Annotated in this window: 46 protein-coding genes, 2 pseudogenes and 1 riboswitch (2 of these 49 cut by a window edge); of the genes and pseudogenes, 21 read left to right on the top strand and 27 right to left on the bottom strand. The window is 73.2% G+C overall.

All coding sequences use genetic code 11. The annotated features are described in order from the left end of the window. From OG594_RS35025 to OG594_RS35000, 6 genes are all read left to right on the top strand, one after another. Positions 1–532: the 3' portion of a LysR substrate-binding domain-containing protein gene (locus OG594_RS35025; protein ID WP_266606398.1), read on the top strand. It extends 326 nt beyond the left edge of the window; 532 of the gene's 858 nt are visible here — the last part of the coding sequence; its start codon lies beyond the left edge, outside the window; the stop codon is at positions 530–532. Between the two features lie 103 nt (positions 533–635). After that, positions 636–2,459, top strand: coding sequence for a long-chain fatty acid--CoA ligase (locus OG594_RS35020; protein WP_266606397.1), 1,824 nt, complete (start codon positions 636–638; stop codon positions 2,457–2,459). 182 nt (positions 2,460–2,641) lie between these two features. After that, positions 2,642–3,910, top strand: a complete 1,269-nt coding sequence (locus tag OG594_RS35015) for an ABC transporter substrate-binding protein (protein ID WP_266606396.1) — start codon at positions 2,642–2,644, stop codon at positions 3,908–3,910. Between the two features lie 9 nt (positions 3,911–3,919). Continuing rightward, entirely contained in the window at positions 3,920–6,793 is a 2,874-nt protein-coding gene (locus OG594_RS35010) for an ATP-binding cassette domain-containing protein (RefSeq protein WP_266606395.1), read from the top strand. Next, entirely contained in the window at positions 6,790–7,566 is a 777-nt protein-coding gene (locus OG594_RS35005) for an ABC transporter ATP-binding protein (protein ID WP_266606394.1), read from the top strand. The genes OG594_RS35010 and OG594_RS35005 overlap by 4 nt, the downstream gene beginning before the upstream one ends. Before the next feature lie 130 nt (positions 7,567–7,696). Then, a complete protein-coding gene (locus OG594_RS35000) occupies positions 7,697–8,545 on the top strand; it encodes an aldo/keto reductase (RefSeq protein ID WP_323185383.1) in 849 nt (282 codons plus the stop codon). Positions 8,546–8,697: 152 nt separating this feature from the next. On the opposite strand, the gene OG594_RS34995 is transcribed toward OG594_RS35000, so the two are convergent. After that, positions 8,698–9,462: a class I SAM-dependent methyltransferase gene (locus tag OG594_RS34995; protein WP_266606393.1), complete on the bottom strand. Its 765-nt coding sequence runs from the start codon at positions 9,460–9,462 to the stop codon at positions 8,698–8,700. Beyond that, positions 9,462–9,767: a 4a-hydroxytetrahydrobiopterin dehydratase gene (locus OG594_RS34990; RefSeq protein WP_266606392.1), complete on the bottom strand. Its 306-nt coding sequence runs from the start codon at positions 9,765–9,767 to the stop codon at positions 9,462–9,464. Before OG594_RS34990 ends, OG594_RS34995 begins: the two co-directional genes overlap by 1 nt. Before the next feature lie 174 nt (positions 9,768–9,941). On the opposite strand from OG594_RS34990, the gene OG594_RS34985 reads away from it, so the two are divergent. Both OG594_RS34985 and OG594_RS34980 read left to right on the top strand, forming a co-directional pair. Next, positions 9,942–11,729 carry an FAD-dependent oxidoreductase gene (locus tag OG594_RS34985; RefSeq protein ID WP_266606391.1) on the top strand — a complete coding sequence of 596 codons (1,788 nt, stop codon included), beginning with the start codon at positions 9,942–9,944 and terminating at the stop codon, positions 11,727–11,729. Positions 11,730–11,754: 25 nt separating this feature from the next. After that, positions 11,755–12,543, top strand: a complete 789-nt coding sequence (locus OG594_RS34980; RefSeq protein WP_266606390.1) for a helix-turn-helix domain-containing protein — start codon at positions 11,755–11,757, stop codon at positions 12,541–12,543. Here OG594_RS34980 and OG594_RS34975 read toward each other — a convergent pair. Together OG594_RS34975 and OG594_RS34970 are read right to left on the bottom strand one after the other, a co-directional pair. Then, the gene (locus OG594_RS34975) at positions 12,529–12,951 is read right to left on the bottom strand and encodes a hypothetical protein (RefSeq protein ID WP_266606389.1); all 423 of its coding nucleotides are present in this window, start codon (positions 12,949–12,951) and stop codon (positions 12,529–12,531) included. The two genes, OG594_RS34980 and OG594_RS34975, sit on opposite strands and share 15 nt — an antisense overlap. Before the next feature lie 189 nt (positions 12,952–13,140). Further along, positions 13,141–14,475, bottom strand: a complete 1,335-nt coding sequence (locus tag OG594_RS34970; RefSeq protein ID WP_266606388.1) for a hypothetical protein — start codon at positions 14,473–14,475, stop codon at positions 13,141–13,143. 406 nt (positions 14,476–14,881) lie between these two features. Here OG594_RS34970 and OG594_RS34965 point away from each other — a divergent pair, with 406 nt between their 5' ends. The 4 genes from OG594_RS34965 to OG594_RS34950 are packed head-to-tail and all read left to right on the top strand — an operon-like array spanning position 14,882 to position 19,294. After that, positions 14,882–15,916, top strand: a complete 1,035-nt coding sequence (locus OG594_RS34965; RefSeq protein ID WP_266606387.1) for a hypothetical protein — start codon at positions 14,882–14,884, stop codon at positions 15,914–15,916. Beyond that, positions 15,913–16,566 carry a toxin-antitoxin system, toxin component gene (locus tag OG594_RS34960; protein WP_266606386.1) on the top strand — a complete coding sequence of 218 codons (654 nt, stop codon included), beginning with the start codon at positions 15,913–15,915 and terminating at the stop codon, positions 16,564–16,566. Before OG594_RS34965 ends, OG594_RS34960 begins: the two co-directional genes overlap by 4 nt. Further along, on the top strand, positions 16,563–18,089 hold the full coding sequence (locus OG594_RS34955) for an NAD(P)/FAD-dependent oxidoreductase (protein ID WP_266606385.1): 1,527 nt from the start codon (positions 16,563–16,565) through the stop codon (positions 18,087–18,089). Before OG594_RS34960 ends, OG594_RS34955 begins: the two co-directional genes overlap by 4 nt. Continuing rightward, positions 18,086–19,294: an MAB_1171c family putative transporter gene (locus OG594_RS34950; protein WP_266606384.1), complete on the top strand. Its 1,209-nt coding sequence runs from the start codon at positions 18,086–18,088 to the stop codon at positions 19,292–19,294. The genes OG594_RS34955 and OG594_RS34950 overlap by 4 nt, the downstream gene beginning before the upstream one ends. 154 nt (positions 19,295–19,448) lie before the next feature. On the opposite strand, the gene OG594_RS34945 is transcribed toward OG594_RS34950, so the two are convergent. Next, a complete protein-coding gene (locus tag OG594_RS34945; RefSeq protein ID WP_266606693.1) occupies positions 19,449–20,294 on the bottom strand; it encodes a bifunctional 5,10-methylenetetrahydrofolate dehydrogenase/5,10-methenyltetrahydrofolate cyclohydrolase in 846 nt (281 codons plus the stop codon). A gap of 84 nt (positions 20,295–20,378) precedes the next feature. Beyond that, a riboswitch (ZMP/ZTP riboswitch) is annotated at positions 20,379–20,481 on the bottom strand. Between the two features lie 57 nt (positions 20,482–20,538). Here OG594_RS34945 and OG594_RS34940 point away from each other — a divergent pair. Both OG594_RS34940 and OG594_RS34935 read left to right on the top strand, forming a co-directional pair. Then, positions 20,539–21,300, top strand: coding sequence for a class I SAM-dependent methyltransferase (locus OG594_RS34940; protein WP_266606383.1), 762 nt, complete (start codon positions 20,539–20,541; stop codon positions 21,298–21,300). 215 nt (positions 21,301–21,515) lie between these two features. Next, positions 21,516–23,108, top strand: a complete 1,593-nt coding sequence (locus OG594_RS34935) for an RNA polymerase sigma factor (protein WP_266606382.1) — start codon at positions 21,516–21,518, stop codon at positions 23,106–23,108. A gap of 114 nt (positions 23,109–23,222) precedes the next feature. On the opposite strand, the pseudogene OG594_RS34930 reads toward OG594_RS34935, so the two are convergent. From OG594_RS34930 to OG594_RS34905, 6 genes and pseudogenes are all read right to left on the bottom strand, one after another. Continuing rightward, positions 23,223–25,028 (bottom strand): annotated as a pseudogene (locus tag OG594_RS34930) (hypothetical protein); the annotation flags it as partial. Positions 25,029–25,030: 2 nt separating this feature from the next. Next, positions 25,031–26,092: an ATP-binding protein gene (locus tag OG594_RS34925; protein ID WP_266606381.1), complete on the bottom strand. Its 1,062-nt coding sequence runs from the start codon at positions 26,090–26,092 to the stop codon at positions 25,031–25,033. A 103-nt stretch (positions 26,093–26,195) separates the two neighbouring features. After that, positions 26,196–26,639 carry an SRPBCC family protein gene (locus OG594_RS34920; RefSeq protein ID WP_266606380.1) on the bottom strand — a complete coding sequence of 148 codons (444 nt, stop codon included), beginning with the start codon at positions 26,637–26,639 and terminating at the stop codon, positions 26,196–26,198. Positions 26,640–26,680: 41 nt separating this feature from the next. Continuing rightward, entirely contained in the window at positions 26,681–28,084 is a 1,404-nt protein-coding gene (locus OG594_RS34915) for an amino acid permease (RefSeq protein WP_266606379.1), read from the bottom strand. A gap of 75 nt (positions 28,085–28,159) precedes the next feature. Then, a complete protein-coding gene (locus OG594_RS34910; protein WP_266606378.1) occupies positions 28,160–30,556 on the bottom strand; it encodes a phage holin family protein in 2,397 nt (798 codons plus the stop codon). A gap of 125 nt (positions 30,557–30,681) precedes the next feature. Then, complete coding sequence (locus OG594_RS34905) at positions 30,682–31,086, bottom strand: hypothetical protein (RefSeq protein WP_266606377.1); 405 nt, start codon at positions 31,084–31,086, stop codon at positions 30,682–30,684. Between the two features lie 120 nt (positions 31,087–31,206). On the opposite strand from OG594_RS34905, the gene OG594_RS34900 reads away from it, so the two are divergent. Both OG594_RS34900 and OG594_RS34895 read left to right on the top strand, forming a co-directional pair. Beyond that, complete coding sequence (locus OG594_RS34900; RefSeq protein WP_266606376.1) at positions 31,207–31,983, top strand: MBL fold metallo-hydrolase; 777 nt, start codon at positions 31,207–31,209, stop codon at positions 31,981–31,983. After that, positions 31,980–32,609, top strand: coding sequence for a DedA family protein (locus OG594_RS34895; protein WP_266606375.1), 630 nt, complete (start codon positions 31,980–31,982; stop codon positions 32,607–32,609). Before OG594_RS34900 ends, OG594_RS34895 begins: the two co-directional genes overlap by 4 nt. A 27-nt stretch (positions 32,610–32,636) precedes the next feature. Here the strand turns inward: OG594_RS34895 and OG594_RS34890 are convergent, their stop codons facing one another. Next, the gene (locus OG594_RS34890; RefSeq protein WP_266606692.1) at positions 32,637–33,611 is read right to left on the bottom strand and encodes an SMP-30/gluconolactonase/LRE family protein; all 975 of its coding nucleotides are present in this window, start codon (positions 33,609–33,611) and stop codon (positions 32,637–32,639) included. A gap of 580 nt (positions 33,612–34,191) precedes the next feature. On the opposite strand from OG594_RS34890, the gene OG594_RS34885 reads away from it, so the two are divergent. Beyond that, positions 34,192–34,653, top strand: a complete 462-nt coding sequence (locus tag OG594_RS34885) for a MarR family winged helix-turn-helix transcriptional regulator (RefSeq protein ID WP_266606374.1) — start codon at positions 34,192–34,194, stop codon at positions 34,651–34,653. Between the two features lie 15 nt (positions 34,654–34,668). Here OG594_RS34885 and OG594_RS34880 read toward each other — a convergent pair. The 3 genes and pseudogenes from OG594_RS34880 to OG594_RS34870 form a co-directional block, all read right to left on the bottom strand. Further along, a pseudogene (locus OG594_RS34880) lies at positions 34,669–35,797 on the bottom strand (MBL fold metallo-hydrolase). Between the two features lie 31 nt (positions 35,798–35,828). Continuing rightward, positions 35,829–37,046 carry an aminotransferase class I/II-fold pyridoxal phosphate-dependent enzyme gene (locus tag OG594_RS34875; protein WP_266606373.1) on the bottom strand — a complete coding sequence of 406 codons (1,218 nt, stop codon included), beginning with the start codon at positions 37,044–37,046 and terminating at the stop codon, positions 35,829–35,831. 197 nt (positions 37,047–37,243) lie between these two features. After that, entirely contained in the window at positions 37,244–37,816 is a 573-nt protein-coding gene (locus OG594_RS34870) for a TIGR03086 family metal-binding protein (protein WP_266606372.1), read from the bottom strand. Positions 37,817–38,015: 199 nt separating this feature from the next. On the opposite strand from OG594_RS34870, the gene OG594_RS34865 reads away from it, so the two are divergent. Further along, positions 38,016–38,837: a methyltransferase domain-containing protein gene (locus OG594_RS34865; RefSeq protein ID WP_266606371.1), complete on the top strand. Its 822-nt coding sequence runs from the start codon at positions 38,016–38,018 to the stop codon at positions 38,835–38,837. A gap of 90 nt (positions 38,838–38,927) precedes the next feature. After that, positions 38,928–39,398: a hypothetical protein gene (locus tag OG594_RS34860; RefSeq protein WP_266606370.1), complete on the top strand. Its 471-nt coding sequence runs from the start codon at positions 38,928–38,930 to the stop codon at positions 39,396–39,398. Here OG594_RS34860 and OG594_RS34855 read toward each other — a convergent pair. The 7 genes from OG594_RS34855 to OG594_RS34825 form a co-directional block, all read right to left on the bottom strand. After that, positions 39,388–41,385 (bottom strand): DUF5107 domain-containing protein, encoded by a 1,998-nt coding sequence (locus OG594_RS34855; RefSeq protein WP_266606369.1) that lies wholly within the window; start codon positions 41,383–41,385, stop codon positions 39,388–39,390. The genes OG594_RS34860 and OG594_RS34855 overlap by 11 nt on opposite strands. 65 nt (positions 41,386–41,450) lie before the next feature. Next, a complete protein-coding gene (locus OG594_RS34850; protein ID WP_266606368.1) occupies positions 41,451–42,350 on the bottom strand; it encodes an arginase family protein in 900 nt (299 codons plus the stop codon). Positions 42,351–42,422: 72 nt separating this feature from the next. Beyond that, the gene (locus OG594_RS34845; RefSeq protein ID WP_266606367.1) at positions 42,423–43,181 is read right to left on the bottom strand and encodes a hypothetical protein; all 759 of its coding nucleotides are present in this window, start codon (positions 43,179–43,181) and stop codon (positions 42,423–42,425) included. Positions 43,182–43,366: 185 nt separating this feature from the next. Then, positions 43,367–44,125, bottom strand: coding sequence for a hypothetical protein (locus OG594_RS34840; protein ID WP_266606366.1), 759 nt, complete (start codon positions 44,123–44,125; stop codon positions 43,367–43,369). A 13-nt stretch (positions 44,126–44,138) separates the two neighbouring features. Continuing rightward, positions 44,139–48,872: a putative T7SS-secreted protein gene (locus tag OG594_RS34835; RefSeq protein ID WP_266606365.1), complete on the bottom strand. Its 4,734-nt coding sequence runs from the start codon at positions 48,870–48,872 to the stop codon at positions 44,139–44,141. Further along, complete coding sequence (locus tag OG594_RS34830) at positions 48,873–49,439, bottom strand: hypothetical protein (RefSeq protein ID WP_266606364.1); 567 nt, start codon at positions 49,437–49,439, stop codon at positions 48,873–48,875. After that, positions 49,439–49,891, bottom strand: a complete 453-nt coding sequence (locus OG594_RS34825) for an SseB family protein (protein WP_266606363.1) — start codon at positions 49,889–49,891, stop codon at positions 49,439–49,441. The genes OG594_RS34830 and OG594_RS34825 overlap by 1 nt, the downstream gene beginning before the upstream one ends. A gap of 107 nt (positions 49,892–49,998) precedes the next feature. Between OG594_RS34825 and OG594_RS34820 the strand changes: the two genes are divergently transcribed. Together OG594_RS34820 and OG594_RS34815 are read left to right on the top strand one after the other, a co-directional pair. Further along, entirely contained in the window at positions 49,999–50,715 is a 717-nt protein-coding gene (locus OG594_RS34820) for a hypothetical protein (RefSeq protein ID WP_266606362.1), read from the top strand. 266 nt (positions 50,716–50,981) lie between these two features. After that, complete coding sequence (locus OG594_RS34815) at positions 50,982–51,257, top strand: hypothetical protein (RefSeq protein ID WP_266606361.1); 276 nt, start codon at positions 50,982–50,984, stop codon at positions 51,255–51,257. Here the strand turns inward: OG594_RS34815 and OG594_RS34810 are convergent. The 5 genes from OG594_RS34810 to OG594_RS34790 all read right to left on the bottom strand — a co-directional run. Further along, entirely contained in the window at positions 51,254–53,275 is a 2,022-nt protein-coding gene (locus tag OG594_RS34810) for a prolyl oligopeptidase family serine peptidase (RefSeq protein WP_266606360.1), read from the bottom strand. The two genes, OG594_RS34815 and OG594_RS34810, sit on opposite strands and share 4 nt — an antisense overlap. 13 nt (positions 53,276–53,288) lie before the next feature. Next, positions 53,289–54,731, bottom strand: a complete 1,443-nt coding sequence (locus tag OG594_RS34805) for a M20/M25/M40 family metallo-hydrolase (RefSeq protein ID WP_266606359.1) — start codon at positions 54,729–54,731, stop codon at positions 53,289–53,291. A gap of 1 nt (position 54,732) precedes the next feature. Further along, positions 54,733–55,566 (bottom strand): M55 family metallopeptidase, encoded by an 834-nt coding sequence (locus tag OG594_RS34800; RefSeq protein WP_266606358.1) that lies wholly within the window; start codon positions 55,564–55,566, stop codon positions 54,733–54,735. A 291-nt stretch (positions 55,567–55,857) separates the two neighbouring features. Next, complete coding sequence (locus OG594_RS34795; RefSeq protein WP_030012423.1) at positions 55,858–56,301, bottom strand: SRPBCC family protein; 444 nt, start codon at positions 56,299–56,301, stop codon at positions 55,858–55,860. 75 nt (positions 56,302–56,376) lie between these two features. Continuing rightward, positions 56,377–56,772: the final stretch of a hypothetical protein gene (locus tag OG594_RS34790; RefSeq protein ID WP_266606357.1), read on the bottom strand. Its footprint extends 447 nt past the window's final position; only the last 396 of its 843 coding nucleotides appear in the window; its start codon lies off the right edge, out of view; it ends in the stop codon at positions 56,377–56,379.

The following is a 56,772-nucleotide window of genomic DNA, read 5'->3' as shown; positions in this document are numbered from 1 at the left end:
CGAAGGGTTCCGGCACGAGCACCCCGAGGTGGATCTGGAGCTGTCGGTGGAGCTCTCGGGGACCCTGCACGAGCGGCTGGACGCGGGCCGTCTCGACCTGGTGCTGGCGAAGCGGCGCGGGCCGGGGGACGAGCGGGGCCGGCTGGTGTGGCGGGACCGGATGGTGTGGATCGGCGCGGAGGGACTGCGGGTGGACCCGGAGCGCCCTGTTCCGCTGATCGTCTTCCCGCCGCCGGGCATCACCCGTGCCCGGGCGCTGGAGGTGCTGGAGGGTGAGGGGCGGGCGTGGCGGATCGCGTGCACGAGCGGCAGCCTGAGCGGCCTGATCGCGGCGGCCCGGGCCGGGCTCGGCGTGATGGCGCACGCCCGGGGGCTGATCCCGCCCGGCCTGGTGCGGGTCGGCGGGCTGCCGGAGCTCGGGCCGGTGGAGTTCGCGCTGCTCCGCGGGCCGCGTCCGGCCGCCGCGGCCGAAGCGTTGGCCATGGCCGTACTCTCCGGCGCGGACCGGCTCAGTCGCACGTCAACGGCGTGAACACCGTGATCACTGGGGAGGTCTTGTGGAGGTATCCGAAGGCCGGTCACCCCCTGTTGACCATGAGGTACGTTCACCGCGGCGCGCGGAGAGGAGCGGGGCCTTGCGCGAGATCACCGTCCCACCCGTCGTCACGGGCGCGCCCGTCGGCGGCCTGGCCGACATCGTTTTCCAGCACGCCCGCGAGGAGCCGGACCGGGTGGTGCTCGGCCGGAAGACGGACGGGGTCTGGCGGGACGTGACGTCCCGGGAGCTGGCCGCCGAGGTGCTCGCGCTCGCCCGGGGACTGCTGGCCCAGGGGGTGCGCTTCGGGGACCGGGTCGCCGTCATGTCCCGCACCCGGTACGAATGGACCCTCTTCGACTTCGCCCTGTGGGCGATCGGCGCCCAGCCCGTCCCGGTGTACCCGACGTCCTCCGCCGATCAGGTCCACTGGATCCTCTTCGACTCCGACTGCACGGCCTGCGTGGTCGAGGACGAGGACCAGGCCATGACGGTGGGATCGGTCATCGACCGGCTCCCCCACCTGCGCCGGCTGTGGCAGCTCGACGCCGGGGCCGTGGACGGGCTCGTCGCCGACGGCCGCGGGGTCGCCGAGGACGTCGTGCACCGCCACCGGGGCGCCGTGACGCCCGACGCGACCGCCACCGTCATCTACACCTCCGGGACGACGGGCCGGCCGAAGGGGTGCGTGCTCACGCACGCCAACTTCATGTACGAGACCGACACCCTGGTGAGCCGCTGGGAGTCCGTCTTCCGGGCCCGGCAGGGCGAGGAGCCGTCCACCCTGCTCTTCCTGCCGCTGGCCCACGTGTTCGGGCGGATGGTGGAAGTGGCCGCCGTCCGGGCCCGGGTGAAGCTGGGCCACCAACCGGTACTGGCTGCGGCCGAGTTGATGCCGGACCTCGCCGCCTTCCGGCCGACGTTCGTGCTGGGCGTCCCGCACGTCTTCGAGAAGGTCTTCGCGGGCGCCCGCCGCAAGGCGGAGGCGGAGGGACGTGCGGGCCCCTTCGACCGGGCGGTGGAGACGGCCGTGCGGTACGCGGAGGCGCGCGAGCGCAAGGCCTTCGGCACCGGGCCGGGGCCGTCGGCCGCGCTGCGCATGGAGCACCAGCTCTTCGACCGGCTCGTCTACGGGAAGGTCCGCGAGGCGATGGGCGGCCGGGTACGGCACGCCATGTCGGGCGGTTCGGCGATGTCGCGCCGCCTGGGGCTGTTCCTCGACGGGGCCGGGATCACGGTGTTCGAGGGGTACGGGCTGACCGAGTCGTGCGCGGCGGCGACCGCGAACCCGCCCGGTGCGACCAAGTACGGCACGGTGGGGCGGCCGATCCCGGGCAGTACGGTGCACATCGCGGACGACGGGGAGGTCTGGCTGCACGGCAGCCACATCTTCTCCGGGTACCTCAACGACCCCCGGGCCACGGAGGCGGTCCTGCGCGGCGGCTGGCTGGCCACCGGCGACCTCGGCCGGCTGGACGCGGACGGGTACCTGACGATCACCGGGCGCAAGAAGGACATCCTGGTGACCTCCAACGGCAAGAGCGTCGCGCCCGCCGCGCTGGAGGAGCGGGTCCGTTCCCATCCGCTGGTGTCGCAGTGCGTGCTGGTGGGCAACGACCGGCCGTACATCGCGGCGCTGCTCACCCTGGACATGGACGGGATGGCGCACTGGCTGTCGATGCGCGGCCGGCCGCAGTTGCCGGCGGCTCAGCTGGTGGGTGACCCCGAGCTGACGGCGGAGGTGCGCCGGGCGGTGGTGGCCGCGAACACCCTGGTCTCGCAGGCGGAGGCGATCCGCACCTTCCGGGTGCTGGGTGAGCAGTTCACGGAGGAGCGGGGCCTGCTGACCCCCTCGCTGAAGCTCAAGCGCCGGGCGATCGAGAAGGCGTACGCGAAGGAGGTCGCGGCCCTGTACTCCTCCTGAGCCGGGTCCGGCACTCCTCCTGAGCCGGGTCCGGCCGGGGACGTCGCGGCGCAGGTCCGGGTCGTCCGCCGGGCACCCGCACCCCATAACTGACGGATCGTCATTTCCATCTGTCGACAATATTGACGATCCGTCAGGTCGCGCACAGAATGCGGGGATTCCAACCGGAGGGGATCCCCGACATGTTGCGACCGATCCGCACCCTGGCCGCCGCGGCGGCGGCCCTCGCGCTCGTCTCCGCCTGCAACTCCGCCTCCACCAACGGAACCTCCCCCGGTAAGCCCGGCGACACGGCGGGCAACTCCCGCGGAGTGAGCGACGACTCGATCAAGGTCGGCGGGATCGTGTCGATGACCAGCGCCAGCGGCTACAGCAAGAAGGACACCGACCTCGGGGCCAAGGCCCGCTACCTCCGGGCCAACGCCGAGGGCGGGATCAACGGACGCAAGATCGACTACCTCGGCGCGGAGGACGACGGCCAGGACCCCGCCAAGAACCTGGCCGCCGCCCGCAAGCTCGTCCAGCAGGACAAGGTCTTCGCCGTCTCCCCCATGAGCTCGGTGACCTTCTCCGGGGCCGACTTCCTGGAGCAGGAGAAGGTCCCCACCTTCGGCTGGGGCACCCTGCCCGCCTTCTGCGGACCCCGCCACATCTACGGCTTCAACGGCTGCCTGGTCCCCACCCCCGGCGGCACCCTCAACCAGACCTGGCCCGAGGGCATCGGCCAGATCCTCGGCGGGGCCCGGGGCAAATCGGTCGCGATCATCGCCAACGACAGCGACGCCGGCAAGTTCGGCATCCGGACCTTCCAGCAGGGCTTCACCAGCGCCGGCTTCAAGGTCTCCTACGCCAAGGCCTCCGTGCCCGCCACCGCCGTCCCGAGCGACTGGTCCGCGTACGTCAAGGAGATCCTCGCCGCCAACGACGGCAAGGCCCCGGACGCCGTCGTCTCCGTCATGCAGCCCCCGAACAACATCGGACTGTTCACCGCGCTCAAGCGCAGCGGCTACCAGGGGCTGCTCTCCGACCCGACGGACTACGACCCCGGGCTGCTCGCCAAGGACGCCACCAAGCAGGCCCTCGACGGGGTGCACGTGCTGCTGCAGTTCCAGCCCTTCGAGTCGACCGATCCGAAGATGGCGCAGTTCAAGGCCGACATCAAGGCGGCCGCGGGCGGCCAGGAAGTGCCCCTGAACATGCACATGCTCACCGGGTACATGTCGGCCGACCTCTTCCTCGCCATCGCGCAAGAGGCCGGCAAGGACCTGACCGTCGAATCCTTCCAGGCCGCCGCGCAGGGCTTCTCCGACTCCGGCACGCTCGTCGGCGACCGCGCGGAGCCCAAGGGACAGAAGGACAGCTTCGGCTGCGGGGCGCTCGTACAGCTGAAGAACGGCGGGTACGAGGTCTCCGTACCGTTCAAGTGCTACGAACCGATCCCCTTCAAGTAGGGCTGCGACATGGGGGATCTGCTCGTCTTCGTGCTGAGCGGTCTGGTCTCCGGCGCCCTGTACGCACTGCTCGCCACCGGGCTGGTGCTGTCGTACTCGGCGTCCGGACTGTTCAACTTCGCGCACGGGGCCACCGCCTACCTGTGCGCGCTCACCTTCTACGAGCTGCACTCGGGGCTGGGCTGGCCCGCCGTCCCGGCCGCCCTGCTGGTGGTCCTCGTCCTGGCTCCCGGTCTCGGCTGGGGGCTGGACCGGCTCATGTTCCGGCGGCTCGCCCGGGTCGGCGAGACCGCACAGATCGTGGCCACCATCGGGCTGCTGGTGGCGCTGCCGGCCGCCGGGTTGTGGCTGGTGGAACTGCTGGCGGAGGCGGGCGCGCCGGTGAAGCCGGCGGAGAACCAGTTCGGGCTGCCGGGCGTGGGGCCCAGCCCCGCACGGTCCTGGCAGCTCGCGGACGGCGTCGGCATCGACTCCGACCAGCTGATCACCTGGGTGGTGACGGCGCTGGTGGCGGTGGCCCTGTGGGTGCTGATGCGGCACACGCGGCTGGGGTTGCAACTGCGGGCCGCCGTCGACAACCGCTCGCTGACCGAGCTGCGCGGCATCAGTGCCGACCGGCTGTCGTCGGTGGCCTGGATGATCGCGTCGGGCCTGGCGGGCCTCGCGGGGGTGCTGGCGACCCCGCTGCTCGGACTGTCGGCGCACGACTTCACCCTGTTCCTGTTCGTGTCGGCCACGGCGGCGGTCATCGGGCGGTTCGCTTCCGTGCCGCTGGCCTTCGCGGGCGGACTCGGGCTGGGGGTGCTACAGAACCTGGTGGCGGGGTACGCGTCCTTCGCCGAGTCCGTCACCGGCTTCCGGACCGCCGTGCCCTTCCTGATCCTGTTCGGCGGGCTCCTGGTGCTGACCCGTACGGCGCGGACGGCAGGGGTCGCTGCCGTGGACGCGCCGCCGGTCGACCATCTGGCCGGGGCCTCGTGGGGGCGGCGGTGGGGGGTGTGGGCGGCGGGTGCGGCAGCGCTGTGCGTGGCGCTCTACACCGTGACCACCCCCTTCTGGAGCGGACTGCTGGCGCAGGGGCTGGCCATCGCGCTCGTGTTCATGTCCTTCACGGTGGTGACCGGGCTCGGGGCGATGGTGTCGCTGGCGCAGGGCACCTTCGTGACCGGCGCCGCGCTCGTGGCCGGGCTGCTCATGAGCCGGGGCTGGCCCTTCGTGGCCGCGCTGGCGGTGGGCACGTGCGCGGCGGCCCTGCTGGGGGCGCTCGTCGCGCTGCCGGCGCTGCGGCTGGGGGGCAGGTCCCTGGCCCTGGCCACGCTGGCGCTGGCCTTCCTGGCCGACCAGGTGCTGTTCCAGCTGCGCTGGCTGCGCAACGGCGATGCGGGATGGTCGATCCCGCGGCCGGTGTTCGGACTGGTGGACCTCTCCGACGACCGGGCGCTGGGGGTGGCCCTGGTGGTCCTGGTCGCGCTGGTGGCGGCCGGGCTGACCGCGCTGCGCCACTCCCCGTCGGGGCGGGCGATGTTGGCGGTCCGGTCGGCCCCGGCGGCGGCCGTCGCCTCGGGGGTCTCCGTCCTGCGCACGAAACTGCTGCTGTTCACGCTGTCGGCGGGACTGGCCGGGTTCGGGGGCGTGCTGTACGCCTCGTACAACACCCGGATCACGGCGACGGACTTCACGGCGATGACCGGGCTGGTGTGGCTGGCGGTGGTCGTGGCTGCGGGTGTGCGCAGGCCGCAGTACGCGGTGGTGGCGGGGCTGGTGTTCGCGGTGGCTCCGCGGGTGCTGGCGGACCATGTGACGGAGTCGGCGCACCTGCCGGTGATCCTGTTCGGGCTGGCGGGGCTGGCCCTGGCCAACGACCCGGACGGGTACTGCGCGGCGGTGCCGGTGCGGTTGGCGAAGCGGCGAGCGGTGGGCCATGCGGGCGGCTCGTCCCCCACCCCGCCCCTTCCCGAAACCGGGGCTGCGCCCCGGACCCCGTACGTGCGCTGCGCGCCCGCGCCCTCAAACGCCGGGCGGGCTGAATCAGCCTCGCCGGCCTTTGAGGCGCGGGGTCTGGGGCGGAGCCCCGGGAAACGGCGAAAGGGCGGGGTGGGGGAAAGCCCCGCAGGGCCCGGCCCCGCCGCAGGGCCCGGCCCCGCCGCACGGCTCGGCTCCACCGCACAGTCCGGCCCCGCCCCACGGCCCGCACCCGCCCTCGCGCTGCGCGGGGTCACGGCCGGGTACGACGGGGGGCTCGTGCTGCACGGGGTCGATCTCACCGTCCGCGCGGGCGAGATCCTCGCCGTACTCGGGCCGAACGGGGCCGGGAAGAGCACCGCCTGCCGGGTCGCCGCCGGATTGCTGCCGGTCGGGGCCGGGACGGTGTACGTGGGCGGGCGGGACGCGACCCGGGACGGGGCCGTACGCCGGTCGCGGGCCGGGGTGCTGCTCGCCCCCGAGGGACGCGGGATCTTCCCCGCGCTCACCATCGAGGAGAACCTGGCCCTGTACCTGGAGGACGCCGACGCCCGGGCCGCCGTCTACGCCCGCTTCCCGCGGCTCGCCGAGCGGCGCGCGATCCCCGCCGGAGCGCTCTCGGGCGGGGAGCAGCAGATGCTGGCCCTGGCTCCGCTGCTCCAGCGGCCGCCCGCGGTGCTGATCGCCGACGAACCTTCGCTCGGGCTCGCCCCGCGCGTGGTGGAAGAGGTGTACGCGCTGCTCACCGAGCTCCGCGACGCGGGGACGGCGCTGCTCCTGGTGGAGGAGAAGGCGGCCGAGATCCTCGGGATCGCCGACACCGTGGCCTACCTCTCCCAGGGGCGGGTCTCCTGGTGCGGCCCCCGGGCCGAGGTGCGCGCGGACCGGCTCACCGAGGCCTACCTGGGGATGGCGACATGAGCGGGAGCGGGTACGTACTGGAGGCCCGCGGGGTCGGTGTGCGCTTCGGCGGCGTCCGGGCGCTGACCGGGGTGGATCTCGGGGTGCGCGCGGGCGAGGTGTGCGGGCTGATCGGGCCGAACGGCGCCGGGAAGACCACGCTGTTCGACGTGCTGTCCGGGATCCGCCGCCCCGACCAGGGGCGGATGCTGCTGGACGGGGCGGACGTCACCCGCCGCTCCCCCGTTTGGCGGGCCCGGCACGGGATACGCCGGACGTTCCAGCGGCAGCAGTTGTTCGGGCAGCTGAGCGTGGCCGACAACGTGCTCGTGGCGCAGGAGTGGCGGGGCGGCGGGGGCGGGCCGGCCGCCGATCTGCTCGCCCTGCCGGCCCGGCGGGCCCGGGAGCGCGAGCGCCGGGCCCGCGGCGAGCGGGTGCTGGCCGACTGCGGGATCGGCGCGCTCGGGGCCTCGTACGCCGGCGGGCTGCCCGTCGGGCAGGCCCGGATGGTGGAACTGGCGCGCGCGGTGGCCGATCCGCCGCGGGTGCTGCTGCTGGACGAGCCCGCGTCGGGCATGTCCGCGCCCGAGCGCGACCGGCTCGCGGAGGTCGTGCGGGCGCTGGCGGAGCGGGAGGGCTGCGCGGTGCTGTTGGTCGAGCACAACGTGGCCTTCGTGATGGAGCTGTGCGCGCGGGTCGTCGTACTGGACCTCGGGACGGTGCTGGCCGAGGGCACTGCCGCCGAGGTCCGGGCGAACCCGCTGGTGCGGGAGGCGTACCTCGGGACCGCGTGAGGGCGCGCACGGAAAGATTGGCGGGAATACGTCGTACGAGGGGCCGGTTATCGCCCCTTGTGCGACGCTCCACCACCGCCGCGCCGCCGCACCGCCGCACCGCCGCTCCGACGTGAGGGAAAGACCAGACGTGAACCAGGTCCCCGCCATCAAGCTCAACAACGGCACGCTCATGCCCCAGCTCGGCTACGGCGTCTGGCAGGTGCCGGACGCAGAGGCGGAGCGCGCCGTCGGGACCGCCCTGGAGGCCGGTTACCGCAGCATCGACACGGCCGCCATCTACGGCAACGAGGCGGGCACCGGCAAGGCCGTCGCCGCCTCCGGGCTGCCGCGCGAGGAGCTGTTCGTCACCACCAAGCTGTGGAACGGCCGGAAGCAGAAGTGGGGCCGGGACCAGGTGCTGCGCGCCTTCGACGACTCCCTCGCCAAGCTCCGCCTGGACCACGTCGACCTGTACCTGATCCACTGGCCGCGCCCGATGCGCGACGACTTCGTCGCCATCTGGAAGACCTTCGAGGAGATCGCGGCGAGCGGCCGCGCCAAGGCGGTCGGCGTGTCGAACTTCCGCCCGGCCGACCTGGAGCGGATCGCCGCCGAGAGCGAGCTGGTCCCGGCCGTGAACCAGGTCGAGCTGCACCCGCTCTTCCCGCAGGCCGAGCTGCGCGCCGTGCACGCCGGGCGCGGGATCGCCACCGAGGCCTGGTCCCCGCTGGGCCAGGGCAAGGAGCTGCTGACGCTCCCGGCCGTGGCCGCGATCGCCGCCGCGTACGGCCGCAGCGCCGCGCAGGTGGTGCTGCGCTGGCACCTGCAGCACGGGAACATCGTGATCCCGAAGTCGGTGACCCCCGCGCGCATCCGGGAGAACCTGGACGTGTTCGACTTCGAGCTGGCGGCCGCCGACATGGCGGCGCTGGACGCCCTGGGCGCGGGCGCGGCGGGCCGGCGGATCGGGCCGGACCCGGCCGAGTTCGACGTGTGAGGCGATCCGGGCCCTCGGCCGGGTCTAGGACCGGATCCGATCCGGGTCCCCGCCGGGGTCCCGGTCCGCGCCGGGGTCCCGGTCCGCGCCGGGGTCCCGGTCCGCGCCGGGGTCCGGGTCCGCGCCGGGGTCCGGGCGGGCCTGCGTGCGGGTCAGACGCGTACGAAGCTCCGTATGCGGTACGTCGGCTCCGCGCGCGGAACGTCCTGGTCCGGCAGCAGTTCCAGCCGGGCAGCGAGCTCCTGCGCGGTGATGCCGCGCGGGACGATCCGGGAGGCGTACCGGCCCGCGAGCAGGGACTCGGCGGAGCCGCGCGGGGTACGGCCCTGGCCGTGGCCGGTGAAAAGGGCCTCGCCGACCGCGAGCAGGCCCGCCCTGGCCGCGTAGGCCTCGACCTCCCCGGAGGCGTCCGAGGGGGTCGGGGTCAGGTGCGCGGCGAAAACGGCGTCGATGTCGCTGCCGACGTCGTGCGCCGAGTCCTTGTCCACGGTGGCGAGGAAGACCCCGCCGGGCCGCAGCACCCGGGCGGCCTCGGCGATCACCGCCGGCACCAGTCCCGGCTCGCGCAGCAGGTGCAGCAGCCACACCGCGCTGACCGCGTCCAGGGACTGCGACCGGACCGGCAGCCGGGCCGCGTCGGCGAGGGTCACCGGGATGCCGCGCCGCAGCGCTATCGCGGCCATGCCGTGGGAGGCGTCCGCGCCCAGGACGCGCAGGGCCGGGCGGCTGATCCGGCTGGTGACGATGCCGGTGCCGCAGCCGATGTCGAGGAGGGTGTGCGCGTCCGCGGGGAGCAACTCGAGGACGGCGGCGGCCGCGGCCTCGGCGCGCGGGACGCCGCCGCGGGTGGTGTCGTAGGCCTCGGCCTCGGCGTCGTAGTCGAGCAGGGATCTCACGGACGGTATGTGCGTGGTCATCAGCTCGCGCCGTGGGCCGGGGCGAGGGCCTCGACGCGTTCGGCGAGGGCGAAGTCGGACTCCGTCACCACCCCGCCGGCATCGTGGCTGTTCACGGAGAGCCGGACCGTGTTGTAGCCGAGGGTCAGGTCGGAGTGGTGGTTCAACTCCTCCTGGACGGTGGCGATGTGGACGACGAGGGCGCTCGCGGCGAAGTGCGTGCCCAGCCAGTAGGTGCGGAAGATCCGGTCGTCCTCGAAGGCCCAGCCGGGGAGCTCCCGCAACCGGTCCTCGATCTCCTTCTGTGACAACGGCTCACTCGGCATGCACCGGCTCCTTTTCCCCGTGACGTGTAGTCAAGGTTCCCACAGTGCACACCGGACCAATCCTTTCGCGCCATAGTGCGCTCGGGTGCTCCTGCACCTTCCGGGTCCGTCGCACCCCCCATATGCTCCTGCGCCGAACGCACTGTTACCAGCGGTAACGAGGGGGCATCCGTCATGGCGGGCACAGGAAGTTCCAGGCGTACGTTCCTCGCGGGCGCGGGCGCGGCGGCCACCGCCGGGGCGGTCCTGGCCGGGGCCGGGGCGGCTCCCGCGGCAGCCGCCGGGGCCGGACCGGCTCCCGCCGGACGGCGCGTCGCGGTGCTCGGCGGCGGGGTGGCGGGCCTGACGGCGGCGCACGAACTCGCCGAGCGCGGGTACGCCGTGACCGTGTACGAGCGCCGGGCCCTCGGCGGCAAGGCGCGCAGCATGGACGTACCCGGCAGCGCCCGCGGCGGGCGCCGGCCGCTGCCCGCCGAGCACGGCTTCCGCTTCATCCCCGGCATCTACCACAACCTGCCCGACACCATGCGGCGCATCCCGTTCCCCGGGAACGCGGCCGGGGTGTGGGACAACCTCGTCGCCCCGCGCGAGATGATGTTCGCGCGGGCGGCCGGGCGCGAGGACCTGCGCGGACCGATCCCCTGGCCCGGGCACTCCCCCGCCGAGCTGACGCCCGAGGAGATCCGGCGCGCCCTCGCCGGCATCCTGCAGACGCTGGTCCGGCTCCCGCCGCACGAGAGCGCGTACTTCGTCGACCGCGTGCTGGTCTTCCTGACCAGCTGCGACGAGCGGCGCGAGGAGGTCTGGGAGCGGACGCCGTGGTGGGACTTCGTGCGCGCGGAGCGGATGTCGAACGAGTACCGGCGCATCCTCGCCGTCGGCATCACCCGCAACATCGTGGCGACCAAGGCCGAGGAGGCCTCCACCCGTACCGTCGGCACCCTCGGCGAGGCCTTCGTCCTCAACCTGCTGGGGCGCGGGGCGGACGGCCCGCCCGACCGGATCCTCAACCTGCCGACCAACGAGGCCTGGATCGACCCCTGGGAGGCCCATCTCCGTTCCCTCGGCGTGGAGTTCAGGATCGGCTGGACCGTGCGGGAGGTGCGGTGCGCGGGCGGGCGGGTGAGCGGGGTCGCCGTCGAGGGGCCGGACGGCGCCGCGCGGACCGTCACCGCCGACCACTACGTGAGCGCGCTGCCCGTCGAGCACGCCCGCCGCACCTGGAGCGCGGCGCTGCGGGCCGCCGATCCGATGCTGGGGCGCTGCGACGAGCTGGAGACGGACTGGATGACCGGCATCCAGTTCTATCTGACCGAGCGGGCCGAGCTGGTGCACGGCCACCTCAACTGCATCGACTCCCCCTGGTCGTTGACGGCGATCCAGCAGGCCGAACACTGGCCGTCCCGCGACTTCCCGGCCGACTACGGCGACGGGACGGCGGTCGACTGCCTGTCGGTGGACATCTCCGAGTGGGACAAGCCGGGGATCCTGTACGGGAAGACGGCCAAGCAGTGCACGCGCGAGGAGGTGGCGCGCGAGGTGTGGGCCCAGCTGAAGGCCTCCCTCAACGACACCGGGCGGACCGTGCTGACCGACTCCACGCTGCACTCGTGGTTCCTGGACCCGGGCGTGGACGGGCTCGGCACCCCACACCCCACCAACCAGGACGAGCTGCTGATCCACCCGGTCGGCACCCTGTACAACCGGCCGAGCGCGGGCACCCGCATCCCGAACTTCTTCCTCAGCGGGGACTACGTCGCCGTCGACATCGACCTCGCGACGATGGAAGGGGCCAACGCCTCGGCGCGCGCGGCCGTCAACTCCCTTCTGGACGCTGACGGTTCCGGAGCCCCGCGGTGCACCGTCCATCCGATGTACCGGGCGCCGGAGCTGGAGCCCGCCAAACGGCACGACCGGTGGCGCTACCGTCTCGGCCTGCGGAACGTCTTCGACCTGGGCTGACCCCTTCTCGGCTAACGTCGTACGCATGACGACGACGAGTGTGGGCACCCTGCTGCGCGCCTGGCGGGAGCGGCGCGGCATCAGCCAGCTGGAGCTGGCGGGCCGCGCCGACTCCTCGTCCCGACACATCAGCTTCATCGAAACGGGCCGGTCCCGGCCGAGCGAGGAGATGGTGCTGCGGCTCGCCGGCCATCTCGACGTACCGATGCGGGAGCGCAACTCCCTCCTGCTCGCGGCGGGTTACGCCCCGCGCTACGCGCACACCGCGCTGGACGACCCGGCGATGGAGACGTTGCGCGAGGGCATCGCCCGCCTGCTGGCCGGATACGAGCCCTACCCGGCCCTGGTCGTAAACGCCGTGTACGACGTCGTCGCCGCCAACCAGGGCATCGCAATGCTGCTGGACGGACTGCCGGAGCACCTGCTGACCCCGCCGCTGAACGCCATGCGGATCACCCTGCACCCCGAGGGCCTGGCCCCGCGGATCCACAACCTCAGGGAGTGGCGCGGACACCTGCTGGCGCAGATGGAGCGGCAGATCGCACTGGCCCGCTCCGAGCCGCTGCGCGCCCTGTACGAGGAGGTGTCGGCCTATCCGGTCGCCGAGCGCCCGGGCGACAGCGCTCCGGAGGAGCCCACCGCGTACATCGCACTGCCGCTGGTCATCGAGCACGACGGGCACCTGCTGTCGTTCGTGTCGTCCATCGCGACCTTCAACACGCCGATGGACGTGACCGTCGCCGAGCTGGCCATCGAGACGATGCTCCCGGCCGACCCGGCGACGGTGAAGTACCTGCGCTCACTGGGAGGCTGAGCCCGAGCGCAGGGCCAGCTGCTGGAGCACGGCGAAGCCGCCCACGGTGACGGCCTGGGCCGGGATCCACAGCAGCCCGGCGGCGGTGGGCTCGAACCAGAGCACCAGCGACGCCAGGCTGAGGGCGGCCCAGGCGTAGTTCGTCTCGATGACGAGCTTCACGGGAAGGACGGGCGGCTGCCGCCGCGAGGCGAGCCATCCGACGCCGGCCCCGTACGCGACGAGGAGGATCCCGAGTTCCAGCAACAGCCCCTGCCCGACCCCGAGCAGCCGGCCGAGCGGGGCGGACAGGGCGACGTACGCGAGCCCGTTGGCGGTGGTGACGACCGAGTCGAGGGCGAGGATCCGGCGCAGCGCGGTCTGCGGGACGCGGTTGCGGGCGAAGCCGGTGAGCGGGGTCGCGGACATGGGAATCAGCCTCCATCGAGGTCGAACGGCCAGGTGGGACACGGATCCCGGGACCGAGTGCGCGGCCCCGGAACCCGATGCGTCCACTGTGCCGGGGCCCGCGAGGAGGGTCGATTACCCCGGAGGTAACGAGCCCCCTCCGGGGACGGGCTCAGGGCGTCCGCGCGCCGTGCACGTGGACGATCGCGTTCAGGCGAGCACGTCGTCTTCACGGCCGGGCCAAGCGAGCGTGATCCCGACTCGCTCGCACAGGGCGACCCACCGCGACTCCGACGGCTCCCGCTCCACCCAGAGGACGGCGCGCACGGAGTCCGCCCGGTCCGTGAGCCTGTCGTGGTAGTCGAGCAGTTGCCCGATGCCCGTGCGCAGCTGACGCGTCTCGTTGGCCGGCGTCAGCGACTTCACCTCGCACACCGTCAGCCCGGCAGCGGTCAGCCGCCACCCGAGGTCGAAGTCGGGGTCGCCTATGCCCGGTGAGAGCACCTCGAGTCCGTGCGCGGCGGCCGCCTTCGCCAAGTCGTTCTGCAGCTTGCGGTGCGCCTTGAGGTTCCTCCCCACGAGGTCGGAGTCAGCGGGGCTGAGCTGGGCGGGGGACGGTTCTACCGATTCGTCCGCCACGCGGTATCCGCAACCGACGGGGACGCTCGCCGGCTGGGTGGTCGTGCCGACCCGCGCCAGGTGGAACCGGATGACCTTCCGGAGCTGCCCGCCGCCCGTCTCCGGGGCCTCACCCCAGGAATACGGCTGCTCCGGGTCCACCGCGAACTCGCCGACGTAGCGGACGACGCCGCGCGACCCTTCGAAGAGCCGCAGCGCGAGCCCCAGACCGACGTGGTCGCGGGTGGAGGCGTTCCCCAAGGTGTCGAAGGTCTGCGGCCCGATCTGGCCGTCCCCCGTGTAGTGGAACGTGCCGTCCTCGGCCCACTGGTCGAAGTAGCCGTGCTGGTGACCCGTCTTCGGATCGCTGAACAACAGCACGTTGTCCGACTTGGCGCACTTGCTGATGCCGCCCTGACGGCTACCGCCGTACCGGTCGTGCAGTTCCTTGCGCTTGATGGTCTGGCCCGGGAGCAGATGCCATGCGGGCGCCGCGTCCTCGGCCCGTCCGTCGGCGAAGGCCTCTTCGAAGGCGCTCCACTGCTCCTCCGTCACCCGGTGCGGGTTCGTGGCGAACAAGGAGCTCAGCGGGGACCGCTCCTGGAAGCGCGCGTCCTCCTGGAAACGCTGCCGCGGGACCGCCCGCCCCAGCCACTCGTCCATGACCAGCGGCGCGTACCAGCGCGTTCCGGGGTCTTCTTGCCAGTACTCATCGGGGGCGCTCGCCTGCTGCGTCGGGGCGCCGGTGATGCGCCCCCTGCCGACGAGGCCGCCCCGGGGCCCCGTCACCCACATGACGAACCGGTCGCCGGCGGCCAGGTGCTTGAGGTGCCGCCCGACGCTCCAGGAACTGAGTTCGTGGCCGTCCTTCCGGTACCTGTCGAGCTCGAACATCTCCTGGTTGCACGCCAGAAGCCACGTCGCCATACCCACCCCCGTTGGGTCGAGGAGATCAACTACACGAGGCTACGGCAGAGCACCGACAATCCGCGGAGCCCGCCCGCCGGGCACCCGCACGCCCGCCCCCGAGGCGGCGTCCAGTCTCACGGATGATGCCGCACGGCCGCGTACGCCCGCTCGATCTCGTCCGCGCTGCGCGGCATGTCCGTCGACGAAGAGGTCCGATCGTAGAGGGGTCAGGAGCGACCGGCCATCTCACCTCCCCTACGGGCGGAGCTTGTTATTCCGTTTAGTGGCGGGGGATCGATGCCCACCCTTTTTGAGCTGTACGGCAGGAAACGTTGGGGTTCCCCTGGTTCGGCCAGGGGCAGGAGGCTAGGCTTCGCGAAGCCGAATCACTCGAACGCCTTGTCGACATATGGAGAATCCGCCGGTGCGAGCCGCCGCCCGACCCGATCTCGCCGCCATCTGGCGTCGCACCTGGGCCCTGGCGCAGGAGCACGGGCAGGATCCGTCCGAGGTGCTGGCGGTGGATCGGCTGAGTCATCTCTCCGGGGTCGAACCCGGCCGCGTGCCCCAGGTGGTGGCGGGCACCGCCGTGGAGGCGCCGCTGGAGCGGCGGGTGCACCAGCGGTTCATGCGGCTGCGCGCGACCCGGCGCGACAAGCACGGCCGGGAGTGGCCGCTGGCGGCCATCGCCGACGAGTTCGACGCGCCCGGCGCCTCCCTCGGGCCGCTCAACGCCGGTACCGGGCTGCCCCGGATGGGTCACGCGGCCGGTGTGCAGCGGTTCTTCGGCGTCCATGCCGGTTTCCTCCTGGCCGACAGCAAGAGCGCGGTGGAACGGGCCCTCGCCCTGTCCGCCACCACCGTCCCCACCGTCCCCGACGGACGGGACGACCTGGAGCGCCTGTCGTACCTCACCGGGATGACCCCGCAGGCCATCCGACTCACCCTGGACGGGAGGCCGCCGCGACTCCCCCTCAAAGAGCAGGTGCACCTACGGTTCGAGCACCTGCGCCGCACGCGCGTACGCGAGGACGGCCAGCCCCACTCGCTGGCGGCCATCGCCAAGTCCTTCGACGCGTCGGGGCAGTCGCTGACCCGCCTCGCCCGGGGCGAGGGCCTGCCGAACCTCGCCGCGGCCGCCGGGATCCAGCGTTTCTACGGCGTCGAGGGCGGCTTCCTGCTGGCCGACGACACCGAGGCGCTCTCCAGCGCCCTCGCCCTGATCGAGGGCGAGTTGGAGTCCGCCGTGCGGGACCGGCAGAACCCGATGCTGGCGGTGCTGCGGGCGCACGACGTACGCAGCATCGTCACGCGGGCCGGGCGGCTGTCGCCCCAGGGCTGGAAGTCACTGGCCGACCACTTGGACGACCTCCTCGCGCGCGAGGGGCAGCTCCGGGTTCCGGGCACGAAGGGCGGGGCGCCCATCGAGGGCGCCGCCGCTGAGGGAGAAACACCATGAGGACCACCCGGGCCATGCGCAAGCTGGCCTCCGATCTGCTGGAGGGCGCACGCCTGACGCCGCCGGCCGATGCCGGGGAGATCATCGGGGCGCTGTGCACCGCCTACGCCGGGCGGCGCGGCGGAGAGCGGAAGGTCGATGTTCATTTCACCTCCTTCCCGCCCGACACCGCGAGCGGGCTGTGGCTGGAGCTGGACGACGTCGACCTGATCGTCGTCGAGCAGCACACCCGGCCCGAACACCAGCTCGTCATCGCGTGCCACGAACTGTGGCACCTGGACGAGGGGACCAGCGACAGCGTCGGCCCGGGCATGCTGGTGGCCGCCCGGCTGGCGGGACACCCCGGCCGCCTCGCCGAACTACTGGCCTCCGAGTCCGGGCTGGAGGCAGTGGTCCGGCAGGTCGCCGCCCGCGCCGACCAGGGGGATCCGGACGAGGTCCGGGCCGAGACCTTCGGCCTGCACCTCGGCAACGCCCTGCGCTCCTACCTGCCGTCGCCCCGGGAGCAGGAGCTCCCCGAAGACATCGAGCGCATCAAGTCCTCACTCGGTTGGGGAAGCCCCGTGCCACGCCGCGACGCAGCCGCCGGTCGCCGCATCCCTCACGCCGATGCCCTCAGCACGGCCCTGACAGAGAGCACGCCACGATGAACCAGTCCACCCCGCCCCGCCACGCGATCGTCATAGGCGGCAGTCTGGCCGGCCTCCTCGCGGCGGCCGTCCTCGCCGAGCACGCCACGGTCACCGTCATCGACGCCGACCCGCTGCCCGAGGGTCCGGCCCCGCGCCGTGGGCTCCCGCAGGCCCGGCACACCCATCTCCTGTGGTCGGGCGGTGCCCGTGCCATCGAGCAGATCCTGCCCGGCATCACCGACGACTGGACGAAGGCGGGGGCCATCCGCCGCAGCCTCCCCACCGACCTGGTCAGCATGACCGCCCACGGATGGATCCCGCGCTGCGAGGAGAAGCAGTTCAACATCTCCTGCAGCCGCGATCTCCTCGACTCGGTGGTCCGCGCCCGGGTGACCGGGCTGAAGGGGGTCTCCACGCTCCAGCAGAGCCGGGTCCGCGCCCTGGAGGGCACGGCGTCCCGGGTCACCGGCGTACTGGTCGACACCCCTGAGGAAGCGGGCCGGCTCCTGACCGCCGACCTCGTGATCGACGCGAGCGGCCGCGGCTCGCGCGCCCGGACCTGGCTCCAGGCGCTCGGCGTCACCGGGATCCGCCAGGCCGAGGTCGACTCGGGCCTCGTCTACGCGACGAGGATCTTCGAAGCCCCGGCCGGAGCCCACGCGATGGGCTTCCCCATCGTCAACGTCCAGTCCGACCCGCGGGTGCCGGTCCCGGGCCGGACGGCCACGATCGTGCCCATCGAGAACGGCCAGTGGCAGGCCACCCTCTCCGGGACCCGGGGCGGCCAGCCGACCGGCGACCCCGACGCGTTCATCCCGTTCGCCCGGGCCGTCCGCGACCCGATCGTCGGTGAGCTCCTGGAGGGCCGCAGACCCCTGACGGACGTCGCCGTCACCCAGGGCACCGCCAACCGCCGGATCTACTTCGAGAAGGCCGACCTGCCCGACGGGTTCTTCGCCGTCGGCGATTCCGTCGCCACCTTCAACCCGCTGTACGGACAGGGCATGTCCGTCGCGGCCCAGGGCATCCTGGCCGTGCGCACCCTGCTGCGGGCGAAGGGACTGGAGCACCCCGGCATCGGCCGCGAGGCGCAGCGCGCCATCGCCCCGCAGGTCAGCACCGCCTGGGAGCTCGCCACGTCGCAGGACATCCTGTATCCCGGGGCCACCGGAATGAAGCCGCGCGCCGGCACCGGCCTGCTCAACCGGTACGTCAACCGGCTGATGACGGGAGCCACCACCGACGAGGCGCTCACCGCCGCCCTGCTCAAGGTCCTCACCATGAGCACCGCGCCCACCCACTGGATCCGCCCGTCGGTGGTCTGGCACGTCCTGCGCGCCTCGGACCGGGGCGCGCTGAAGGCGCCGCCGCTCACCGCCGCCGAGCGGGCCGTCGCCGGGCTCGACCGGGCACCCGGCACGACGTCCGGCACCGGCCCGGGCACCGGCCCCGTCACCGGCACGACGTCCGACACCGGCACCGGCACCGGCCCGTCCGCGGACCCGGTCGGGCCCGCCGACGCCGTCGGACAGGCCCGATGAGCGGCAGGATCCTGCCGCTCCTCCCCACGTCCCTGATGGTCCTGGCGCTGCTGATCAAGATCCCGACGCTGCGCCGGGACTGGGACCGGCCGCTGAACCGGACCGCGTGCGCGCTGCTCACCGTCGGGGCACCCATCAACTTCCTGGCAACACCGTCGACCATCGCCTCGGTCAACCGCCACACCGGCGTGGTCAACTTCTCCGCGCCCCTGGTGTTCGGCCTGTGCACGGTGTTCTCCGGGCTGTGCGTCGTCCTGGTCCTGCAGTGGCGCGGCGGGCCTCCGGCGACCGTGCGCCGGGCCACGCGGCTGACCACGGCCCTGTTCGGCACGGCGACCGCGGCGATCGTCGTCCTGTTCGTGATCGGCGACGCACCGGTCGAACGGCTCCGGGACCTGGACACGTACTACGCGACGACGCCCTGGATCCGCGAGATGATCGTCTGCTTCCTCGTGGCGCACACCCTGGGCACCTCGGCGCTGACCTGGCTGTGCGGCAAGTGGCTGGCCCGCGCGGACCGCGCACTGCGCCCGCTGCGCACGGGGCTGGCCCTGATCGTGGTCGCCGGGCTGATGGACCTGGCCTACCTGGCCGCCAAGTGGGCCTCGGTCGTGGCCCGCTGGACCGGCCACGACCTGGTGTTCCTGTCCACCGACGTGGCGCCGCCACTGGCCGGGGCCGCCGGGCTGCTGCTCGGTGCCGGTTTCGTCGTGCCGCTGGTCGGCGGGTCGGCGACGTGGCTGGCCTACGGCCAGTACCGGCGGCTGCGCCCGCTCTGGAAGGCCCTGCGCGGATTCGCCGCGACCCAGGGGCGGACCGTCCCGCTGGCCTGGTGGTCCCCGGTGGGGATCCGGCTCATCCACCGCGAGTCGGTCATCGACGACGGCATCCTGGCGCTGGCCGGCTGGTGCGACCCCCGGGTGCACGGCGTCGCGTACGAGGAGGCCCGGGCCCGGGGCATGAGCGAGGCGCGGGCCGCCACGGTCGCGGACGCGGCCGTCCTGGCGGCCGCCTGCCAGCGCAAGGCCGCCGCCGCGCACGGAGCCGCGCCGGGGCCGGCCGCGGTCCCGCAGCCCTACCGCCTGGGCCGCCAGCCCCTGACCGCCCTCGCCCACGCGTTCCGTACGTCCGACATCGTCGCCGCGGCCCGTGACGCTGCCACTGCCGCGGCGCCGGGCCCAGATCCCGACCCGGTCGGCGTCTGAGGCGCACGGAGCCCCGTGCGTGCGGACCGGCCCACCGGCTCCGGGGAAAGCACGACGCCCCGGACCGGGGGACCGGGGGACCGGGGGGCCGGGGCGTGCGGGCGTGAGCGCGTGCGTGCGTACGTACGTCGTACGCAGGAGCCGCGTGGCGGGATCAGAGCTCCGCGAGGTCCAGTCCGGCCTGCGCGGCGGCCGCCTGCACGGTCTGCTCCAGCAGTACGGCAATGGTCATCGGGCCGACCCCGCCCGGCACCGGCGTGATCAGTGAGGCACGGGCGGCCGCCGACTCGAAGTGCACGTCGCCGACGTTGCCCTCGTTGTACCCGGCGTCCAGGACCACCGCGCCCGGCTTGATGTCCTCGCCCCGGATGAACTCGGCCTTGCCGACGGCGGCGACCAGCACGTCCGCCTGGCGCACGATCGAGGGCAGGTCCTGGGTGCGCGAGTGGCAGTAGGTGACGGTGGCGTTCTGCTCCAGCAGCAGCATCCCGGCCGGCTTGCCGAGGATCGCGCTGCGGCCGACGACGACGGCGTGCTTGCCGGTCAGGTCGACGTCGTAGGCGGCGAGCAGCCGCATGATGCCGCCGGGGGTGCAGGAGACGAAGCCCGGCAGCCCGAAGCCCATGGCGGCGAAGGAGTGCATGGTGACCCCGTCGACGTCCTTGCCCGGGGCGATGGCCTCGAAGGCGGCGCGCTCGTCGATGTGGTGCGGGACGGGGTGCTGCAGCAGGATGCCGCTGATCTGCGGGTCCGCGGAGAGCGCGGTGAGGGTGGCCACCAGCTCTTCGGTGGTGGTCTCGGCCGGCAGCTCGACGTGGCGGGAGGTGATCCCCGCCTTGGCGCAGCGGTTCTGCTTCATGCGGACGTAAGTCACGGAGGCCGGGTCCTCGCCGACCAGCACGGTCGCGAGGCAGGGGGCGGTGCCGGTGCGCTCGGTGATCTTCGCCGCGTAGGCGGCGGTCTGCTCCGAGATGCGGCGGGCGAGGGCCGTGCCGTCCATCAGCTGGGCGGAGCCGGCGGCAGGGGCGGCGGCAGTGGCAGTCTGGGCAGTCGTCACGGGGTCTCCTGAACGTCGCTGCGGATCGCGGTTCGCCCAGGCGCGCGGCAGTCGACGTACCGGAGGTCCACAGGTACGCCGGGCCGCTCCCCGGTGGTGATCCACCCGAACGCCAGTCACGGCCCGCCGACCACTGTAGTCGACATATCCGGTGGTTGTCGGGCGTCCGACCTGGGACGATCAAGGCATGACGCGTACTTTCGACCACCTTGTCGCCGAGGCCGAGTCCGTCTCCGTGGACGGCTGGGACTTCTCCTGGCTCGACGGCCGGGCCACCGAGCAGCGCCCTTCCTGGGGCTACCAGAAACTGATGAGCGAGCGCCTGGCCCGGGTCCGGTCCGCACTGGACATCCAGACCGGCGGCGGGGAGGTCCTGGCCGGGTGCGCTCCGCTGCCGCCGCTGACGGCGGCCACCGAGTCCTGGCCGCCCAACATCGAGAAGGCGACGCGGCTGCTCCACCCGCTGGGCGCGGTGGTGGTCGCCGACGCCGACGAGCCGCCGCTGCCCTTCGGCGACGCCGCCTTCGAGCTGGTGACCAGCCGGCACCCGGTGTCGATCTGGTGGGAGGAGATCGCGCGGGTGCTCACGCCGGGCGGCAGCTACCTCTCGCAGCAGGTCGGCCCGTCGAGCGTCTTCGAGCTCGTCGAGTACTTCCTCGGGCCGCAGCCGGAAGAGGTCCGGCGCGGCCGGCACCCCGACGACGCGGTCGCCGACGCCACCGCGGCCGGACTCGAAGTCCTCGATCTGCGCTCCGAGCGACTGCGCACAGAGTTCCACGACATCGGAGCCGTGATCTACTTCCTACGGAAGGTGATCTGGATGGTGCCCGGCTTCACGGTCGGGCAGTACCGGGACCGGTTGCGCGAGCTCCACGAACAGATCGAACGTGAAGGTCCGTTCGTCGCTCACACCGCCCGCTTCCTCATCGAAGCCCGTAAAACGGGCTGATCTGAAGGGCGGACGGATCTATGCCGGATCGGGTTGCGCGGCCACAGCGTGGCGCAGGTCACTCAATTCAGCGCGTAACGAATCTACTCGGGCATGCGATGAACCGACAGGTGTCCTCGCGCGGCCCGGAATACAGACCCCCCTCGGGTCTGTTTCCCGAGTTCGCGCGATGATGTCCCGCCCACCATTTATCTGTTCGCAACGAGAGGCTCCTTGTGTCGCTCAGCCCGTCCCGTACGTTCCCTCCGGAGATCGCCGAATCCGAGGCCCTTGTCGCGCTCGTCGAGCGCGGCCGCGAGCAGGGTCACATCAACGGTGACGACGTGCGCCAGGCCTTCGAGGCCGGCCGCATCCCGGTGGACCAGTGGAAGCGGGTCCTGCGCAGCCTGAACCAGGTCCTGGACGAGGAGGGTGTCGCCCTTCACGTCAGCGCGGCCCCCGCCACCAAGGCCGCCGCCAAGAAGCCCCGCAAGGCTGCCGCCGCCCCGGCCCGCACCGTGGCGAAGAAGGCCGCCGCCGCGCCGCGCCCCATCGGCGCGCGCAAGACCGCGGTCACCACCGCGGCCACGGCTGCCACCACCGCCACGGCGATATCCGCTTCGTCGGCCGCTGCCATCGGGGACGAGGCGTCGGCCGAGGCCGCCGTCGAGCCGAAGAAGCGCACGGTCAAGAAGACCGCCGTGAAGAAGACCGCCGTGAAGAAGACCGCGGCGAAGAAGACCAGCGCCAAGGACGCCGACGAGGGCGAGACCCCCGTCGTCGAGGGCGAGGACTGGGCTGCCGAGGACCTGGTCGACGAGGCCGAGGACGAGGCTCCCAAGGCCGGCGGCACCCAGGGCTTCGTCCTGTCCGACGACGACGAGGACGACGCCCCGGCGCAGACGGTCATGGTGGCCGGCGCCACCGCCGACCCCGTCAAGGACTACCTCAAGCTCATCGGCAAGGTGCCGCTCCTCAACGCCGAGCAGGAGGTGGAGCTCGCCAAGCGCATCGAGGCGGGTCTCTTCTCCGAGTACAAGCTCGAAGAGGAGGAGGACCACAAGCCCGCCTTCAAGCGCGAGCTGGAGATCCTGGTCGAGGACGGCCGCCGCGCGAAGAACCACCTGCTGGAGGCCAACCTCCGTCTCGTGGTCTCCCTCGCCAAGCGCTACACGGGCCGCGGCATGCTCTTCCTGGACCTGATCCAGGAGGGCAACGTCGGCCTGATCCGCGCCGTGGAGAAGTTCGACTACACCAAGGGCTTCAAGTTCTCCACGTACGCGACCTGGTGGATCCGCCAGGCGATCACGCGTGCCATGGCCGACCAGTCGCGCACGATCCGCATCCCCGTGCACATGGTCGAGATCATCAACAAGCTCGCCCGCGTGCAGCGCCAGATGCTCCAGGACCTGGGCCGCGAGCCCACCCCGGAGGAGCTGGGCAAGGAACTCGACATGACCCCCGAGAAGGTCATCGAGGTCCAGAAGTACGGCCGTGAGCCGATCTCCCTGCACACCCCCCTGGGTGAGGAGGGCGACAGCGAGTTCGGTGACCTCATCGAGGACTCCGAGGCGGTCGTCCCGGCGGACGCGGTTTCCTTCACCTTCCTCCAGGAGCAGCTCCAGTCCATCCTGGGCACGCTCTCGGAGCGCGAGGCGGGCGTGGTCTCCATGCGTTACGGCCTCAACGACGGCCAGCCGAAGACCCTGGACGAGATCGGCCGCGTGTACGGGGTCACCCGTGAGCGCATCCGCCAGATCGAGTCCAAGACCATGTCGAAGCTGCGCCACCCGTCGCGTTCGCAGGTGCTGCGCGACTACCTCGACTGAGTCGATCTCCTCCAGAACGCCCCCGACCCGCGGATCCGCAGGTCGGGGGCGTTCTGCGTCCGGCCGGGAGCGATCAGGCCCGATCCGGCCAGGCCAGGCCAGGCCAGGCCAGGTCAGTCGGAAGACGGGACCCTTGGGGGTGAACGGCAGGGAGGCGCCCTGGGGGATCAGGTACGCGTGTTCGCGCCGGATGCGCAGGGTGTCGCACCAGCCGTCCGTGATCACGAGCACCGGGGCCCCGGGCGGGAAGTCCTCCGCCCGCTGGAGCAGGTCGATGCCGGGCTGCAGCTCGGTCCCGCCGCGCCCACGGACCCGTACCCGGCCCGCGATCTCGGTCGGGGGCAGATAGCCCGCGTCGTACGGCGCCGCGTCGCAGAAGACGACCCGTGCCGCCGGTACGTCGCGGGCCTGCGCGTACGAGGCGATCGCGCCCAGGGCCTTGCCGAGCAGGGCGGCGTTCATCGACCCCGAGGTGTCGAGCACCACGCCGAAGGTGCAGCGGGCGATCTCTTCGGGCGGGAAGTAGCGGCCCGCGCGCGGGATGTCCGGGGTGGAGGCCTGGCGGCGCGCCGGGCGCGCGAAGCTCCGTACCGGCTCGGGGCGCGGCACGTACTCGTCGAACCAGCGGGCGAGCCGGGCGTCCCACGGCACGGGCGGGTGGGCCAGGGCCCGGATCTCCTGGATCAGCCCGGCGGGCAGCAGGCCCCGCTCCCCGTACGCGTGCAGGTCGAAGCCCTGGACGAGGCCGCGCCGGTAGAACTCGTCCAGGTCGGTGTACGGCCCGCTGCCCGGGTGGGGCAGCGGCTCGCCCAGGATGTCTCCGCGGCCCTTGCCGCGCAGGGTGGCGAGGCGGCGCATCCGGCGCAGGTCGGCGGTGATCCGGTCGTAGACCTCCTCGACGGAGAGGTCCCTCAGCTCCGGGTCGTACAGCAGCCCGGCGGGCATCTCGCCGACGCCCATCTCGACGAGCCAACCGTTGACCACGTAGTCGGCGGCCACGTTGTGCAGGTACGGGTCCCGGGCGCCGCGGCGCTCGCCGTGGCGCAGGGCGGCGTGCAGCATCTCGTGGGCCAGGATGAACCGCCATTCCCCGTCCTCGAAGCTGCGCAGCGGGTTGACGTAGATCTCCCCCGCGGTGGCACTGACCGCGGCGACGTCGATGTCCTGGGCGCGGGCCAGCTCGGCGTCGGCGACGATCTTCAGGCCGCTGGCCAGGCCGCCGAGGAGCGGGTACGAGGAGACGAACCAGTTCAGGGCGCGGTCCCACGGGCGCTGCGCCGCGCGCTGCCCCGTGACCCGGTCGCGGCGCCCGCCGGCGACCTCCATGGCGGCGGAGACGCTGCGGGTCAGGGCGTGCGCGAACGCGGTCTCCCAGTCGGGAACCTGGGTGGAGTTCCATGCGGGCCAGGTGACCAGGAGCTGGTCGGGGTGGTCGCCTGCGGTGCCGCAGTGGGCGAGGGCGGCGGGGATGCCGTCCCGGCGCCAGCGGGCCGCGAGCAGTTCCTCGTCACCGCCGGGGTACTCGGCCGGGAGGTCGTCGGGGGGCCGCAGGGACGGCTGGGTCAGCAGGAAGCGGTTGACGACGGCGCAGCGGGCGGCGAGGTCGAAACGGTCGGGCTGTACGCGCTTGTCGACGGCCGCGGCCGGGACGTGGCCGAAGCCGAGGTGGAGCAGGGCGTGGGCGAGGGCCCAGGCCCAGGCCGCGGGGTCGGCGCGCAGCCCGGAGCGGACGTGGAGGACGCCGTTGGAGTCCACGGCGACCAGGCCCGCGGCGGGGGTCCCGGGGCACTTGGACTGCTCGCACACGCTCCCGCCGACGGCGGCGAGGGCCGGGTTCCGTTTGACCAGGGCGAGCCCCTCGGCGAACGCCTGGGCGGCGGGGTCGGGCGGGGCGGCCTTCTTCGACCGGGGGCGCGACACGCTCACCGGCGGGCCTCGACCAGGCGCGGCATGTCCCGGGCGGCCTCCACGAGGAACCAGGAGGGCAGCACCGGCAGGCCGTCGACGTCCTCGGCGATGACGGTCTGCGCCACTTCCACGGAGATCTCGGCGAGCTGGACCAGCAGCGCCTTGGCCCGGTAGGCGGTCTGGCGCAGGGCGGGCGAGACGTGCTCGCGCTGCGCGGGCAGCTCCTTGACCAGGCGGCCTCGGAAGGCCTCGGCGAGGTAGTAGAGCAGGTCGCGGTCGGCGGGGCGGGTGGGCCAGGAGGCGTCGCCCTTCATGATCGCCTCGATGCCGAAGCTGTGCCGCACGATCTTGGCGTAGCCGCAGAAGGAGACGGCGTGCGCGGGGGTGAGGGTGCCGTGCGCGATCACCTTGAGGGTCTGCTCGTCGAGTTCCGCACCGAAGGAGTGCAGGGCGTCGGAGAGCATGTGCCAGGAGCGCGGGGTGGAGAAGGGCTCCTCCGTCTTGGGCGGCTGCGACCAGAGGTGGTCGGGACGGTCGGTGAGGTAGTCGGTGACCCAGGGGTGGATGCCGTGCTCGCCGGCCCAGACCAGCCAGTCCCCCGCGGACGCCTGGAGGTGGACGTGGGTGAGGCGGTTGACCAGCGCGGAGGCGATCGGCCGGGCCAGCGCGTTGTCGGTGGCCCGGTTGCCCGCGCCGATGACGATGGAGCCGGCCGGCAGCTCGTAGGAGCCGATCCGGCGGTCGAGGATCAGCGAGTAGAAGGCCTTCTGGACGTCCGGGCTCGCGGCGTTGAGCTCGTCGAGGAAGAGGCAGTACGGCTCGTCGCGGGCGATGGCCTCCGGCGGGCAGAAGACGGACCGGCCGTTCTGGATCTGTGGGACGCCGATCAGGTCTTCGGGGGCGAGCTGGGTGCCGAGCAGGCTGACGCACTCCAGCCCGAGCGCGTCGGCGAACTTCCTTACGAGCGAGGACTTTCCGATGCCGGGAGCCCCCCAGAGGAACACCGGCCGGACGGTGGCGAGGCCGAGCAGCAGTTCGGGGATCTGGGCGGGGGTGACGGTGACGGCGGCCTGCACGGGCGTGGATGTCCTCGGGGGTGTGGCGGGTGTGTGGTGCGGCCAGTGTGGCCGCACCACACACCCCGGGGCATCCGGTTTTCGCCCCCCATGCCGCGCGCCGTCAGCGGGTTTCGAGGAGGTGCTTGAGCTTCGCCTCGCCCCGGGGCATCTCCTTGCGGACCATGGGCCTGACCACGAGGGGTACGAGGGCCCGGCCCAGCCCGCGGCCCTCGAAGTCGACGTCCAGGGTGACGCGGGAGCGGGCGCCGCCGTCGAGGGGTTCGACGGTGCCGCGCACATCGGGGCGTACCGGCCCGTCGACCCCGTGCACGTGCCAGCTCCTCGGCGGGTCGAGCTCCACGAACTCCATGGTCGTGGGGACCCGCCGGCGGCCGATCTGCCGGGTGACGAGGATCAGCGAACCGACGTGCACGGGGAGGTTTCCGACCGGGACGGCGGACACGGCGCTGTCCTGCCACTCCGGCAGGTGCGTGGGATCCGTCAGGTACGCGTAGACGTCCTCGGGCCTGCGGTCGATGTCGATGCTCTTCCTGAATGCGGACATGGTGACCCCTTGGCGCCCCCTGGGCGGCCCCTCTTTCCAAGCTACTCCGCGGGTGACGCGGCGGCGCGGTGCTTCTTCGCGGACAGGGCGGCGTAGACGAGGACGCCCGCGAAGAGGAAGAGCACGCCCTGGTAGACGGCCGCGTAGCCGGAGCCGGCGACCAGCCACATCGAGAAGCCGAAGGCGAGGGCGGCGAGGATGCCGTCGCGGGCCAGGCGGCCGGGGTGGACCCGCTCGCGCTGCCCGGAGAGCAGGAAGTAGATCTGGGCGGCGGTGGCCAGCAGGTAGGGGACGGTCGCCGTGAAGGTGGTGATCAGGACCAGGCTCTCGAAGACGCCCCGGGTGCCGGCCGTGTAGTTGTAGACGGTGAGGGCGGAGGCCAGGGCGACGGTGACGACCACGCCGACGACGGGGACCCCGCGCTTCTTCGTCTCGAAGGCCTTCGGGAAGAGCCCGTCCTTGGCGGCCGCGTACGGGGTCTGCGCGCTGAGCAGGGTCCAGCCGTTGAGGGCGCCGAGCATCGAGATCACTGCGGCGCAGGCGACCACGGTGCCGCCCCAGGTGCCGCCGGCCCCTCCGTCTGCGGAAAACATGGCGTTGACGGCGTCCGTGAAGGGGGCGGTGGAGGAGACCAGCCGGTCGTGGGCGACCAGGCCGAAGACCGAGACGGTGCCGAGCAGGTACACGGTGGCGGCGCCCACGGTGCCCAGGACCGTGGCCCGGCCGACGTTGCGGGCCGGGTCGCGGACCTCGCCCGCGCTGACGGTGGCGGACTCGACGCCGAGGTAGCTGAACAGCAGGATCGCCGCGGAGGCGGAGACGGCGCCGGCCGCGCTCTGGTCGGTGGCCCGGAAGGGGCCGAGGTTGGCGGGGTCGAAGAAGAACAGCCCGCCGACGGCCACCAGGAGCAGCGGGGCGAACTTCAGCACGGTGGCGACGACTTGCACCGCGCCGACGTAGCGGGTGCCCGCCAGGTTGGAGAGGGCCGGGAGCCACTGGACGGCGAGGGCGGCCAGGCACATGGACCACTTGTGCTCGCCCGCGGCGGGGAACAGCACCGTGAGGTAGCCGACGGCCGCGACGGCCAGGGCCGCGTTCGAGACCCAGGCGGTGATCCAGTAGCTCCAGGCGGCGAGGAAGCCGGCGAAGTCGCCGAAGGCGGCGCGGGCGTAGACGTAGGGGCCACCGGTCTGCGGGTGGCGTTCGGCGAGCCGGCCGAAGACCAGGGCGAGGGCGATCGCGCCGGCGGTGAGGACGGCGAAGGCGACGAGGCTGATGGTGCCGAAGGGGGCCACGGAGGCGGGGAGGAGGAAGATGCCGCCGCCGATGATGTTGCCCATGACCAGGCAGGTCGCGACGGGGAGGCCGAAGCGGCGCGCGTGGGGGTCGCGGCCCTGCTCGGGGGGTGCGGCGGCCTCGGCGGGCAGGGTTGCGGTGCTGGTCATCGGTGGTGCGCCTCGGGTCGTCTCACATGGTGGGCGGGTCGACACATGGTCGACGACCGGGCGGGACGTACCAAATCAGCGGGTTTCGTCCCGCGCGGGCAACCCATCGGACGGAAAGATTCCGCCGATGGGGGCCTCCGGCGGGCAATCCTGCGGCACCGCACGCGGGGGCCGCTCATCCGGACCCGGCACGGGCGGCGGCCCACCTGCCGGGTCCGCGGGCTGCCGCCCGGCCGGGTCCGGGAGCCCCGGTGGTCCGGGTACTCCTCGCGGATCCTCGGCGTCGGCTACGGCTCCGTACCTCCACGCCTCCGTCCCGGGGCACCCCGGGGGTACCGCGGTCGCCGCCGGGGTGTGCCCGGTACGCGGTGGGTCCGGCGCCTCGCGGGCCGCCGCGAGCGGCGCCGCGGGCTCCTGCGCCGGTTCGCCCACCGACGGAGCCAGGGGCGCGGCCACCACCGGTACCTGCGGCCCGTCCGCCTCGCGCAGCCAGCGCCGCAGCACGGCGTGCACCGCCTCCGCGCCGGCCAGTTCCGCACCGGGGTCCGACAGCTCCGAGGGCCACATCAGGAACGGGCGCCCCTGCTCCCCGCCCAGACCGCCGTGCGAGCCGATCTGTTCCTCGAAGGCGTGCACCGCGCCCGTCCGGGGGTCGTACGCCGAGTTGACCATGACGTCCGCCACGTGCGGGAAGGCGTCGGTCCGCCGGACGGCCTGCGCCGCACCCGGGCCGAAGGGAGCCAGCAGCTCCTCGGCCTCCCCCGGGACGTCCAGCCGGGCCGCCCTCCCGTCCCGGCCCAGTACCACCCCGTCCACCAGCAGGAACCCCACGCCCGGATGGTTCGCCAGGGTGGTCAGCAGGGCCGGGTGCGCGCGCTCCACGCGCGCCCGCGACGCCCGGCCGGGGATGTCCGGGAAGGAGATCAGGCCGAGGTTGCCCGAGGCCAGCACCACCGGGTCGGAACCCGGTCCCGGGTGCGCCTCCTCGCCCTCCTCCACCGGCCGGTGGAGCGCCGCGAGCACGGCCGCCCGGGCCTCGGCCCCGCTGCGCGTACGGCCGGCCCGGCGCGGGACCGGCAGCCCGCAGCCCGCCCGGACCAGGTCCCCCAGGGTCAGCCCGTACCGGCCGAGGAAGGTCTCGCCCGGGCTCTGGCCGTGGTCCGAGAGCAGCACGATCCGGTACCGGCGCGGCGCGTGCTCGGCGACCCGGGCGATCAGCGCGAGGCTCCGGTCCAGGCGCTGCAGCACCCGGTCGGTGTCCCGGCCGTGCGGGCCCGAGTGGTGCGCGACCTCGTCGTAGGCCACCAGGTCGGCGTAGACCGCGGAGCGCCCGGCGAGCATGTCGCCGATCACGGCCGCGACGACCACGTCCCGTTCGACCACGGTCGCGAAGGCCCGGATCAGCGGGTACAGCCCGCCGCGCGACACCCGTGGCCGGTCCCCGCGGATCCGTGCCCGCAGTGACTGGACGGCCTCCCGGACCACTTCGGCCACGAAGGACACGGCCGTACGGACGGCGTTGGCCGGATCGGAGAAGTACGCGAAGTAGCCCGCGCGGGACCGGTTGGCCCGCCCCCGCCGGGCCGAGACCGACAGCACCAGCGCCAACTGGTCGGCGCCGCCGCTGAACAGGTTGCCCCGGCTCGCCCCGTCCAGCGTGAGCAGTCCGCCGTCCCCGGTGCGCGCGACGGCCCGCCGCTGGAGCTCGGCGGCGCTGGTCGGCCGGTTGCAGACCATCACCTCGCCGGTTTCCTTCTCGTACCAGCGGAAGGCGGGCACGTCGAAGTTGGAGCCGTGCAGGATCCCGAGCTGGCTGGCGCCGGTCTGGCTCGACCAGTCCGTGCGCCAGGACCGGGCGCGGTGGCTGCCCTCCAGCAAGCCGGTGACGGTGGGCATCAGCCCGCTGCCGCACGCGCGGCGCAGCTCTTCGTACCCCACCCCGTCCAGCTGGAGCACGAGCAGGCCCGGCGGGGTCTCGGCGGCCCGGGACGGGACCGCCCTGCCCTGCCTGCGGCGGCGCCGGTCGGCGAGCCGGTAGAGCCGCCGCCGGTAGGCCTCGTCGTCGCGCACGGCGAGGGCGGTGGAGGTCGCCGACGCCACCGCGGACATCACGGCGGCGACGACCACCGCGGTCTCGGGGGCCACCTCGCTGCGGCCGTCCGGGATCAGGTCGAGCGCTATCAGCAGGAGCGAGCCGTTGAGGAAGAAGACGAGCAACCCGAGCACCAGGGCGGGCACCAGCAGCAGGGCCCGAACGAGGACCGGCCAGACCAGCGCGCTGAGCAGACCGAAGGCCCCGGCGGCCCACGCGGCGGTCAGCCCGATCTGCGTGATGCTGTCCCCGTCGTCGGACTGGAGCCGGAAGTCCGGCAGGATCCCGGCGAGGGCGAGCATCGTGAGGGTGGACACGGCCCAGACCAACAGCACCCGCACCAGGGCGCTGCCCGCGGTCCGCCACCGTCCTCGCCCCACGCCGCCACCTCCCGCGCGCCCCGTCCGCCTTCCAGGCTCGCACAGCCCGGCGCACCAGGTCGGGCGACGCGGACGGCGCACCGGGGCACATGGCGGGGCGGCCGATCGGCGTGGGTCAGGTCAGGTCAGGTGCCGTCGTAGCCGGCGGTCGGCATGGACAGCCTGCGGTGCACCTCGGCCTTCATCGCGGAGGTGTACCGGGGCTCTTCGCCCCCGGCGGTCTCCAGCCGTACGCCGCGCCGCTCGCACTCGGCGGCGAACTCCTCGACGGAGCGCAGCGCGCGGGCCAGCACCCGGTGGTTGGCGGCGACGAAGAGGTCGACCTGCCCGGTGTCGACGTCGGACCAGAGCCCGCAGTGGTCGGCGCGCAGCCCGTAGACCAGCAACTGCTTCGTCACGACGTAGCCCCGGTCGGCGGCCCAGCGCGCGCACATGGAGTGCTGGCCGCGGGTGTCCACGGCGAAGGGGTCGGCGTCGAGGTCTTCGAGCGGGGCCAGGCTGGTGATCGCGGCCACGCGCAACTCTTCCATGTCGCCGGACCCTACTCCGATACTCCGCGGTAGAGGAGGGGGCTGCCGAGATCCGGTTCCGAGCGCCCGCGCGGGGCAGACTCTAGGCTCGTGAACGGGGCGCGAGGGAGGGAGGTCCGGGTGCCGGTGGAGATCACCTGGTGGGGTCATGCCACGTGCACCGTCGAGGACTCCGGGGTCCGGCTGCTCACGGACCCGCTGTTCGCGCGGCGGCTCGCCCACCTGCGGCGGCGGCGCGGTGCGGTGCCCCCGCCCGAGGCGTCGGTGGCCGACGTGGTGCTGGTCTCCCATCTGCACGCCGACCACCTGCACCTGCCGTCGCTGGCGCGCCTCGCGCCCGGCACCCGGCTGCTCGTGCCGCGCGGGGCGCGCCGGGCCGTGCCGGGGCTGGCGCGGGTCGCAGGGCTGCGCGGGCTGGCCGTGACGGAGGTGGTGCCGGGCGAGGAGGTCCCCGTACGGGACGGCGTACGGATCCGGGCGGTCGGCGCGCGGCACGACGGACGGCGGCTGCCGTTCGGGCCGCGCCTGTGTCCGGCGCTCGGGTACGTGGTGCAGGGCGCCGTGCGGACCTACTTCGCCGGGGACACCGGGCGGTTCGACACGATGGCCGAGGAGGTCGGGCCGGTGGACGTGGCCCTGCTGCCGGTCGGCGGCTGGGGACCGTACCTCGGCCCGGGGCACCTGGACGCGGGGCGGGCGGCGCGGGCGCTGGCCCGGCTGGCGCCCGCGGCGGCGGTCCCGGTGCACTACGGGACGTACTGGCCCGTCGGGCTGGACGCGGTGCGGCCGCACGAATTCCACGCTCCGGGCGAGGAGTTCGAGCGGCTCGCGCGGCAACTGGCGCCCAAGGTGACCGTACGGGTGCCGCAGCACGGCGAGCGGGTGCGGCTGCCGTGACGTGGCGCGAGCTGGCGGCGGCGGCCGGCCAGGTACCGCCGGAGAGCACCCAGCAGGCGGTGGGGTACCCGGCGCTGTTCCTGCTGGTGGCCCTGGGTGCGCTGGTGCCCGTCATCCCGACGGGTGCGCTGGTGAGTTCGGCGGCGGTGGTGGCCTTCCACCACCAGTCGCCGCCCTACGGGGTGCTGCTGGTGTTCGCGGTGTCGGCGCTGGCGGCCTTCACCGGGGACATGACGCTGTACTGGCTCGGGCAGCGCGGGGTGCGTTCACGGGGCGGCTCGCGCTGGCTGGAGGCACTGCGCGGCCGGGCCACGCCGGAGCGGCTGGAGCAGGCGCGCACGAGGCTGGACGAGCACGGGGTACTGGTCCTGGTCCTCTCGCGGCTGGTCCCGGCGGGCCGGATCCCGGTGATGCTGGCCTGTCTCCTGGCGCAGATGCCGCTTCGCCGCTTCGCCCGCGGTGACGCCCCGGCCTGCCTGGCCTGGGCGGCGACGTACGGGCTGATCGGCATCCTGGGCGGCACCCTCTTCGCGGAGCCCTGGAAGGGCGTGGCCCTGGCGGTCGGCCTGGCCCTCGCGATCAGCGCGGGGCCCTCGCTCTGGCGCCGCCTGCGCCCGCGGCCCTGAGCCGGCCCGCACCTCCCCCACCGCCCCCTATCGGTCCCGGCCGTGTCCCGGCTGTCCCGTCTGTCCCGGCTGACCCGGCCGTGCGGCGGCCGGTGGGAACGCGAGACCCGTCGGCGTGTTGAGGCCGGTGAAGGCGAGCGTGACCTGTCCGCCGCCCGTCTCGCGGACCCGTACCACCCGGTTGTTGAAGCCGTCGGCCACGTAGAGGTGGCCGGAGCCGTCGAGCGCGAGGCCGAGCGGGGAGCTGAGGCCGGTGGTGGGCACCGTGCTCTGCGCACCGCTGCCCGCGGCCACCTTCACCACGCGGTTGTTGCCGCTGTCGGCGACGTAGAGGTCACCGGCGGCGTTCGGGGCCAGTCCGGTCGGCTGGGAGAGCCCGGTGGTGGGCACGGTGCTCTGGCCGCTCCCGTCCACGGCCACCTTGACGACGCGGTCGTTGACGAAGTCGGAGACGTACAGCTCCCCGCCGGGCGCCCACGCCAGCCCCCAGGGGTGCAGCAGCCCGGTGGTGGGGACGGTCGTCTGGCCCCCGCCGCCGGCCGGCACCTTCACGATCCGGTCGTTGAAGCTGTCGGCGATGTAGAGGTTCCCGGCCGGGTCGACGGCGAGCCCCAGTGGGCGCGACAGGTCGACGGTGGGAACGACGGCCTGCGCCCCGCCGTTCGGGGGCAGCACGAGGACCCGGTTGTTGCCGGTGTCGGAGACGTAGAGCCGGCCCGCGGCGTCCCAGGCCAGGCCGGTCGGCCGTACCAGGCCGTCGAGGGGGACGGTGCTCTGGTCCCCGCCGTCCGCGGGCAGGGCCAGCACCCGGTTGTTGCCGTAGTCGGACACGTACAGCGGCGGCCCGGCGGGTGACCGTACGTCGCCGGGCGGCGCGGCGCCGGCCGCGCCGGCCGCGCCCGCGGGGAGTGCGCAGAGCACCAGCAGCGCCACCGCGGCGGCCAGTCGCCGGGTCCACCGCCGGGCGGCCGGGGGTGCGTGCGTTCGCGACTCGGCCGTCATGCGTTCCACGACTCACCCACCTGATCCGAACGGTCGGCCGGCCCGGTGCCGTGCCCCCGCCGACCCTAGGAAGCGTCGGGCGCGGGCGCGGGAGCCACGCCATCGGAGCGGCCGGCGGCCACTCCAATGCCCGGGGAGGGCGGTTCCGGCCGTGGGGTGGTCGAGGCCGGTGCAGATCCGATCGAGGAGGGTGGGCAGCACGCGGCCCTCGGGCGAGGGGGTCGGGTTCGCCGGGCGCCGAGCGTGACGTCGTCGTCCGGGGCCGGCGGCGCGGGAGCCACCGGCGAGCGCGAGGGCCGTACGGGGCGCCAACAGGGCCGGGGAGCGGTGGCGCGCTCGGGAGGTCTTCGTACGTGCATTACGCGCATCACGACCGTCGCGCTCGGCCCCCGAGGCGGGCGGAACCGGCCAATTTTGCCGGGGGGAGGCCGTCCCCCGCCCCTCCGCCACACCCCCGCCCCCTCCCCGCAGGGGCGGGATCGGGACGGCTGCGGACGGCGACTGGACCTCAAGTGCGCTTGAGTTCATAGGGTCTTGGACAGCGCACCAGGCTGCACCACCAACGGGGAGTTGATCCGCCATGGAGTACTCGCACGATGACGCCGAACTGATCCGCCAGCCCATCGGCTACTGGAGCTGGGCCGCCTACGAGGCGGTCGTGAACCGCACCCGTGGCGCGCTCGCCGGGCTCGGCATCAGCCAGCCGCAGTGGTGGATCCTCGCCCGGGTCGCGCGGGCGGGCGACGAGGTCAGGACCCGGGACGAGGTGACCGAGACGCTGCGGGGGTACCTCGCGGTGGGCGAGGGGGCGCTGTCCGAGGAGATGGACACGGTCATCGTCCAGGGTTGGATCACCCAGGACGCCGAAGGGCGCCTGGAGATGACCCCCGAGGGGCGCGAGTTCTTCGCCGAGGCAGCGGCCCTGCAGGGGGACCTGTGGGACGAGCGGCACGCCGGGATCTCCGACGAGGAGTACCTGATCACCCTCAAGGTGCTCCAGCGGTTCATCCACAACGTGGGCGGGCAGGCCTGGCACCACTGAACCGTCAAAGCCGCGTCACGCGCCGACCCCGGCCCCGCCCGGCAGCGTGCGGGAGGCGCCGATCGGCAGGTCCCAGAGGTCCTCGCGCGGGAGGCCGGCCCGGTGCCAGGCGGCCAGCGTGCGGGACAGGGGTTCCATGACCGGTTCCGCGGAGAGGACGAAGGTGGCCCAGTGCATGGGGGGCCATCCGGCGGGCACCGAGGTCGCGACAGGCCCGGACGGCTTCCTCCGGGTCGGCGTGGACGTCGCCGAGCCACCAGCGCGGGGCGTACGCGCCGACGGGCAGGAGGGCGAGGTCGATGCCGGGGTGGCGGCGGCCGATCTCGCCGAACCAGTGCCCGTAGCCCGTGTCACCCGCGAAGTAGAGCTTCCGCGGCGCCGCACTCAGGGTGTCGGTGAGGATCCAGCCGCCCCACAGGGACCGGCACGTGTCGATCAACGACCGCTTCGACCAATGGTGGGCGGGGACGAACTCGAAGCGTACGCCGCCCAGTTCGGCCGATTCCCACCAGTCGAGGTCAGTGACCCGGGTGAAGCCGCGGCGGCGGAACCAGCCGGCCAGGCCCGCCGGTACGAAGAGGGGCGTGTGCCGGGGCAGCCGCTTGAGGGTGGGGGCGTCGAGGTGGTCGTAGTGGTTGTGGCTGATCACCACCGCGTCCACCGGTGGCAGGTCCTCCCACCGCACCCCGACCGGGGTCATCCGGGCCGGGGTGCCGAGGATCCGCCGGGACCAGACCGGGTCGGTCAGTACGGTCAGCCCGCCGGTCCGCAGGACCCAGCTGGCGTGCCCGGCCCAGGTGACGCAGACGCTGCCGGGGGGCGCGGGGGGCAGCGGGCCGGGCTCGTACGGCAGGTCGGGAATGCCGCGCAGGCCTTCGGGGCCGGGCCGGAAGGCGCCCTCGCGGGCGAGGCGGGCGTAGCCGCGGACCCCGGGCAGCGGGGTGGTCAGCCGGTCCGCGAACGAGCGGGGCCAGCGGCGGTGTTCACCGAGCGGACGCGGCGCGGACGCACGCTCCGGTGCGGCGGGGGCCAGGTCGGGTGCGGAGTCGGCTGAAGGGGCCGGGGCCGGGGCCTGGGCCGGGGCTGGGGCCGGGGCGGGAGCCGGCGCAGGGGCGGGGGCGGGGGCATCCGTCCGGTCCCTCATCGCGAAGTCTCCGTTCACCGGGGTCGGGTGGTCAGGCCAGCCCGGCCAGGACTGATCCGAGGAGTTCAAGGGAGTCGCGTACGTGCGGGAGCGCGAGCGGATCGCGGGCGGTGAGCGCGGCCAGCCGCTCGTGCGGGGTGGCGCCCAACAGCGGCCCGGTGGACAACCGCACCCGCAGCGCGCCCAGTTCGTCGGCGAACCGCTGCCCGCCCGGTGTGGGTGCGCCGAGCCGGCCGCCGAGCCAGTCCTCCAGTTCCATCGCGTCGCCGACCCCGTGCCGGGCGAGTCCGGCGCGCAGCGGGGTGAGGTCGGCGTACAGGTGCCGGCCGGCCTGCGGGGGCCTGGCCAGCGCCCCGGCCTCCAGCAGTCGGTGGTGCGCGGCGGCGGCCACCACCCCGTGCAGGGCGGCGGCGGCGTACGCGCGCCCGGCGACGGCGTCGGGTTCGTCGAGGGCGTGCGCGGCGGCCGCCGCGACCGGTCCGGCGACCATCGCCCCGGTGGCGGTGAGGACGTCGAGGGTACGGGCGCGCAGCCAGGTCCCGCGCGGGGTGTCGGGGAAGCGGACGACGGCGGCGGGCCAGCCGGCCGGCAGCATCGCGCCGGCCAGGTCGACGAGGACGGCCGCCCGTTCGGGGAGCATCTCGGCGGGGCTCAGGACCAGGGTGTCGTGGGGCCGGTGGACGGTGTCGCGCCAGCTCTCGTCGCTGACGACGAACAGCCCTGCGGATTCGGCGGCCTCGCAGGCCTCGAGCAGCATCTCGGGCGGCGGCACGGTCGCGGTGGGGTCGTCGGCGACCGACAGCAGCAACACGCGCGGGTCACCGCCCTCGGCGCGCACCCGCCGGACGGTCTCCAGCAGGGCGTAGGGGTCGGGTACTCCGCCGCACTCGGCCGGGGTCGGCACGTGGTAGGCCCGCCGTCCCAGCAGCCGGACCTGGGGGGTCCACCAGGCGGGACAGGGGCGGGGCAACATCACGTCTCCCCCGTACGCCCCGAGCAGGGCCAGGAGCAGCGCGGGGGCTCCGGGGCCGGCGGCGACGCTCTCGGGGGAGGTGGCGAGCCCGCGCCGTCCCCAGTGCCGGCAGGCGGCCTCCCGTACGGCCTCGCCGCCGCCCGGGGGCTCGGGCGCGGCCCGTCCGGCGGCCGCGGCGAGGACGGAGACCAGTTCGGGGAGCACGGGCAGGCCGGGTTGGGGGGCGGGCGGGCCGTACCGGACCGGGCCGCGGCCCTCCGCCGCCGTGCGCTGCATCCCCGCCACCGCTTTCCGCCTTCCGCGCTCGCCCTGCCGCGCCCGCCGGGCCCCGCGACGCACCGCGGTACCCCACGACGCACCGCGATGCCCCGCGGTGCCCCGCCGGACCTGACCTTTATACGATTATTTATGGCTCTATGCCTGTTGTGCGGGATGCCCGCCCCTGCGTTGCGCGTCAGCCCCTGCGTTGCGCGTCAGCCCTTGCGCCCCACCATCGCCAGGAGCCTCGTCTGCGCGTCCGCGCCCGCCGTGACCTCCACGGGCTCTGCGTACGCACCACTGGCCGCGAGCCCGTCGGCGTACGGCATGATCTCCTTGATCGAGAACTCGACGAGGCCGTCGGGCAGTCGGTCCTGCGCGCCGATGCCCCGGGCGAGGTCCCAGGTGTGCACGATGCAGTCGGCGGTCAGCTCCGAGCAGTACGCCGAGCCGAGCGCGGGCCCGTACGACAGGCGCACGGTCCGGTCCAACGCGCCGGACGCCGCGAAGGCGGCGTGCGCGGCGGCCGAGGCCCGGTCCCAGGCCGCGACCGGGTCATCGCCCAGCACGTCGCCGGAGAACATGCCCTCCAGCTGCTCGACGGTCCGCCCCTCGGTGACCAGCGGCGGGATCCAGAGCTGCTCGGCGGTGACGTGGTTGACCAGCTCCCGCACGTTCCATTCCGTGCACGGGGTCGGCTCTCCCCACTGGTCTCCGCGAACCTCACGCACCCGCTCACCGAAGAGCCTCAGCGCCTCGGCGTGCCGTTCGAGCAGCGCGTCCGTCATGACCCTCACCGCCCTCTGCCCCGGGGATGTGCCCCCTTGTGGCCACTCTCCTCGCACCCGCATCGCCCTGCCACCGCCCCGCCCCGTCCCCTTGGGGCACGGCACTTCTGTCCACATGTCAAAACGCCGATCTCAAATGACGAACTGATCGTCTACGGTGGGGGCAACGCTTCGACGAGGAACGAGGAGGGGTCCGGTCATGAACGCCGCCAGGGAGACCGCCGTCTACACGCACGGCCACCACGAGTCGGTGCTGCGCTCGCACCGCTGGCGCACCGCCGAGAACTCCGCCGCGTACCTGATCGGCGCGCTGCGCCCCGGAATGCGGGTGCTGGACGTCGGCTGCGGCCCGGGCACCATCACGGCGGACCTGGCGGAGCTGGTCGCGCCGGACGGCCGCGTCACCGCCGTCGACGCCGCCGAGGACGTCCTGGTGCAGGCCCGCGCGTTCGCCGAGGAGCGCGGCCTGGGCGACGCCGTGTCCTTCGCCACCGCGGACGTCCACGCACTGGACTTCCCGGACGATTCCTTCGACGTGGTCCACGCGCACCAGGTGCTGCAGCACGTGGGCGATCCGGTCCGGGCGCTGCGCGAGATGCGGCGGGTGTGTCGGCCGGGCGGGATCGTGGCCGCGCGCGACGCCGACTACGCCGCGATGACCTGGTATCCGGCCGCCCCGGGCCTGGACGACTGGCTGGATTTGTACCGGCGGGTGGCCCGCGCCAACGGCGGCGAACCGGACGCGGGCCGCCACCTGCGGGCCTGGGCCCGGCAGGCCGGTTTCACGGACGTGACCTGCTCGGCGAGCGCCTGGTGCTTCGCCACCCCGCAGGAGACCGCCTGGTGGTCGACCCTGTGGGCGGACCGCACGCAGGCGTCCGCGTACGCCGCCGTCGCCACCCGGGGCGGCCACACGACGGACGCGGACCTGGCGGCCGTCGCCGACGCCTGGCACGCCTGGGGCGCGCACCCCGACGCGTGGTTCTCGGTCCTGAACGCCGAGATCCTGTGCCGGGCCTGACGCGGTGGGGACTCGGCTACGGGAGTGTCGGTGGCTTGATATAGCGTGCACACGTCAATGAACACGTCACGCACATCGGGGGACACACCCATGACCAAACCGCCGCAGCCGGGCACCAACCCGTACGGACAGCCCGGACAGCCCGGCCCGTACGGCCAGCAGCCGCCGCAGGGACAGCAGCCCCAGCAGTGGTCCGCCGCGCCGCCGGCGCCGCCGACCCGGCGCGGGGGCATGGGCGTCCTGAAGATCCTCAAGATCATCGGCACCGTGGTCGTCCTCATCGCCGTCGGCGTGGGCTACTTCCTGAGCCAGGACGACGCCGACCACGCCAAGGCCGGCGACTGCCTCAAGAACAACGGGTCCCTGGTCTCGCCCGACCTGCAGGTGGTCGAGTGCGGCGGCGCCACCGCCGAGTACAAGGTGGTCCAGGTGCACCAGGACACGCTGGACACCGCCAAGTGCGAGGGCGTCTCCGACGCCGGCTACCAGGAGCAGACCAGCGGCGGCCGGCGCTCCTCGGGCAAGCAGTTCGTGCTCTGCATCGACAAGATCAAGAAGTAGACGGCCGCATGCGGAAGTCGTAGCGCGCGGGCAGCGGGCAGTCGGTGAGGGTGGACCAGACCTCGGCGAGGGTCTCCTCGCCCTCCCGCAGGTCCGGCAGTTCGAAGCCGTCCTCGAAGAGCCGGCGGGCCGCCCGCACGTGCCCCTCCGCCGCGAGGAGCCGGGCCGCGAGGAGCCGGAAGCGGCCCTGCTCCCGCAGGGCGGGCCGCAGCCGGTCCCAGACGGCACGGGCCTGCGGCAGCCGGCCCGCCGCGAGGAGGGCGGCCATCGCCTCCTGCCCGAGCGCCGACTCCGCGGCCGTCCACGACTCGTCGCCGCGGCTCTCCTCGGCCAGATCGTCGAAGGCCGCCGCGAATCCGTCGGCCGCCCGCTCCGCATCGCCCGCCAGGGCGTCCGCCACCGCCAGGCACCGCAGCAACGGCCACCGCGAGGGGGCCAGCGACAGCCCCCGCTCCCAGCTGCGCACCGCCTGGGCCACGTCCCCGGCGTGCCACTGGGCCACGCCCAGGTGGTACTCCGTCAGCGGATCCGCCGGGGCCGTCTCCAACATGTCCCGCCAGTGCGCGGCGACCAGGCTCGGCCCCGGCGGGACCACCCGGCGCGGGTCCGGCAGGACGCCCGTGCGCCAGAGCTGGAGCCACGGCTCCTGCTCCTCCTCGAGCAGGTCCTCCCCGAAGGGGGTGCCCGGCAGATCGAAGCCCCCGCACAGCAGCTCCAGCGCGCCCCAGCCGGAGCCCCGTGCCAGCCGCTCCCCCGGGTCGGTGTCGGCGCGGCCGCGCCACGCCTCGTACGCCGCGTCCACCCGCTCCCGCGGCAGTACGGCGTCCAGCGCGCCCTCGGCCGCGCCGCGGGCCGCCGCCCAGTCCGCGCCGTGCACCTGCGCCGGATCCGCCGACAGCGGCCCGTACGCCTCCAGCCAGCTGAACTCCGCCCCGCCCTCCAGCCGTACGTGCTCCAGCTGGGTCCGGGCCAGCCCGGCCTGGATCTCCGCGTAACCGCCCGTCCCCGGCTCGGTCAGCCACTCCTGCCAGCGCCGGCCACCGTCGCCCGCGCCCCACACGAACAGCTTGCGCCCGCTCAGCCGCGCGGTGGAGGTCTGCACGAGCCCGTGCCCGGCGGCGTCCAGGGCGGCGATCCAGGGCCGGGCCCCGCCCTGGACCTCGTAGAAGAAGTCGGCCGGATGCTCGCCGCGCAGCGGGTACGTGCGGTCCGCGCCCTCCCACTCCGGTACGGGGACGCGGCGCAGCGCGCGCTCGTAGCCGAAGTGCCAGGCCTCGTCGGCGGGGGCGAGCACCCGGGTGCCGGAGTCCTCCGGGACGGCGATGTTGGACCACCAGTACACGGGGGCGGGGCGCTCGTGCGGGTTGCGCACGCGGACGCCGACGTAGAGGAACTCCGAGTCCTCCGGCAGCCACAGGTCCACCTGGAAGGGCAGGTCGCGCAGGCGCTCCCACTCCCACAGCCGGACCATCTCGCCCCCGTCGGGGGCCGGGACGAGCGCGGCGTGCACCGGGGAGCAGGACAGGGTGGTGTGCCCGGTCGCACCGGTGTTCCACTCGATGCCGCCGGAGAACCAGGCCCCGTTGAGCGCGAAGTTGGCGGGCTGGAAGACCGGGTTGCGGTAGAGGAGTTCACGGCCGGTCGGCAGGTGCACGAGCGAGTGGACGCGCCCGCCCAGGCCCGGGAGCACGGTGACCCGGAGGTGGTCGTTCTCGATGACGATCGACTCGAACTCCCGCTCCGCGCGCTCCCGTCCGTACCCGTCCCTGATCCGTACGGGCAGGAGCGAGCGCAGCGGCTCGTAGCCGATCTGCCGTGCCATGTCGCGCGGCATCCCCTCGCGCCCGGGGGCACCTCCCAGCGGTAGCTGGGGGAGCTCGCCCAGTGCGTGCACCCCGTCGGGCGCGCGCAGGGCGGGCAGCGGGTTGTCCGAGCCCAACGGGGCTGCGGGGAGGGTCAGTACGGCGCGTCGGACGGTGGTGGCCATGAAGGAAATGGAACACGCCACGGCGGCCGGTGCACAGGGGTTCCGCAGATCACCACCGGTCAGGATTACGCAAAGGCGCCCGCGACCAGGTCGGCCAGGAGGGCGCCCGCACGTCCGTCCGGATCCAGGTCCGGGTCGTAGATCGTGACGTTGAGCCCGGCGCAGCGCGGCGAGCCCACCAGGACGGCGAGCAGTTCGGCGAGTTCGTCGGGGAGCAGGCCGCCGGGGTCGGGGCTGTCCACGGCCGGCATGACGCCCGGGTCCAGCACGTCGGCATCCAGGTGCACCCAGAACCCGGCCGTGTCCGGCGGGTGCAGCCCGTCCAGTGCCGCCCGGGCGACCGGTCCCGCGCCGCGCCGGCGGATCTCCCCGACGGTGGCGACGGAGATCCGGGCCGCGTGCAGTTCGGCGAGGTCCGGGTCGCCGTCGCGCAGCCCGAAGAGCCGTACGTCCTCGTCGCGCAGGTAGGGGCCGCGCCCCTCCAGGTCGGCGAGGTCCGCCTGGCCGCGGCCGGTCGACAGGGCCAGCTCCTCGCCGCCGGCGGCGCCGACGGGGCCGTTGACGGCCTCGTTGCCGGGGTGGCGGAAGTCGGCGGAGCCGTCGATCGCGGCGAGGCCGTAGCGTCCCAGGCGGCGCATGGCGAGGGCCGCGCCGAGCTGGATGGAGCAGTCGCCGCCGAGCACGACGGGGAACTCCCCCGCCCGCAGGTGTCGTTCGATGCGGTCGGCGAGGGTGACGGTGTACGCGGCGAGGGCCTCGGCGTGGAACACGCCGTCGCCCTCCCGCCAGTCGCCGCGGTCGTAGCGCGGCGGCACCACCACCCCGCCCTCGATGGCGCCGAGCCGGGCCAGCAGGCCTTGTTCGCGCAGGGCCCCGGCGAGCTTGTAGACGCCCGGTACGGCGCCGGGCGCGGGCGGGCGCAGCCCGAGGTTGGAGGGTGCGTCGAGGAGCACGAGGGTTCGCATGCCCCCATCCTGTGCGATGCCACCCCGCCGGGCCCGGCATTTCCCCGGCGCAGCCGCACCGGGCCGGCCGTGTCACCGGTTCCCGTGGTCCTCCACCAGGTCGCCGATCAGCGCGGCCAGCGCGTCGACCCGGTGCCGGTCCTCGCGCTGGTTCCGCAGGGCCTCGTCGACGGCCCGCAGCCCGGCCAGGGCGGCCGGCTCGCGGTCCGTCACCCCGTCGATCAGCGGCGAGGTGACCAGATCCAGGCATGCGGTGAACAGGCGACGAGTGGCAGTGGTGGGGGCACCGGGATCGGGCGGGACGAAGGTGGTGGTCAGGTACCGGGCCGGGTCGGTCAGGCTCCAGCCGACGACGGCGGCGCCCTGGACGAGCAGCGCCACATCGGAAGCGATCCCGATGCGGGCATCCAGCGGCTCGTCAAGGACGTCGAGGTCACGCAAACAGGTCAGCACGGTGTCCCCGGGGGCTCGGCAGAGGAGCGTGGTCACCTCCAGCCGAAAGTCCCGGACGTGGTCGGCGCGAAGGCCGCCCGCTCGGGCGAGCGGTGCGGCAGGGACGCGAGCAGCGTCCGCGGCATCTGCGACGGAGGAGGGCAACCTGCGCTCAGCGCCGACGAGTTCCCGACCGGCCGGGTCGAACCGGAGGTCGTCGGGTGCGTCCCACAACCAGTCCTGGCTGCCGAACGTGCCCAACTGGAACTGGTCGCGCTCCTCCACGTCCGCGTACGTGGCGATGCGCACGCGGAAGTCCCGGAAGTCGAAACGCGGGGCGATGTCCAGGGGGCGCCCCGTCACCGTCGCCGTCCAGTCGCCGTCGATGGTGAGCCTCACCCGTTCCCGTAGTCCTCCACATAGGTGGCGATCAGCGCCATTAGGGCATCGGCCCGCTGCCGGTCATCACGCTGCGCGCGCAGCGCCTCGTCGGCGGCCCTCAGCCGCGCCAGGCTTCATGATCATTGTCGCCTCGTCCGATCTGCACCCCTGGAGCCATGTAGCCGTTCTCGGCGGCAATCCCATCACCAGTTCCCGTACTGCTCCACCTTGTCGGCGATCAGCGCGGCCAGGGCGTCGGCCCGGTGCCGGTCCTCGCGCTGGTTCATCAGGTTGTTCTCCAGCGCCTGGAGCCTGGCCAGGGCGACCGGGTCCCGGTCCCTCACATCGTCGAATACCGGGGTGGTCATGATGTCCAGGCATTCGGTGAACAGGAGCCGGGTGGCCGCGACGGGAGGAGCGGGGTCGGGGGCGGCGAAGCCGGTGGTCAGGTAGCGCACCGGGTCGGTCAGGCTCCAGCCGACAGCGGCGCCGCCCTGCACGAGTAGCGCCACATCGGGAGCGATCCCGATGCGGGCATCCAGCGGCTCGTCAAGGACGTCGAGGTCACGCAGACAGGTCAGCACGGTGTCCCCGGGGCCGCGGCACAGCTCCGTGGTCACCTCCAGGCGGAAGCCCCGGACCTCCTCCGCGCGAAGACCGCCTGGCTGGGCCAAGGGTATGGCGGGAACGCGGGCAGAGTCCTCAGCGTCGGCGGCCTCACCGGCGATCTGGAACTCGGCGCCGACAAGTTCCCGGTCGACCAGGTCGAACCGGAGCTCGTCAGGTGTATCCCAGAGCCATGCCGTACTGCCGAAGGTGCCCATGAGGTACCGACCCCGCTCGTCCGCGCTCGCGTACGGCGCGATGCGCACAGAGAAGTCCCGGAAACTGAAACGGGGGCTGATGCGCAGCGGTTTCCCCGTCGTTGTCGCGGTCCAGTTGTCGTCGAGAGTGAGTCTCATGTTCAATGCCATCTCATCTGACCTGCTCTGCGGGGGGTTGGAATCCGTTCTTGCCTGGAATCCTGCCTTCAACCACGTCTGCGTGCGTGATCGGCCCACCGGGATCGAGGGGTGAGCCTCCCAGCGCCTCGGCCCCGGACGGACCCTTGATGCCGGACGAGCCGTATGCCGTGATGACGTTGCCTGCCCCCATACGGTCAGCCCGGACCACCACGATGTCCTCCCCTTGACGGAAGATCAGCTTCCCGGTGCCCGCCGGTGTGTAGTACACCGCGTCAGGCTTCTTGAGGATCTTCATGACTTGTTCCTCAGTAAAGCCGTGGTCATGCGCGTGGTAGTTGTCGGCCTTCTTTATCTTGCCGCCCTGTGCCCTCTCGACGATGTCGTTGATCGCGTTGAGGGAGTCCTGCTTGGCCTTCTGGGCTTTCTCCTCCTTCGTGTACTTGGGCATGAGGCCCAGCGGGTCGCATCCGCTGTGCGGGTTGTCCACGTACGCGACGGGATTCGGGGCGGGAGCCAGCCCGAGGGGGTCCGGGGAGGTGTAGCGGCCGGTCTCGGGGTCGTAGTGGCGGAAGAGGTTGTAGTGGAGGCCGGTCTCGGGGTCGTAGTACTGGCCCGGGAAACGGAGCGGGGTGTAGGTGTTGCTGTCGCGGGCCCAGGCGGTGGTACCCCAAAGAGTGGCCCGGGAGCGCCAGGCGATGTCGCCGGACTCGTCGATCAGTTCGGTGGGAGTGCCGACGAGGTCCGTGGCGATGGCGAAGAAGCGGCGGTCGATCTCCTCCTGGCGGTCGTCGGTCGTCAGGATCCGCTCGGCCTGGGACAGCGGCACGCCGCCGCGGTGGTCCCAGGTGAGGGCGACCGTGTGCGGGGCGTCCGGCTCCCGGCTGGTCTGTTCGCACAGGGTCATCCCGTCCCAGGTGAACCGGACCTCCTCGACCACGCTGTCACCGTCGGCCGCCAGGCGCTGCTTCGCAACGCGGCGGCCGAGCGGGTCGTAGCGGTACCTCCACATGGTCCCGTCAGGGGTGGTCACGGAGGTCAGGCGGTTCTCCGTGTCCCACGCGTACCGCCAGGTATCCGGCTTCCGGGAGAGCCGGGTCTTCTGCCGGAGTGTGACCCGTCCGAGGGCGTCGTACTCGAAACGGACGTCTCCGGCGCAGGTGACGTTGGTGCCGGTGTAGGTGCGCGATCCGGTGGCTTCGCCGCCGGGGTGGTCGGCCGGCCAGGATGCCCAGGTCTGGTTGCCGGTGTCGTCGTAGGCGTACTGCTCGGTCCAGCCCTGGGCGTGGACGGCGGTGACCCGGCCCGCCTGGTCGAGGTCGAACGTGCGGGTGCCCGACAGTCGGTCCGCGACGGATATCAGGTGGCCGTCGGCGCGGTAGCCGTAGGTGCGGCTGTTGACCGCGCGCCCTGCGGCGGTGATGTGCTGCTCGGCGAGCCGTCCCGCCTCGTCCCAGGCGGAGGCCATGGTGATCGTGTCGCCGAAGACGCGGGCCAGTTCGCGTCCGGCGGCGTCGTGCGTGAACTCGATGCGGTGGCCGCCGGTGGTGAGGCGATGGGACCGTCCGTCGGCATCGTAGGCGTAGGAGGTGACATGACCGGTGGGGGTGGTTCGGCGCGTGCGACGGCCGAGGGGGTCGTAGGAGTAGGCGATGGGGCGCCCGTCCACCAGCTCGGTCTTGGTCAGTCCGCGACGGTCGTACTGGTACCTGAGTTCACTGTCCGGTCCGATGGCCTCCAGCAGGCGTCCGGCCCTGTCGTAGACATAGTCCGTCGCACGGCCGTCGACGTCCTTGCGGACCGCCTGGCCGAGCTGGTTGCGCTCGAACGAGATGGTGCCGCCGAGCGCGTCGACGCGGGCGGCCAGCCGGCCCGCTTCGTCCAGCTGGTAGGTGAGGGTGCGGCCGTCGAAGTCGGTCTCGGAGACTATGTCGTCGGCGGCGTCGTACTCGTAGGTCCAGGCTCGCCCGTGCGGATCGGTGACCCGGGTGAGGCGTAGCGCGGCGTCGTGCTCGAACTCGTAGCGCGCGCCGTCGGGTCCGGTGCGGGATGTCGGCAGGTCGAAGTGGGTGTACTCGAAGCGGGTGATCCCACCGGAGGCGTCGGTGCGGGCGAGCAGGTTGCCCTCGCCGTCGTAGGTCCACATCTCGGTGGCGCCGTCGGGGCTGGTGCGCCGGGCGAGCTGCCCGTCGGCGTGCCACCCCAGGCGGGTGATGCCGCCCATCGGATCGGTGATGCGGACCGGCCGGCCGAGGGCATCCCGCTCCGTGCGGGTGAGGGCACCGGCCTGATCGGTCACCTCCACGGGCAGCCCCGCCGCGTCGCACACCACATGGGTCGTGGCTCCTACCGCATCGGTGAGCGAGGTAAGCCGGCCCGCCTGGTCGTAGGTGTAGCGGGTCGTGAAGCCCGCCGAGTCGGTGACCGCCGTACGATTGCCGCGTTCGTCGTACTCGTGGAGCATGCGGGAACCGTCGGGCCCGAAGACTTGCACGGGCAGACCGAACGGGCCACGCACGGTGTGCAGTTCACTTCCGTCGGGGCGGACGGCGCGGACGCGGCGGCCGTCCTCGTCGTAGGAGAAGACGGTGGTGAGACCCAGCGGGTCGGTGCGGGACAACAGGTTGCCGCGCAAGTCGTATGTATGGCGGGTGGTGTGGCCGAGCGGGTCGGTGACAGCCAGGAGCTTGCAGCCGGGGCCGAACAGGTGGTGGGTCGCGTGCCCGTCCGGTGTGGTCAGCGTGGTGGTGTAGTGACCCGTTTCCGGGTCCGGTTCGCTGTAGGAAAGGGTGATCTGGATGTGGCCGGCCTCGCCGCCCTCCGCCACGACTCGGTCGCGGTCGTCGTAGACGTAGTCGTAGCGACTTCCGTTGGAATCGATCCAGGCGGTGACGCGGCGCCGGTCGTCGTAGACGAAGGCGGTGGTGGCACCTGACGGCTTGGTGACCGTGATGAGGTTGCCGTCCTCGTAGCCGTAGTTCATCAGCGGCAGGTCGGCACCGCCGGGGCCTGCGCCGGCCAAAAACAGGGCGGTGACCAGGCCGTCGGCGACGGACAGCGTCATGTGATGGCCTGCCGAGTGGACCAGACCCAGCGGCACGCCGTCCTCGTCACGCTCGATGTCGATGGCGTGACCGTTGCGTTCGGATATGCAGGACAGCCAGGCTTCACCATCATCTGCCGGTTCGCTGCCGGTCGGGGCAGTGAAGTGGAAGACCAGACCGCTGTCGGGTTCCGTGACCGTGTAGTTGCCTTCGGCGTCGCGGGCCAGCAAGGTGCGGACGCTGCCGCCTTCCGGCCGTGTGGGCACGCCCGGGGCAGGATGGGGGTACGGGATCAACAGGCCTTCGGCGGTGACGTGGACGACGCCGACCGCATCGATCTCCAGGCGCTCGTCGATGGTGGAGGTCCAGGCGGCCCCCAGGAAGCGGCCGACCGCACAGCCGGATTCGGTGCGGCGGGTGAAGACGAGCGGCAGGATGCCGGGCAGGTCGACATCGGTCTGGGGCAGGAACATCCGCCCGGTGGCGAGGTCCACCGGGTCGCCGCCGGCCTCACGGTCACCGTCCGCGGTTTTGTGGGTGCCGTCCGGGGCGTCGTCGATCAGCTTGCGCGCCCGCGCGGCGGCGGCCGCGTCGTCGAGGTGCTTGGTGGCGGTGGCAAACGTCTTGGCGGCGCTGGTGCCCTTCGATCCGATGAGTTCGGGTATGAGTTTGCCGAGTCCTTCCGACGGGTCCTTCATGAACTCGTCGAGCATCTGCTTGCCCGCGCCCATGGGGTCGTTGGCCACGACGACCAAGCCGGCCACGGTCGAGTTCAAGTTGGTCAGGTACTCCGCGGGGTGGCTCAGGTTGTAGGGGTCCAGCGGGTTCAGGCCGCGGGCGAAGTTGACCACGCCGGCCGTGCCCTTGATGACACCGCCGACCAGATGGGTTGAGGCGAGGTCGAGGTAATCGAGGCCGTAGCTGAGCTGCTCGGCATACGAGGGCTTGGGCGGGGCCGCGTCCCGGGCGGCACGGACGGCCGCCGCGACGGTGCCGGCCTGCTCGTTGCGCTGCGTGCGGGCGCTGTTGAGCTTCTCCTTCGCGGCCTTGGCCATCTCCGTCCCGGGATCGGGGTATTCCTCCGACGGCCGCGGCGGCAGGTAGTCCGACTTCGCCTTCAGGGCGTCGTTGTAGGTCTTGCGGAGCTTCTCGTGCGCGTCGTAGGCGGCTTGGGAGACCTTCAGCGCCTTGTTGTAGTCGTCCAGTGCCTCTTTGGCCTTGCCCTGGGCCCACTCGACGGTCTCGGCGAACCGGCCCATGGCATCGGCGGCCTTCCCGAAGGCGTCAGCCGCGTTGAACCAGCGCGGCGGCTCCTTCGCGACGGACTCCCGGAACGCGGTGGCGGCCGCGCCCTTGAACCCGTCGGGCTCGGCGAGGTTCTTCAAGCCGTTTCCGACGGACTCGAAGGCCTTCTTGAAGTCGTTCAGGTGGGCGACCTGTTCACGGATCTTGGCAGGGCTGCCGTAGACGAGCTTCTTCGGGTCCTCGGTCTGCCCGAGTTCGAGCTCGGCGACCTCCGCGCCCAGCTGGTTCGCGGCGGAGCGGCTCTTGTCGCGGAGCCAGTCGCTCGCACCGTCTGCGCCGACTTCGTCGGCCCAGCCGGCCGCCTTGTTGCCGCCCCACTCGACGATGTCACCGACGTCCTCGGCACGGTCCTCGGCCCAGTTCTCCGCCGAGTCCGGTACCCAATCCCGCCAGCCCATCTAGTCGTTCCCCCCATTGCCCATGCCGGACTGGTCCAGCAGGTCCTTCAGCGAACCGACCTTCCCGTTCGAGGTCACCGTGTCCTTCGTGTCCGACCAGGTCTGCTTCATGTCCTGCTGCCCCTTCTCGAACGACTCGGCGCTGTAGTCGGGCTTGTAGACGTCCGCGCGGAAGATGTCGCCCCACTTCTTCTGCTCGATCTCGTCCTCGCTGGCATACGGATTTCCGTACGCGGCGTTCGCAACGACCTTGAAGGAGCCCTGGATGTACTGCTCCTCCTCCCACATCGTCCCCGCCGCGATCCCCAGGTTCCCCGCGAGCGTCGACGCGTCCTGGATCAGGGCTCGGACCCCCCACTCCCAGCGCTCGCAGAAGTCCTCGAAGTCGGTCGCCAGCCCCGGGTGTCCGGTTTCCATCCCCGTCATCGACAGGTTTTCGAACCCGGCGCCCTGCGAGGCTCCCGCCGCGTCCCCGGACTCGCGGAGCTCGGATATCGCCGCCCTCAGGCCGGACTGGATCGCCGAGACCGCTTGTGGGGAGACTTCGAGGTCACCATCACCCGCCATCAGGCCACCGCCCCACGACCGCCGTCAGCGCCCGGATCGACGTCCACGGCGAAGGCGTCGGCGACGATCCCGGCCACCGGCGGGAACAGCATCGCCCCGTCGCCGTCCGCCACGTCGACAGCGACTCCCGTTGGACGGTCCGACATCGGCACCACCGCGTCCAGCAGCCGCGCGCCGAGCATCGTCAGGTACGGCCACTCATGGCCGCCCTCCCCCCGCGCGTGTACAAACCGGGCGAGGGCCTCCTCGTCCGTGAACGCGTACAGCCAGCGGATCCCACCCGACACCGCCGACATCAGACCACCGGCGGCAACAAAGGGACGTTCGGCATCCGAATCGACGTCGGTCGTGGTGAGTGGCACGAGCAGGGAAGTACGGCGGAACTCCCCCACCAGGCGCGCCGGATCCCCCAGGCCTTCACGGTAGCTGACTATCTGTCCGATCAGTCCCATGGCGCCGCGTTCCCTCCGCATGATGCACACGCAAAGGACGAACAGTATCGTGATCGCACCATCGGATCGACACCGCCGCCGGGCGGTGGCACCATCACCGAGTGATCATGAACGAGACGACGCGGACGGCGCTGCTCCGTAGGGCCGCGCTGAACAACACCGCCTGGTGCGGGGCGGTTTGTCGGGCGCACGGGCTGGAGCCGCGGTACGACGGCGAGCAGCTCTGGTTCAGTGCGCGGCGGACTCCGCCGATGTATCCCGATGCCGTGACCCTGGAACCGGGCGTGCCGGCGCGGAACGTGGTCCGGGGCGTCGACACCGCCTCCGCCGGCTGCTCGGTGAAGGACAGCTTCGCCGACCTGGACCTGGCCGGCGACGGCTTCGAGGTGCTGTTCGAGGCGCAGTGGATCCATCGGCCCGCCGGGGCGCCGCTCCCCGCGGCGGAGCCGGAGGCGGCCGGGCTGGAGTGGTCCGAGGTCTCGGACGCCGAAGAGCTGGCGGCCTGGGAGGCCGCCTTCGACGGCGGGGAGGGCGCCGGTGGTGACGGACCGTTCCGGCCGGGCCTGCTCGGCGAGGGGATCGTCTTCCTGGCCGGGCGCGTGGACGGCCGGATCGTCGCCGGGGCCGTCGCGAACACCGGCGGGGGCGTGGTCGGCGTGTCCAACCTGTTCGGGGCCGCCTGGGCGGGTGTCCTCGGCGCGGTCCGCGCCCGGTGGCCGCAGCTGGACGTGGTCGGCTACGAGCACGGGGAGGACCTGGAGGCGGCGGTCCGGGCCGGCTTCGCCCCCATCGGCCCGCTGCGGGTCTGGCTCCTCACCCAGTGATCGACTTCGAGTCAGACCGGCGAGGTGACATCGGATCAAACGGGTCGACCCGTCGGCGCGATGTTCGGGCTCGTCTTCGTCCTGGCCCATGCCGGGGCCCTGCCCACGGCCGCCGCCGTTCCGGTGTGCGCCCTCGGGATCGCCTCGTTCATCTGGCTGTTCGTCGCGTTGCGCAGGGTACGGACGCCTCCCGGCGGCGGCGGGGGCGGGGCCGTGCCGAGCGGTTCGGGCGGAGCTTTCCTCGTGCCGCCGAAGTCGCCGTCGCGGTGGCCGGTTTCCTCGTCATCAACCTCGTGTTCCCCGCCCCGCGGGCCGCGGCGCCCCGGCTCAGCCTGGTCGTCGGCCTGCACTCCTTCGGTCTCGCCGCCATCCGGCGCATGCCGTCGCTCCGGCTGCTGGCGGCCTCGACGGCCGCCTGCGGGGCCGCCGGTCTGGTCCTTGCCGCCTGCGGGGCTTCCCTCGCTGTCATCGCGACCGCCTCGGGCGTCGCCCCCGGCGCCCTGCTGCTCGGCTCCGTCCGGTGGAGCCTGCGCACCCCCTAGCCGGACCCCAGTTCCAGCCGCGGCACGTCGGTGCGTTCGATCCCGAAGACCTGGGCGTACAGGGACAGTTCGGCCTCCAGCGCGCGGATCATGGTGTCGGCCCGCCGGAAGCCGTGGCCTTCGCCCTCGAAGGTCACGTACGCGTGCGGCACCGGCCGGTCCCGCAGGGCGTCGAGCAGCCGCTCCGCCTGGGCCGGCGGGCAGATCGGATCCTCCAGCCCCTGGAGGAGCACGAACGGCGCCGTGATCCCGTCGGCGCGGGCCACCGGGGACCGCTCGCGGTTGAGCACCGCCAGGGTCTGCTGCGGCCCGGCCAGGCTGTCGATGTAGCGCGATTCCAGGTCGTGGGTCTCCTCGGCGAAGCCCACCAGGTCCAGCACCGGGTAGATGATCGCCGCGCACGCGTACAGGTCGGTGGCGGCCAGCGAGGCCGCCGCGGTCCAGCCGCCCGCGCTGCCGCCGCGGATGGCGAGCCGGGCGGCATCGGCGGTGCCCTCGGCGGCCAGCGCGCGGGCGACCGACGCGCAGTCCTCCACGTCCACCACGCCCCATTGCTCGCGCAGCCGCTCCCGGTAGGCGCGGCCGTAGCCGGTGGATCCCCCGTAGTTCACCTCGGCCACGCCGATGCCGCGCGAGGTGAAGTAGGCGATGTGCAGGTCGAGTACGGGCGGCACGTGGTCGGTGGGTCCGCCGTGCGCCCAGATCACGTACGGGGGCAGTTCGTCGGCGGCGGCCCGGACGGCCGGGTGGTGCGGCGGGTAGACGTGCGCGTGGATCTGGCGGTTGTCGGGGCCGAGGAAGGTGCGGCTCTGCGGCTCCGGGTAGTAGGCCGGGTCCACCGGGTCCGGGCGCTGCCCGCCGATCGCCCGGGCGTGCCCGGTGGCGGTGTCCAGCTCGACCACCTCGTACGCGCTGCGCGGGCTGGCTGCGACGCCGTAGACCCGGGTGCCGTGCACCGCGAGGGTCGGCTGCCAGGCGGTCCACGGCCCGGCGGCGTCCACCAGGTCGCCGCTCTCCGGGTCGAGGATGCCGAGCACCGAGGAGCCCTGCCCGTGCAGGACGGCGACGAGCCCGGCCCCCGAGCCCACCGGGTGCGGGGTGTCCCCGGGGAGCGGGGCGAGCCACCGCAGCCCCGGCTTCCACAGCGGGCCGCCGAACTCCTCCTCCCGCGGGCAGAGGTTGATCGCCCAGCCGGTCCGCGGGTCCACGCCGTACGGGTTCCACCAGCCGCCGCGGTCGCTGACCGCGAGGAGGGTCCCTTCGGCCGTCCACTCGACCTGGGCGACGGCCTCGTCGGGGCCGCCGAGTACGGTCCGGGCGTCGGCGAGCTCCCCGTCCCCGGTGACCTCGGCCACCCTGAGCTCGGTACCGTCCCACGGCATCAGGGGGTGGTCCCACACCAGCCAGGCGGCGCGCCGGCCGTCCGGGGAGAGCCGGGGCCCGGTGGTGAACCGGTACCGGTCGTGCGTCAGCTCCCGCACCGCGCCGCGGTTCCCCGCCGCCGAGCCGTCCAGCGGTACGGCGGCGAGCATCCGGCGCACATCGGTCGGCGCGGGCCCGGTGAACTCCTCCAGCACGCACCAGACCTCGTCGCCGCGCAGCACCGGGTCGGCCCAGCGCAGGCCGCCGCCGGTCCGGGAGACCGGGGTCAGCGGCCGCGGCTCGGGGCCGCCGGGGGCGTCGGGCTCGTACGCGTACAGCCGCTGGTCGGCGAAGTGGACGAAGACCAACAGGGGTCCGCCGGTGGGCCGTTCGACCCCGGCCCAGGGCAGGCCGCCGTACTCGGTGACGCGACTGCGCACGTTCCACGGGGCGGGGAGCTCGGTGATCTCGGGCCCGCCGTCGGCGAGGCGGCGGCGCACCAGGGTACGGCGGCCGGCTTCCTCGGGCCGGGGTTCGGTCCACCACACCTCGGGGCCGACCGTGCCGAGGTACTCGGGCCGCCCGTCGAGACAGGCGGCGAGGCCCGCGTCGATGGGTGAGGGCCAGCTGCCGTAGGGCCGGGTCGTCGCCGCCATCACCGGGCCCCGTTCACAGGGTCCGCAGCGCGTGGTCGAGGACGCGGACGCCGAAGTGCAGGGCTTCGACGGGCACCCGCTCGTCCACGCCGTGGAAGAGGGCCCAGTAGTCGAAGCCGGGCGGTAGCTTCAGCGGGGAGAAGCCGTAGCCGGTGATGCCGAGGCGGGAGAACTGCTTGGCGTCGGTGCCGCCCGCCATGCAGAAGGGGATCACGTGGCCGGCCGGGTCGAACCGTTCGACCGACTCGCGCAGGATCCCGTACGTCCGGCCGTCCACGGGGGCTTGGAGGGCGACCTCCCGGTGGTGGAACTCCCAGCGCACGTCGGGGCCGGTGAGGGCGTCGAGGGTGGCGATGAACTCGGCCTCGCCGCCGGGCACGGTCCGGCCGTCGACGTAGGCGGTGGCGTGCTCGGGGATCACGTTGAGCTTGTAACCGGCGCTGAGCATGGTCGGGTTGGCGCTGTTGCGCACGGTGGCACGGACCAGCGAGCCGGCCGGGCCGAGCCGGTCGAGGAGCTCGTCGACGTCGAGGCCCGGCCGCCGCGGGTCCACCGACAAGCCCTGCAGGGCGGCGAGTTCGGCGATGCAGGCGGTGACGGTGCCGGTGAGCCGGACCGGCCAGTCGTACGCGCCGATCCGCGCGACGGCGGCGGCGAGCCGGCTGACGGCGTTGGCCCTGTTCGGCTTGGAGCCGTGACCTGCGGTGCCGTGCGCGGTCAGCTTCAGCCAGGCGGTGCCCCGCTCCCCCGCCGCGATCGGGTAGAGGGCGCGGCCGCCGGGGCCGCCGTGCACGGTGAAGGCCCCGGACTCGCTGATGCCCTCGGTGCAGCCTTCGAAGAGGTGCGGGTGGTGGTCGGCGAGGAAGCCGGAGCCGTCGACCGCGCTGTCCTCCTCGTCGGCGGTGTAGGCGATCACGATGTCCCGGCGCGGTCTCACTCCCGCGCGCGCCCAGGCCCGTACGACGGCCAGCACCATCGCGTCCATGTTCTTCATGTCCACGGCGCCGCGCCCCCAGACCACGCCGTCGCGCACCTCGCCGGAGAAGGGATCCACGCTCCAGTCGGCGGCCTCGGCCGGAACCACGTCGAGGTGGCCGTGGACGAGGAGGGCCTCGGCACAGGGGTCGGTGCCCTCGATCCGGGCGACCACGTTGGTGCGGCCGGGGGTGCGTTCCAGCAAGAGCGGCTCCAGACCGGCGGCGGCGAGCCGCTCGGCGACGTACTCCGCCGCGGGGCGCTCGCGGCAGTCGCCGCCGCCCCGGTTGGTGGTGTCGATCCTGATGAGGCCGGAGGTGAACTCGACGGCCTCGTCGAGAGCCACCGCGTCCACCGCGTCCACCGCATCCACCACGTCCACCGCAGCCGATACGCCCGCCGCGTCCACCGGTTCCGCGGTGTCGACGGCGCCGGCTCCGGCTCCGGCTCTGGCGGGGATCTCGGCGTTGATTGCGCACATGTCAGCCATACTGCTCCTCCACGGCCGCCGAGACGACCGTCGTGACCGCTTTGAAGGCCCGGATCCCCTCGTACATGGTTTCGCTGGTGTACGCGACCTTGCGCTCCCCGGACCGCTCCACGCCGGGGACCACGGTGGCGGACATGGCCAGGTGCGCCGCGTCGAACTCCAGCTCCACGGTGAAGGGGCCGCCGCGGACCGGATCGTGGCGCACGGCCAGGGCGGTGGCCTCCTTGGCCGCGGCCCGGATGTCGGCGGCGGTACGGGCCGGGGTGCGGCACACGGCGGCGTAGCGCGAGACGTGGTCCTTGACGGCGACGGTCGCGGCCCCGGGGGCGTATCCGGCGGCGTCCACGCAGGTCAGGTCGTCGCCGGTGACCAGGATGACGGGAACCCCGTACTCGGCGACGACGTGCGCGTTGAGCAGCCCCTCGCTGGCGCGCGTCCCGTTGACCCAGACTCCGGTGATGGAGTTGGCGAGGTAGGTGTGGGCGAGGACCCCCTCGGAGCCGGCCCCGGTGTGGTAGCCGACGAAGGCGACGCCGTCGACGTCGCCGTGCTGGACGCCCTCGACCATGGAGAGGGTCTTGTGGCGGCCGGTGATCATCTCGGCGCGGGCGTCGAGCTTCTCCAGCAGCAGGTTGCGCATGGTCCAGTGCGCCTCGTTGATGAGGACCTGGTCGGCTCCGCCGTCGTAGAAGCCGAGCACGGCGGCGTTGACGTCGGAGGTGAACATCGCGCGGCAGCGTTCCCACTGCGGGGTTCCGGGCAGCACGTCCGCGGGCCAGGTGACGCCGGTGGCGCCTTCCATGTCGGCGGAGATGAGGATCTTCATCGGGCCCCCGGGCGGTCGGTTGCGCTCAGGGTGCCACCCTAGCCGCCGGGGCCCCCGGCGGCCGTGGGGCTCGCGCCCCGGCGCGGCGCGCGGTGCGCGACCCCCGCCGCGCGGCCCGTCGGTGCGCGGTATCCCGGCCGCGAGCCGACCGCCTGACGAGCCGTCCGCCCGTCCGCCCGTACACCCGTACGCGCGTCCGCCCCTCCGCCCAGCGAGCTGCGGTCCGCGGGCGCTCCGGGTTCACCCGATCCGGTGAGGCCGTTGTGCCGGCCCCACCGTCAACGCCGTTGCTCAGCGCTCCACTTCGGTGGCCAGGTTCTCCAGCACGGTGTCGTAGATCCGGCCGAGGCCCTTGGGCGCGAAGGTGCGCTCGAAGAAGCCGCCGATGCCGCCGGCGCCGTTCCAGACGGTGGTGACCACGGCCTTGGACTTGCCCTCACCGGCCGGGGTGACCCGCCAGGTGGTGACCATGGAGGAGTTGCGGTCCTTCTCCACCAGCTCGCCGTCGGTGGGCTCGCTGACCTCGAGCAGACAGTCGCGCACGCGCTTGCTGGTGGCCTGGAGCTTCCAGTGCACCAGGGTGCCCTCGCCGTCGCCGCCCTCGCGCACCTCGTACTCGCTGAAGTGCTCGGGCAGCAGCTTCCCGCGGGTCCCGGTGTAGTCCGCCAGCGCGTCGAACACGGTCTCCGCGTCGGCCGCGATGATCCGCTCCGTGGTGGCCTCGACCTGCGCCATAGCTGTTCCTCCAGCAGTTGTGTCCGCTCGTCACGGCGAAGCCAACCACCTCCGGGCCGGTGACCCAAATCCGGATCAGACGTGGCAGCGGACGTGCACGAGGAGGGTGTCGTCCGGGAGGCCGGCGAGGTGGGCCTCTCCCGCCCCCGGCCGTTGCGTGTACGGCGGGGTGTGCGGACAGGCGCCCTGGTCGTCGCAGGCACCGTGGACGGGATCGTAGCCCTTCTCGCACCACCAACCGTCGAGGGTCAGCACGTTGCCGTGCGCGACCGCCCGGTCGGCGCCGAAGGCGAGGAATTCCTCCCGGCCGTACCCGCCGACCCTCCTGAGAGGGTCGTCCACGTGGCGCAGGACTTCGCGGAAGAACCCGGCATCCAGATGGTCCGGAAGCCCGGCGAGCCACGCGCGAAAGGCGGGGGCGGGCGGCTGCGCGAGGTACCTCTCCCAGCCCGCGTGCCGGGCTTCGGAGTC

The organism is Streptomyces sp. NBC_01214 (genome assembly GCF_026340975.1).
Classification (GTDB): Bacteria; Actinomycetota; Actinomycetes; order Streptomycetales; family Streptomycetaceae; genus Streptomyces.
This window is presented reverse-complemented; position numbering and strand designations above follow the sequence as displayed.

Bases quoted from the DNA above. Each gene is read 5' to 3' on its own strand.
- OG594_RS35015 (WP_266606396.1), top strand. From the start codon at position 2,642: ATGTTGCGACCGATCCGCACCCTGGCCGCCGCGGCGGCGGCCCTCGCG.
- OG594_RS35010 (WP_266606395.1), top strand. From the start codon at position 3,920: ATGGGGGATCTGCTCGTCTTCGTGCTGAGCGGTCTGGTCTCCGGCGCC.
- OG594_RS35005 (WP_266606394.1), top strand. From the start codon at position 6,790: ATGAGCGGGAGCGGGTACGTACTGGAGGCCCGCGGGGTCGGTGTGCGC.
- OG594_RS34995 (WP_266606393.1), bottom strand. From the start codon at position 9,462: ATGACCACGCACATACCGTCCGTGAGATCCCTGCTCGACTACGACGCC.
- OG594_RS34990 (WP_266606392.1), bottom strand. From the start codon at position 9,767: ATGCCGAGTGAGCCGTTGTCACAGAAGGAGATCGAGGACCGGTTGCGG.
- OG594_RS34985 (WP_266606391.1), top strand. From the start codon at position 9,942: ATGGCGGGCACAGGAAGTTCCAGGCGTACGTTCCTCGCGGGCGCGGGC.
- OG594_RS34980 (WP_266606390.1), top strand. From the start codon at position 11,755: ATGACGACGACGAGTGTGGGCACCCTGCTGCGCGCCTGGCGGGAGCGG.
- OG594_RS34975 (WP_266606389.1), bottom strand. From the start codon at position 12,951: ATGTCCGCGACCCCGCTCACCGGCTTCGCCCGCAACCGCGTCCCGCAG.
- OG594_RS34970 (WP_266606388.1), bottom strand. From the start codon at position 14,475: ATGGCGACGTGGCTTCTGGCGTGCAACCAGGAGATGTTCGAGCTCGAC.
- OG594_RS34960 (WP_266606386.1), top strand. From the start codon at position 15,913: ATGAGGACCACCCGGGCCATGCGCAAGCTGGCCTCCGATCTGCTGGAG.
- OG594_RS34955 (WP_266606385.1), top strand. From the start codon at position 16,563: ATGAACCAGTCCACCCCGCCCCGCCACGCGATCGTCATAGGCGGCAGT.
- OG594_RS34950 (WP_266606384.1), top strand. From the start codon at position 18,086: ATGAGCGGCAGGATCCTGCCGCTCCTCCCCACGTCCCTGATGGTCCTG.
- OG594_RS34945 (WP_266606693.1), bottom strand. From the start codon at position 20,294: ATGGACGGCACGGCCCTCGCCCGCCGCATCTCGGAGCAGACCGCCGCC.
- OG594_RS34940 (WP_266606383.1), top strand. From the start codon at position 20,539: ATGACGCGTACTTTCGACCACCTTGTCGCCGAGGCCGAGTCCGTCTCC.
- OG594_RS34920 (WP_266606380.1), bottom strand. From the start codon at position 26,639: ATGTCCGCATTCAGGAAGAGCATCGACATCGACCGCAGGCCCGAGGAC.
- OG594_RS34915 (WP_266606379.1), bottom strand. From the start codon at position 28,084: ATGACCAGCACCGCAACCCTGCCCGCCGAGGCCGCCGCACCCCCCGAG.
- OG594_RS34905 (WP_266606377.1), bottom strand. From the start codon at position 31,086: ATGGAAGAGTTGCGCGTGGCCGCGATCACCAGCCTGGCCCCGCTCGAA.
- OG594_RS34890 (WP_266606692.1), bottom strand. From the start codon at position 33,611: ATGACGGCCGAGTCGCGAACGCACGCACCCCCGGCCGCCCGGCGGTGG.
- OG594_RS34885 (WP_266606374.1), top strand. From the start codon at position 34,192: ATGGAGTACTCGCACGATGACGCCGAACTGATCCGCCAGCCCATCGGC.
- OG594_RS34875 (WP_266606373.1), bottom strand. From the start codon at position 37,046: ATGCAGCGCACGGCGGCGGAGGGCCGCGGCCCGGTCCGGTACGGCCCG.
- OG594_RS34870 (WP_266606372.1), bottom strand. From the start codon at position 37,816: ATGACGGACGCGCTGCTCGAACGGCACGCCGAGGCGCTGAGGCTCTTC.
- OG594_RS34865 (WP_266606371.1), top strand. From the start codon at position 38,016: ATGAACGCCGCCAGGGAGACCGCCGTCTACACGCACGGCCACCACGAG.
- OG594_RS34860 (WP_266606370.1), top strand. From the start codon at position 38,928: ATGACCAAACCGCCGCAGCCGGGCACCAACCCGTACGGACAGCCCGGA.
- OG594_RS34855 (WP_266606369.1), bottom strand. From the start codon at position 41,385: ATGGCCACCACCGTCCGACGCGCCGTACTGACCCTCCCCGCAGCCCCG.
- OG594_RS34850 (WP_266606368.1), bottom strand. From the start codon at position 42,350: ATGCGAACCCTCGTGCTCCTCGACGCACCCTCCAACCTCGGGCTGCGC.
- OG594_RS34840 (WP_266606366.1), bottom strand. From the start codon at position 44,125: ATGAGACTCACTCTCGACGACAACTGGACCGCGACAACGACGGGGAAA.
- OG594_RS34835 (WP_266606365.1), bottom strand. From the start codon at position 48,872: ATGGGCTGGCGGGATTGGGTACCGGACTCGGCGGAGAACTGGGCCGAG.
- OG594_RS34830 (WP_266606364.1), bottom strand. From the start codon at position 49,439: ATGGCGGGTGATGGTGACCTCGAAGTCTCCCCACAAGCGGTCTCGGCG.
- OG594_RS34825 (WP_266606363.1), bottom strand. From the start codon at position 49,891: ATGGGACTGATCGGACAGATAGTCAGCTACCGTGAAGGCCTGGGGGAT.
- OG594_RS34820 (WP_266606362.1), top strand. From the start codon at position 49,999: ATGAACGAGACGACGCGGACGGCGCTGCTCCGTAGGGCCGCGCTGAAC.
- OG594_RS34810 (WP_266606360.1), bottom strand. From the start codon at position 53,275: ATGGCGGCGACGACCCGGCCCTACGGCAGCTGGCCCTCACCCATCGAC.
- OG594_RS34805 (WP_266606359.1), bottom strand. From the start codon at position 54,731: ATGTGCGCAATCAACGCCGAGATCCCCGCCAGAGCCGGAGCCGGAGCC.
- OG594_RS34800 (WP_266606358.1), bottom strand. From the start codon at position 55,566: ATGAAGATCCTCATCTCCGCCGACATGGAAGGCGCCACCGGCGTCACC.
- OG594_RS34795 (WP_030012423.1), bottom strand. From the start codon at position 56,301: ATGGCGCAGGTCGAGGCCACCACGGAGCGGATCATCGCGGCCGACGCG.